53 protein-coding genes (2 of these 53 only partly in view) are annotated in these 57,671 nt (G+C 60.0%); 23 read left to right on the top strand and 30 right to left on the bottom strand.

Going from position 1 to position 57,671, the window contains the following annotated elements; all coding sequences use genetic code 11:
- The 12 genes in view from trbI to traI are tightly spaced (at most 59 nt apart) and all read right to left on the bottom strand, a layout consistent with a single transcriptional unit that may run on beyond the window.
- On the bottom strand, window positions 1-799 hold the 5' portion of the coding sequence (gene trbI, locus GA829_RS34720; RefSeq protein ID WP_258052454.1) for an IncP-type conjugal transfer protein TrbI. Its footprint begins 518 nt before the window's first position; 799 of the gene's 1,317 nt are visible here — the first part of the coding sequence; its start codon is at window positions 797-799; its stop codon lies off the left edge, out of view.
- A gap of 14 nt (window positions 800-813) precedes the next feature.
- Window positions 814-1,260 (bottom strand): conjugal transfer protein TrbH, encoded by a 447-nt coding sequence (trbH, locus tag GA829_RS34715; RefSeq protein ID WP_258052453.1) that lies wholly within the window; start codon window positions 1,258-1,260, stop codon window positions 814-816.
- 29 nt (window positions 1,261-1,289) lie between these two features.
- Window positions 1,290-2,111 carry a P-type conjugative transfer protein TrbG gene (trbG, locus tag GA829_RS34710; RefSeq protein WP_258052452.1) on the bottom strand — a complete coding sequence of 274 codons (822 nt, stop codon included), beginning with the start codon at window positions 2,109-2,111 and terminating at the stop codon, window positions 1,290-1,292.
- A gap of 20 nt (window positions 2,112-2,131) precedes the next feature.
- Window positions 2,132-2,794: a conjugal transfer protein TrbF gene (locus GA829_RS34705; protein WP_195180292.1), complete on the bottom strand. Its 663-nt coding sequence runs from the start codon at window positions 2,792-2,794 to the stop codon at window positions 2,132-2,134.
- A 29-nt stretch (window positions 2,795-2,823) separates the two neighbouring features.
- Window positions 2,824-4,014, bottom strand: a complete 1,191-nt coding sequence (gene trbL / locus GA829_RS34700) for a P-type conjugative transfer protein TrbL (RefSeq protein WP_195180291.1) — start codon at window positions 4,012-4,014, stop codon at window positions 2,824-2,826.
- Window positions 4,008-4,175, bottom strand: a complete 168-nt coding sequence (locus GA829_RS34695; protein ID WP_374940457.1) for a DUF2749 domain-containing protein — start codon at window positions 4,173-4,175, stop codon at window positions 4,008-4,010. The genes trbL and GA829_RS34695 overlap by 7 nt, the downstream gene beginning before the upstream one ends.
- A 59-nt stretch (window positions 4,176-4,234) precedes the next feature.
- A complete protein-coding gene (gene trbJ, locus GA829_RS34690) occupies window positions 4,235-5,008 on the bottom strand; it encodes a P-type conjugative transfer protein TrbJ (RefSeq protein ID WP_195180289.1) in 774 nt (257 codons plus the stop codon).
- 31 nt (window positions 5,009-5,039) lie between these two features.
- Window positions 5,040-7,478: a conjugal transfer protein TrbE gene (locus GA829_RS34685; RefSeq protein WP_195180288.1), complete on the bottom strand. Its 2,439-nt coding sequence runs from the start codon at window positions 7,476-7,478 to the stop codon at window positions 5,040-5,042.
- 15 nt (window positions 7,479-7,493) lie between these two features.
- On the bottom strand, window positions 7,494-7,793 hold the full coding sequence (locus GA829_RS34680; RefSeq protein ID WP_195180287.1) for a conjugal transfer protein TrbD: 300 nt from the start codon (window positions 7,791-7,793) through the stop codon (window positions 7,494-7,496).
- Complete coding sequence (locus tag GA829_RS34675) at window positions 7,786-8,169, bottom strand: TrbC/VirB2 family protein (RefSeq protein WP_195180286.1); 384 nt, start codon at window positions 8,167-8,169, stop codon at window positions 7,786-7,788. The genes GA829_RS34680 and GA829_RS34675 overlap by 8 nt, the downstream gene beginning before the upstream one ends.
- Window positions 8,159-9,130, bottom strand: a complete 972-nt coding sequence (trbB, locus tag GA829_RS34670) for a P-type conjugative transfer ATPase TrbB (protein ID WP_195180490.1) — start codon at window positions 9,128-9,130, stop codon at window positions 8,159-8,161. Before trbB ends, GA829_RS34675 begins: the two co-directional genes overlap by 11 nt.
- A 47-nt stretch (window positions 9,131-9,177) precedes the next feature.
- Window positions 9,178-9,807, bottom strand: coding sequence for an acyl-homoserine-lactone synthase (traI, locus tag GA829_RS34665; protein WP_195180285.1), 630 nt, complete (start codon window positions 9,805-9,807; stop codon window positions 9,178-9,180).
- Between the two features lie 212 nt (window positions 9,808-10,019).
- Between traI and GA829_RS34660 the strand changes: the two genes are divergently transcribed.
- From GA829_RS34660 to GA829_RS34650, 3 genes are all read left to right on the top strand, one after another.
- A complete protein-coding gene (locus tag GA829_RS34660) occupies window positions 10,020-10,736 on the top strand; it encodes a helix-turn-helix transcriptional regulator (protein WP_195180284.1) in 717 nt (238 codons plus the stop codon).
- 310 nt (window positions 10,737-11,046) lie between these two features.
- Window positions 11,047-11,415: a hypothetical protein gene (locus tag GA829_RS34655; protein WP_258052451.1), complete on the top strand. Its 369-nt coding sequence runs from the start codon at window positions 11,047-11,049 to the stop codon at window positions 11,413-11,415.
- Window positions 11,416-11,426: 11 nt separating this feature from the next.
- Window positions 11,427-11,987, top strand: coding sequence for a type II toxin-antitoxin system VapC family toxin (locus tag GA829_RS34650; protein ID WP_195180283.1), 561 nt, complete (start codon window positions 11,427-11,429; stop codon window positions 11,985-11,987).
- Window positions 11,988-12,240: 253 nt separating this feature from the next.
- Here GA829_RS34650 and GA829_RS34645 read toward each other — a convergent pair whose 3' ends face one another.
- Window positions 12,241-12,705 (bottom strand): Lrp/AsnC family transcriptional regulator, encoded by a 465-nt coding sequence (locus GA829_RS34645; protein WP_195180488.1) that lies wholly within the window; start codon window positions 12,703-12,705, stop codon window positions 12,241-12,243.
- Between the two features lie 127 nt (window positions 12,706-12,832).
- On the opposite strand from GA829_RS34645, the gene GA829_RS34640 reads away from it, so the two are divergent.
- The gene (locus GA829_RS34640) at window positions 12,833-15,229 is read left to right on the top strand and encodes a transketolase (protein ID WP_195180282.1); all 2,397 of its coding nucleotides are present in this window, start codon (window positions 12,833-12,835) and stop codon (window positions 15,227-15,229) included.
- Window positions 15,230-15,319: 90 nt separating this feature from the next.
- Here the strand turns inward: GA829_RS34640 and GA829_RS34635 are convergent, their stop codons facing one another.
- A complete protein-coding gene (locus tag GA829_RS34635; protein ID WP_258052450.1) occupies window positions 15,320-15,556 on the bottom strand; it encodes a hypothetical protein in 237 nt (78 codons plus the stop codon).
- A gap of 529 nt (window positions 15,557-16,085) precedes the next feature.
- Between GA829_RS34635 and GA829_RS34630 the strand changes: the two genes are divergently transcribed.
- The 6 genes from GA829_RS34630 to GA829_RS34605 all read left to right on the top strand — a co-directional run bounded on the left by GA829_RS34630 (window position 16,086) and on the right by GA829_RS34605 (window position 22,498).
- On the top strand, window positions 16,086-16,844 hold the full coding sequence (locus tag GA829_RS34630; RefSeq protein WP_195180281.1) for a response regulator transcription factor: 759 nt from the start codon (window positions 16,086-16,088) through the stop codon (window positions 16,842-16,844).
- Window positions 16,845-17,039: 195 nt separating this feature from the next.
- Entirely contained in the window at window positions 17,040-17,921 is an 882-nt protein-coding gene (locus GA829_RS34625) for a GHMP family kinase ATP-binding protein (RefSeq protein WP_195180280.1), read from the top strand.
- A gap of 24 nt (window positions 17,922-17,945) precedes the next feature.
- Window positions 17,946-18,980, top strand: coding sequence for a cysteine synthase family protein (locus tag GA829_RS34620; protein ID WP_195180279.1), 1,035 nt, complete (start codon window positions 17,946-17,948; stop codon window positions 18,978-18,980).
- Window positions 18,981-19,225: 245 nt separating this feature from the next.
- A complete protein-coding gene (locus GA829_RS34615; RefSeq protein WP_195180278.1) occupies window positions 19,226-20,452 on the top strand; it encodes an MFS transporter in 1,227 nt (408 codons plus the stop codon).
- Window positions 20,453-20,510: 58 nt separating this feature from the next.
- Window positions 20,511-21,077, top strand: coding sequence for a GNAT family N-acetyltransferase (locus GA829_RS34610; RefSeq protein WP_195180277.1), 567 nt, complete (start codon window positions 20,511-20,513; stop codon window positions 21,075-21,077).
- Between the two features lie 74 nt (window positions 21,078-21,151).
- The gene (locus GA829_RS34605; protein ID WP_195180276.1) at window positions 21,152-22,498 is read left to right on the top strand and encodes an MmgE/PrpD family protein; all 1,347 of its coding nucleotides are present in this window, start codon (window positions 21,152-21,154) and stop codon (window positions 22,496-22,498) included.
- A gap of 58 nt (window positions 22,499-22,556) precedes the next feature.
- On the opposite strand, the gene GA829_RS34600 is transcribed toward GA829_RS34605, so the two are convergent.
- The 8 genes from GA829_RS34600 to GA829_RS37715 form a co-directional block, all read right to left on the bottom strand.
- Window positions 22,557-23,480, bottom strand: a complete 924-nt coding sequence (locus tag GA829_RS34600; protein WP_195180275.1) for a nucleotidyl transferase AbiEii/AbiGii toxin family protein — start codon at window positions 23,478-23,480, stop codon at window positions 22,557-22,559.
- Window positions 23,438-24,298, bottom strand: a complete 861-nt coding sequence (locus GA829_RS34595; protein ID WP_195180274.1) for a type IV toxin-antitoxin system AbiEi family antitoxin domain-containing protein — start codon at window positions 24,296-24,298, stop codon at window positions 23,438-23,440. Before GA829_RS34595 ends, GA829_RS34600 begins: the two co-directional genes overlap by 43 nt.
- A 358-nt stretch (window positions 24,299-24,656) precedes the next feature.
- The gene (locus GA829_RS34590; RefSeq protein WP_195180273.1) at window positions 24,657-28,127 is read right to left on the bottom strand and encodes an ATP-binding protein; all 3,471 of its coding nucleotides are present in this window, start codon (window positions 28,125-28,127) and stop codon (window positions 24,657-24,659) included.
- Window positions 28,124-29,383 (bottom strand): metallophosphoesterase family protein, encoded by a 1,260-nt coding sequence (locus tag GA829_RS34585; protein WP_195180272.1) that lies wholly within the window; start codon window positions 29,381-29,383, stop codon window positions 28,124-28,126. Before GA829_RS34585 ends, GA829_RS34590 begins: the two co-directional genes overlap by 4 nt.
- Window positions 29,384-29,658: 275 nt before the next feature.
- The gene (locus tag GA829_RS34580) at window positions 29,659-32,772 is read right to left on the bottom strand and encodes an AAA family ATPase (protein WP_195180271.1); all 3,114 of its coding nucleotides are present in this window, start codon (window positions 32,770-32,772) and stop codon (window positions 29,659-29,661) included.
- Complete coding sequence (locus GA829_RS34575; protein ID WP_195180270.1) at window positions 32,769-33,416, bottom strand: ABC-three component system middle component 1; 648 nt, start codon at window positions 33,414-33,416, stop codon at window positions 32,769-32,771. Before GA829_RS34575 ends, GA829_RS34580 begins: the two co-directional genes overlap by 4 nt.
- On the bottom strand, window positions 33,413-35,782 hold the full coding sequence (locus GA829_RS34570; RefSeq protein WP_195180269.1) for an ABC-three component system protein: 2,370 nt from the start codon (window positions 35,780-35,782) through the stop codon (window positions 33,413-33,415). Before GA829_RS34570 ends, GA829_RS34575 begins: the two co-directional genes overlap by 4 nt.
- Before the next feature lie 107 nt (window positions 35,783-35,889).
- On the bottom strand, window positions 35,890-36,258 hold the full coding sequence (locus GA829_RS37715) for a Rap1a/Tai family immunity protein (protein WP_219738845.1): 369 nt from the start codon (window positions 36,256-36,258) through the stop codon (window positions 35,890-35,892).
- A gap of 74 nt (window positions 36,259-36,332) precedes the next feature.
- On the opposite strand from GA829_RS37715, the gene GA829_RS34565 reads away from it, so the two are divergent.
- From GA829_RS34565 to GA829_RS34540, 6 genes are all read left to right on the top strand, one after another.
- Window positions 36,333-37,778, top strand: a complete 1,446-nt coding sequence (locus GA829_RS34565) for an IS4 family transposase (protein ID WP_195178188.1) — start codon at window positions 36,333-36,335, stop codon at window positions 37,776-37,778.
- 94 nt (window positions 37,779-37,872) lie between these two features.
- Window positions 37,873-38,226 carry an IS66-like element accessory protein TnpA gene (tnpA, locus tag GA829_RS34560; RefSeq protein ID WP_219738844.1) on the top strand — a complete coding sequence of 118 codons (354 nt, stop codon included), beginning with the start codon at window positions 37,873-37,875 and terminating at the stop codon, window positions 38,224-38,226.
- Entirely contained in the window at window positions 38,223-38,570 is a 348-nt protein-coding gene (gene tnpB / locus GA829_RS34555) for an IS66 family insertion sequence element accessory protein TnpB (protein WP_195180268.1), read from the top strand. Before tnpA ends, tnpB begins: the two co-directional genes overlap by 4 nt.
- 66 nt (window positions 38,571-38,636) lie before the next feature.
- On the top strand, window positions 38,637-40,313 hold the full coding sequence (gene tnpC / locus GA829_RS34550; protein WP_195180267.1) for an IS66 family transposase: 1,677 nt from the start codon (window positions 38,637-38,639) through the stop codon (window positions 40,311-40,313).
- A complete protein-coding gene (locus tag GA829_RS34545; RefSeq protein ID WP_374940449.1) occupies window positions 40,265-40,549 on the top strand; it encodes a hypothetical protein in 285 nt (94 codons plus the stop codon). The genes tnpC and GA829_RS34545 overlap by 49 nt, the downstream gene beginning before the upstream one ends.
- Window positions 40,550-40,695: 146 nt before the next feature.
- The gene (locus GA829_RS34540) at window positions 40,696-42,141 is read left to right on the top strand and encodes an IS4 family transposase (protein ID WP_195178188.1); all 1,446 of its coding nucleotides are present in this window, start codon (window positions 40,696-40,698) and stop codon (window positions 42,139-42,141) included.
- A gap of 391 nt (window positions 42,142-42,532) precedes the next feature.
- Here GA829_RS34540 and GA829_RS34535 read toward each other — a convergent pair whose 3' ends face one another.
- The gene (locus tag GA829_RS34535; protein WP_195180266.1) at window positions 42,533-43,447 is read right to left on the bottom strand and encodes a nucleotidyltransferase and HEPN domain-containing protein; all 915 of its coding nucleotides are present in this window, start codon (window positions 43,445-43,447) and stop codon (window positions 42,533-42,535) included.
- A gap of 174 nt (window positions 43,448-43,621) precedes the next feature.
- Here GA829_RS34535 and GA829_RS34530 point away from each other — a divergent pair, with 174 nt between their 5' ends.
- Window positions 43,622-44,062 carry a Ros/MucR family transcriptional regulator gene (locus GA829_RS34530; protein WP_258052449.1) on the top strand — a complete coding sequence of 147 codons (441 nt, stop codon included), beginning with the start codon at window positions 43,622-43,624 and terminating at the stop codon, window positions 44,060-44,062.
- Window positions 44,063-44,349: 287 nt separating this feature from the next.
- On the opposite strand, the gene GA829_RS34525 is transcribed toward GA829_RS34530, so the two are convergent.
- From GA829_RS34525 to ehuB, 6 genes are all read right to left on the bottom strand, one after another.
- Window positions 44,350-45,396: a threonine synthase gene (locus GA829_RS34525; RefSeq protein ID WP_195180265.1), complete on the bottom strand. Its 1,047-nt coding sequence runs from the start codon at window positions 45,394-45,396 to the stop codon at window positions 44,350-44,352.
- A 112-nt stretch (window positions 45,397-45,508) separates the two neighbouring features.
- Window positions 45,509-46,543 (bottom strand): succinylglutamate desuccinylase/aspartoacylase family protein, encoded by a 1,035-nt coding sequence (locus tag GA829_RS34520; protein ID WP_195180264.1) that lies wholly within the window; start codon window positions 46,541-46,543, stop codon window positions 45,509-45,511.
- A 17-nt stretch (window positions 46,544-46,560) separates the two neighbouring features.
- A complete protein-coding gene (locus tag GA829_RS34515; RefSeq protein ID WP_195180263.1) occupies window positions 46,561-47,379 on the bottom strand; it encodes an amino acid ABC transporter ATP-binding protein in 819 nt (272 codons plus the stop codon).
- On the bottom strand, window positions 47,376-48,035 hold the full coding sequence (locus GA829_RS34510; RefSeq protein ID WP_195180262.1) for an amino acid ABC transporter permease: 660 nt from the start codon (window positions 48,033-48,035) through the stop codon (window positions 47,376-47,378). The genes GA829_RS34515 and GA829_RS34510 overlap by 4 nt, the downstream gene beginning before the upstream one ends.
- Window positions 48,025-48,684, bottom strand: a complete 660-nt coding sequence (locus tag GA829_RS34505; RefSeq protein WP_195180261.1) for an amino acid ABC transporter permease — start codon at window positions 48,682-48,684, stop codon at window positions 48,025-48,027. The genes GA829_RS34510 and GA829_RS34505 overlap by 11 nt, the downstream gene beginning before the upstream one ends.
- Window positions 48,685-48,842: 158 nt before the next feature.
- The gene (gene ehuB / locus GA829_RS34500) at window positions 48,843-49,724 is read right to left on the bottom strand and encodes an ectoine/hydroxyectoine ABC transporter substrate-binding protein EhuB (RefSeq protein WP_195180260.1); all 882 of its coding nucleotides are present in this window, start codon (window positions 49,722-49,724) and stop codon (window positions 48,843-48,845) included.
- 213 nt (window positions 49,725-49,937) lie between these two features.
- Here ehuB and GA829_RS34495 point away from each other — a divergent pair, with 213 nt between their 5' ends.
- From GA829_RS34495 to GA829_RS34485, 3 genes are all read left to right on the top strand, one after another.
- The gene (locus GA829_RS34495) at window positions 49,938-50,681 is read left to right on the top strand and encodes a GntR family transcriptional regulator (RefSeq protein WP_195180259.1); all 744 of its coding nucleotides are present in this window, start codon (window positions 49,938-49,940) and stop codon (window positions 50,679-50,681) included.
- Between the two features lie 63 nt (window positions 50,682-50,744).
- Window positions 50,745-51,908, top strand: a complete 1,164-nt coding sequence (locus GA829_RS34490; protein WP_195180258.1) for a M24 family metallopeptidase — start codon at window positions 50,745-50,747, stop codon at window positions 51,906-51,908.
- Between the two features lie 127 nt (window positions 51,909-52,035).
- Window positions 52,036-52,824 carry a response regulator transcription factor gene (locus GA829_RS34485; protein WP_258052448.1) on the top strand — a complete coding sequence of 263 codons (789 nt, stop codon included), beginning with the start codon at window positions 52,036-52,038 and terminating at the stop codon, window positions 52,822-52,824.
- A gap of 229 nt (window positions 52,825-53,053) precedes the next feature.
- Here GA829_RS34485 and GA829_RS34480 read toward each other — a convergent pair whose 3' ends face one another.
- Window positions 53,054-53,305 (bottom strand): hypothetical protein, encoded by a 252-nt coding sequence (locus tag GA829_RS34480; RefSeq protein WP_195180257.1) that lies wholly within the window; start codon window positions 53,303-53,305, stop codon window positions 53,054-53,056.
- A 778-nt stretch (window positions 53,306-54,083) separates the two neighbouring features.
- On the opposite strand from GA829_RS34480, the gene repA reads away from it, so the two are divergent.
- The 3 genes from repA to repC form a co-directional block, all read left to right on the top strand.
- Complete coding sequence (gene repA, locus GA829_RS34475; protein WP_195180256.1) at window positions 54,084-55,286, top strand: plasmid partitioning protein RepA; 1,203 nt, start codon at window positions 54,084-54,086, stop codon at window positions 55,284-55,286.
- Between the two features lie 77 nt (window positions 55,287-55,363).
- Window positions 55,364-56,329, top strand: a complete 966-nt coding sequence (gene repB, locus GA829_RS34470) for a plasmid partitioning protein RepB (RefSeq protein ID WP_195180255.1) — start codon at window positions 55,364-55,366, stop codon at window positions 56,327-56,329.
- A gap of 154 nt (window positions 56,330-56,483) precedes the next feature.
- On the top strand, window positions 56,484-57,671 hold the 5' portion of the coding sequence (gene repC, locus GA829_RS34465; protein WP_195180254.1) for a plasmid replication protein RepC. It continues 18 nt past the right edge of the window; 1,188 of the gene's 1,206 nt are visible here — the first part of the coding sequence; its start codon is at window positions 56,484-56,486; its stop codon lies off the right edge, out of view.

The raw sequence follows: 57,671 nt of genomic DNA, 5'->3' as shown, positions 1-57,671 counted from the left end.
GCAGGTCGGAATTCACGCCGGTGATGAGTGTTGCCGGAATGACCGCGCCCCGCTTCAATTCATAAGGCGACATCTGCGGGACGACTTGATTTGGCAGATAACCGAGGTCCTTGAGGTCCCGATTGAAGAAATCGGTCTTGGCGCCCTGCCCGTTCGCGTCCACGCCGGTCTGGCCGCCAAGCCCGGCCCGCATTGCTGCGGCGTACAGATCCGCGGCCGAACGAGGTGAGTTCGCGCCGTCGGAGCCGGCGGCGGCGCCCTGCCCAGCTTCCTTGGTGCCGTGGTCGCCTATGCTTGTAGCGATCGGGGAATCATAGGCGGCGTCGTTTGCCTGCAGGCGAGCCAGGCGCTGACGATGCCGCTCGCGAAGATATTGTTCCTCCTGCTCTCGCTGAAGGCGGGCGCGCCAGACGGCTTCCGGTTCGAGCGCCGGTTCGGGTGCTTGTGCCTGTGTAGCGCCGGATGGTGCCGGCTTGAACGGATTGGCCGGTGGCGTGGCGGTCACCGGAGCGGGGGACGGCCGGAACACTGATGGTTCTATTGGCGCGTCAATCACCCCATTGCCAATTCCGCGTTTGAGCTGGTCGGCGAAATCGCGCGCCGGCGAAGATCCCGACGATGATCCGATCCCGTCATTGCCCCGGAGATTGAGCCCGCGGGTCGAGAGGCCGTAGATGATGACGGCAAAGAACAGGATTGCGAGCACGATTGCCACGATCACGGGAAGCCGGTTCAGGCGCCGGATTTTTGGCGCGACGTCGCCGCCGAGCGGCTTGGGCGAGATATCCAGGGAAGACAAGGACGATCCCTCCCCTAGCCGTGCCGCATGATGAAAAGCGGGCTCGATGGCGATGCGCCTTCACCAGTTATCGAGTAGACGCGGCCGAGATCGACAGTCGAGGTGGAGAGCCGGGCCAGCACGCTGCCCTCAAAACCGTCGACGACATAGGCGAGGTGGATTTTCCCTGCATCCTCGGTTTTCTGATTGGGCGAGGCCACGGCATAGCCCCAGCCCTTCAGCGACGTTTCGAGCGCTGTTCCGAACGGGGATCCGTCGGGTTTGAGGACAATCGTGCCTTTGCCTGGACCCACCACCTCGGCGAGTTTGCTTACCATGTCGCCGGCAATCGCATTGGCCGATGCGGGCGAGAGCTCGACCTTGGCCGTGCTGGCAATGACGCCATCCTTGCCAGCGGTCTGGCAGGCAGCGAGCCCAGTTGTGACAACGGCTATTGCCGCGATGTGCGTGACCGACCGCACCGGTCGGATCCTTCCGAAACAGGACATGGTCACCCTCCCCTCTTGATGGTGATCTTTTCCTGTTTCCAGCCAACACCGGAAACCAGCACCGCCCGGTCGACCATGTAGTCGACAATCATGATGTCGCCTTTCACCCGGTAGTTCACGATGCGGTTCTCCCCGCCCGACACGACGAACAGCACCGGCGCGTCCTGGCCTGCAAAGGAGGATGGGAACTGGATGTAGGTCTTCGTTCCGTCCGAATAGACGCGGGTTGGCTTCCAGCGAGCCCGACCACTGGTGCGGTAGGCGAAGTTCAGGTTTTCTGCCGGAACACCCGCGCCTGGAATGGTGCTGGCCTCTAGCCGCGCGGTTATCGCGGCGAACTTCTGATTGACGTCTTCGGGATACTCGAAGCCGACACGGGCCATGTACTGCGTCTGATGCGATTTGAGCTGGACGTGGTAGGTCCGCCGCGATGTCGTCACCACCATCGAAGAGACAAGCCCCGGCTCGGACGGCTTGACGATTAGATGAACGGACTGTTCGCCGGTGGCGCCGGACGTCGCGGGTTCGACTTTCCATCGAACCGTGTCGCCGACCAGCACATCGCGGACGACTTCGCCGGCCTGCAGTTCGATGTCGCAGACCTGAAGCGGTGAGCAGACCAGGGATGGTTGGACTTCGCCATAAAGGAAGATGACCTTGCCATCGGGTCCCTTGGTGACCAAACCACGCGACCCGCGCCATTCGCCTGAGATGTTCGTGCCCTTGCTTTCATTCGCGCTGAGATCCTGCGCAAGCGAGGGCGCATTGACCGCTACGGCGATCGCCGCGGCGGCGCAGCTCGTTCGAAGTGTTGAAAATATCATTGCAGAGGGCCTTCCCGGTCTCATAGCTGCGCCGTCCAATCGAAGTCCCGCAGGTACAGCCCGATCGGGTTCAGTCGGATGATTTCTTCGTCATGTGGAGGGGTAAGGGTTACCGTTGCGATGCCGCGGAAACGGCGTGTCGCTGTTTCCTTGCCTTTGCGGTCGCGTTCGAATTCCGTCCAATCGATCTGGTAGCTCTGGTTCGAAAGCGCCACGACGTTGTTGACCTCGATCGCCACCGTTGCCGACTTCGCCTTCTCGAATGGCGAATTCCCCCGGAACCAGTTGTTGATCTTCTCTGTCGACGGATCGGAAGTGCGCAGCAACGCGTAGGTGCGATCGATATACTGCTTCTGGACGACGGCATCGGGTGTAATCGAGCGGAAACTGGTGATGAAGCCGCCGAGGGTCGCGCGCACGACGCGCGGGTCAGCATATTCGATCTGCTGTGGGTAGCCGGCGACGGCGGCCGTACCGAGCTTGTCGACCTCGACGATGTAGGGGACCAGCTTCACCTGCGTGCTCTGATAAAGCGCATAGGAAAAGCCGATCACCGCCATCGCCATGCCGGTGATGCCGACGATGCGCCAGGCGCTCGCTGCCTTCACATAGCTGCCGTAGCGCTCGTTCCATTCCTGCCGGGCGGCAAGATAGGGATTATCCGGATGGTCGCGTCTGGCCATCAGTGCAGGTCTCGCTTTCCGTGAAGGGGTTATTGTTTGGGTGTTGAGCTGGGTTTCCCGGAAGGTGGTTTCGGTGATGACCGTCCGCCATCCAGCTTGGCGTTGGCCAGGCCGAGCGTAGACGTCCCATAGGATCCAGGCGCTCCGATTGCCTGATCCTTGGCGGCCGAAGCCAGGGCTCCGCCTGCCGATCCCACACCGGAGAAAACGCCCTTGATGGCCGCCGAACCGAATGACGCGCCCGATTGTCTGGCCTCGGAATATGCCGAGGCTCCGGCCCTCGCCCCGCCGTAGGCAAGTGCGCCGGCGCCGAGCGCCACCGATGATGTCTGACCGCCGTGCCGGATCGCTTCCATACCGCCAGTGACGGAAACACCCTGCACAAGACCTTGCAGGATGGCCGGCACATACATGGAAATGATGAACACCACGACTGATATGCCGGCGATAGCAAGCGTCGTGATGAACTGGTCCGATGTCGCGGTCGGCGCTTCCGCCAGACCGAGCAGAACCTCGGAACCGATGCGCGCTATCATGACAAGCGCCATCAGCTTCATGCCCACTGAGAAAGCGTAAACCAGATAGCGGACAGAAAAGTCTTTGGTGAAGGACGAGCCGCCAAGGCCAAGCATGATCATGCCAGCCAGCAAGCCGACATACATCTCGACCATGACCGCAACGAAGATCGCAGCGACAAGCGAAAAAGAAACAACCACCACGACCATGGCGAAGACGGCGGCGATCGCCAGCGCGTTGTCTTCGAACAGGCCGAACTTCGCCTGCTCGGACATCTTCGAGGCGACACGTATGCCGGCGTCGAAGACATTGGCGGGCGAGGCCGATCCACCGTTGGCACCAATCTTGAACAGGCTGTCGACGATTGCTTTCGCGAAGCTCGGCCCTCTTTCGAGAATGAACGCGAAAAGGCCAACGAACATAATCCGTCGAACCAGTTCCGCGAACCATGCATCGAGGGAGGCGGCATTGATGGCGAGCCAGACCGCGGCGATGCCGATCTCTATTCCCGCAAGGATCCAGAACAGGGAACGGGCGGCATCGATCACCGTCGATTCCCAACCCTTGGCGGCGGTGACGACGGAGTTTTCCAGAGCCGTCAACACCGAGCCATCCTGGGCAAGAGCCGGAGCACACGCCAACAGAACAATGGCAGCGGATGCTCCGGCGACGAACCGGAATCCACGTTTTGGTTTCGTTACCATCGCGGCTTCATCTCCTGGCCTTTCCGAACATTGCGATCCGGGTCACCACCAAAGAATTTCTCCACGGGGCTGCCATGTTCGGCATCCGGGGCTGATGGTGTTGCAGGAGACGAAGGCGAGCTCGCAGTTGGCCCCATGGTTGTCGTCGTCCATACCCACACAACAGTGCCTCCCGCGAAGAACAGGAGCGCGAGGGCCAAACCGAGGTATTGTCCGTTGCTCACCAATGCGGCTCCATGGTCTGGCCGCCGCGAATGTTACTGGTCGGGGCGTTGAAGAATTTCTCCCGCCGTGCCTGCGCGAGATCTTCTTTCGCCTGCTCTGACTGATACCAGGTACCCATCATGGTCATCTGCTGGGCGACGAGCCCGCGCAGCTTTTGTGTCTGGGCGACTTGCTGCGCAGCGATTTCATGTCCGACCTGCAGGGCCTTCACCTGGCCGTCAGAGGATTCCGACATCGAGCGGAGCTGGCGCATGGTTGCTTCTTCATTGGAAAACTGTTCCGTCGTGAGGTTCGCCGCCTTGAGCGTCCCGCCGACCGTGTCTCGGTTGGTGTCGGACCAGCTCTGCCACGCGTTCGAAAAGTCCTGGCCTTGGGGAAGCTCGGTCTTGAAGTCGGCGTAGCTCTTGAAACGCTGTTTCAGCACGTCATCGATGTTGCCCATCGAGAATGCGATCCCCTGCCCCTGGTTGACGATGCCCTGAAGCTTGCCGAGGTCGCTCTCGACCTGGCCCCAGACGTGGGCAGGCAATTGCGCGGTGTTCTGGAGCATGTTTTCGTAGATGCGGATCTGGTTCTGGATTTGCTCGGCGAGCTGCGTGATCTGCTTGACCTGGTTCTGGATCTGCTCGGCCGACTGACCGACGAGACCAACCAGCTCGGAATTGTTGAGAAGCTGCGTCCATTCAGTCGCGTTTCCAGTGGCGGCGCCGGCGACCGCGGGCGCGACCACCCATGGCAACAAGGCCACGCCAGCAAGAAGCGCGAGCATCGGCGCGTTCGGACGTCCGCGCTGCCCGGGTTCACGGATTGAGCAAGGTGTCTGCATTCTCGATTCCTCTTTGCTTGAGCCAGTGACCTGGCCATTGCTGGCCGTAAACCTCCCGCAATTCCGCGATCCTCTTGAGATCGTCCTTGCCCGAGGCTCCGACGAAGGAAAGCGTGAGGGGGCCGAGCGCCATGTCGAACAGACGGCGGCCTTCCGGCGAGACGACGTAATATTCGCGCTTGGGAAGAGCGGTGGCGACGATCTCGATCTGGCGTTCGTTGAAGCCGATGCGTTCATAGAATTCGCGTGTGCCGCTCTCACGCGCGGCGCCATTCGGCAGGCATATCTTGGTGGGGCAGGATTCCTTCAGCACGTCGATGATGCCGGACTGTTCGGCATCCGAAATCGACTGCGTAGCGAGGATGACGGCGCAGTTCGCCTTGCGCAGCACCTTCAGCCATTCGCGTATCTTCTCGCGAAAGGCCGGATGGCCGAGCATCAGCCAGGCTTCGTCGAGGATAATCAGGCTCGGAGCTCCGGTAAGGCGCTTCTCGATGCGGCGGAACAGATAGAGCAGGACCGGAACGAGATTGCGGTCGCCCATGTTCATCAACTGCTCGATCTCGAAGGTCTGGAAGTACGATAGCGTCAGGCCGTCGTCCTCGGCGTCGAGAAGGTGGCCCATGGGACCATCGACGGTGTAGTGATGCAGCGCATCCTTGATCTCGCGGAACTGCACGCCCGATACGAAGTCGGACAGCGAGCGGCCTTCGGATGCGGCCATCAGGCCAAGCTGCCGCGAGATCGCGTTACGATGATCCGGCGTGATCTTGACGCCCTGAAGCGCAATCAGCGCTTCGATCCACTCCGCCGCCCAAGCCCGGTCGCCATCGGTCCCGAGTTCGCGGAGCGGGCAAAATGACAGCCCCTCGCCCGCCCCGACATCATGGTAATCGCCACCGATGGCGAGCGTGAGCGGCAGCATCGAACGGCCTTTGTCGAAGGCGAAGAGCTGCGCGCCCTGGTAGCGACGGAACTGAGCCGCGATCAGCGCCAGCAACGTCGATTTGCCAGAGCCAGTCGGACCGAAGATCAGCGTGTGGCCGACATCGCCGGAATGCAGATTGAGCCGGAACGGCGTTGAGCCGGACGCGACCTGGCAGAGCGGCGGTGAGGCCTCCGGATAGAACGGGCACGGCGCGACGGCACTTCCCGACCAGACCGAGTTGAGCGGGATGAGATCGGAGAGGTTGCGGGTGTGGATCAGCGGCTCGCGGATATTGGCGTAGGAGTTTCCGGGCAGACTGCCGAGGAACGCTTCCGTCGCGTTCAAAGTCTCGATACGAGCGCCGAATCCTTCAGCCTGGACGAGGCGGCGCACCGCTTCCGCCTTGTCGCGCAACCGGCGCTCGTCGTCGTCGAACATCACGATGACCGGCGTGTAGTAGCCATAGGCGACCAGCTGCGAGGATGCTTCGGCGATCGCGTCCTCAGCCTCGGCGACCATCAATTGCGCGTCCTGGTCGATCGAACGGGAGTTCGTCTGAAAAAGCTGGTCGAAGAAGGGACGCACTTTCTGCAGCCATTTCTTGCGTGTGCGCTCCAGCCTTTGCCGCGCCTCGATGGAATCGAGGAACATGAAGCGCGAAGACCAGCGATAGGTCAGCGGCATCAGGTCGAGAGAATTGAGGATGCCGGGCCAGCTCTCCGCAGGAAAACCGTCGATCGCGACGATTGCCAGATAGCGGTTGTCGACCAGCGGCGACAGGCCATGGTGGAAATCGGCCGTCACCAGGAAATCGAGATACATGGGGATTGCCGGGAGCCGGACGGGATGGTTCTCGCCGACGATACTGAAACGTACGAACTGCAGGAGCTCGTCGTATTTCGCGACTAGTATTCCGCCGCGTTCTTCCGTCTCCTGCGTGGCCATGCGCCGGATTGAGACGACACTCGCCATGTACTGCTCGAACTCGCGGATGGCAGTGCGGAAATGATTGAGCACGCTGTCGGCGAAGCGCTCATTGCGGGAGGCGTCGTCGGAGTAGACATATTTGACCAATGATGACTTGCGCTTCTCCGGCGTCCGGTAGGTGAGCAGGATCGCGTGCCGGCTTTCGAAATGGCCGCTCTCGGCCTCGAAGTGCCTGCGACGTTCACCGTCGATCGCAGCACTCACTGCATCGGGGAAGTTTGAATCCTCACGCCTGGGATAGGCGACGGTCGGTACGCGCACTGCCTCGACCTGGATCATCCAGCCAGTGCCGAGGCGCGCAAGGATCGCGTTGATCTGGCGCGAGACCTCGTTGCGCTCGAAGTCCGTCGAGCTCTCCGAATCTGGCCCGGCGAAGTACCAGCCGGCAAGTAGCGAGCCGTCCTTTAGCAGCAGGATGCCGTTGTCCACGAGACCTGCGTAGGGAAGCAGGTCGGAAAACGACGGACCGGAATGCCGGAATTTCTTGAGCGCAACCATGACTGGCACCCCTGTTCAGTAAGCCCGCCAGGGCGTCGAGGTCGGCCGGTAGTGCGGCCGGTAACTGATGTGGCGCAGATAGATCTTTCGCATCATCGGATCGGCTTTCGCCATCATGCGCAGCATCCCGACGACGACGATCCAGATCGCGATGCCGAACATCGCTGAGAACCAGGTCAGAACGACGAAGATGAGGATGACGCTTGCCAGGCCCGTCACGAGCACCAGCTCCCGGTCCGCGCCGAACAAGAGGTTGGGACGGGAAAGCGCTCGATGAATCCTCACGCGATGGAGGTGGCTGACGCGCTCAGCCATCGATGTCGGTCGCAGATGGATCAAGCGCCCTTCCCTCGACGGGCGCCTCCTTGGGCGCACCGATCGCTGCTCCGCCAGCTCCGAACAGCCCGACGATCTGCGTGGCGCCGAGAAGGATGCCTGCAACGAGCACGACATAAACCAGCCGCCGTGCGAAATCGTTTAGCTCCCCACCGAAGATCAGCATGCCGCCAGCGATCGCGACGGCCGCGAGTGCGATCGTGCCGGCAACGGGTCCGTTGATAGACTGCTGGATCTGTTGAAGCGGACCTTCCCAGGGCAGTCCTCCTCCGCCGCCTGCGGCGAGTGCCGGCTCGGCCAGGAGGACAAGTGAACCAATCAATCCAAGAGAAATCTTGATCGCCTTACGCGACATTGCGTTGCCCCTCTTCGCTGCCGTGGGATTCGATGCGGTACCGACCGTCGCGATGGCCCTCGACGACCAGCAGTTCACGAACGCGACGGCCCTTCGACGTGCGCTCAATGGCGACGACCATGTCGACCGCCTCGCCGATGATTTCAGGCATCGGGCTCGAGCTAACCTCGGCCGTCAGCTGCTCGAGCCGGGTCAATGCCGAAAGAGCGCTGTTCGCGTGGATCGTGGCGATGCCGCCGGGATGGCCGGTATTCCACGCCTTCAGCAGTGTGAGTGCGGCACCGTCGCGAACCTCGCCTACAATGATCCGGTCGGGCCTCAGACGCATGGTGGATTTCAACAGCCGGCTCATATCCACTGCATCGGTCGTGTGAAGGGCGACCGCGTTTTCGGCCGCGCATTGAATCTCAGCCGTGTCCTCAAGAATGACCAGCCGGTGTTCCGGGGTCAGGCTGACAATTTCGCCGATCACCGCGTTGGTGAGCGTAGTCTTGCCCGTCCCTGTGCCGCCGGAAACGATGATATTCATTCGGTTCTCGACGGCGCTGCGGATCACCGACGCCTGGTACTCGGTCATGATCTTGTCGCGCACATAGCTGTCGAGCGAGAAAAGCCGCGTGGCACGCTTGCGGATCGTGAAGACGGGTGCCGTAACGATCGGCGAGAGCAGCCCCTCGAATCGATGGCCGCCGATTGGCAGCTCGCCCGAGATGATCGGCCTGTTGAGGTTCACTTCCGTTCCGAGTGCGTGAGCGACGGTGCCAATGATTGTCTCGGCCGCTTGTGGCGCCAATCTGCCTGCTTGCGTGATCGGCTCACCGATCCGTTCAACGAAGAGCTGTCCGTCCGGATTCAGCATGATCTCGACGACGAGCGCATCGTCGAGCGTGTTGCAGATCGTGCTGCCCATGGCCTCGCGAAGTTTTCGAACGAGGCGATGGTGCGATTGCGACGTTGGCATCATGGAACGATCTTTTCTGGATGCGATAGTGTCGGTTGTTCGGCCACTCACGCTGCGAGCCGGGTCGCGTCCATGGAGAATGGTTCATAACCGTCTGGCCGAACGCGAAGGGCGTTTTGAAGAGTGGCGGGAATGATGCCGGCGATCGCGATGGTGTTTCCGATCGGGTGCGGCGCGCCGAGTCGGTTGAAAGGCAGGCCAGCCCTTCGAAGGAGCTTCTCGAAGCGGAGGTCAGTAACGGTCGCGACCTCCGAATAACCATTGGCCACCGACCAGTCGAGAATGCCCGCGAAGAGCGCCACCGTCGCCTTGTGGAGTCCTCGTGCCGCGTTTCTCATGCCGAGTTCCGTGTCCACGCAGAACCGGGAACTTTCGATCAGTCCGTGATGACACGGCAGAGGTTCGCCATCGAGAAGGAACGGAAACGTCCGGCCAAGCATCGTCGGGCCCGAGCCTGGGAGAAGGCGTGCGCACCCGACAACATCGCACAGATCGTCCGTCACGGCGAGGAGGTAGGTCGGATCGAGCGCGTCGTACTCATCCGTCTCGCGCCCGGACTTGACTGTTACGTTCCAGTCGAGGCGGTCCCTGAACACGCGCGCCCGTAGCGCTTGCATTTGATCAATGAGCCTGTTCCCTACGCTGTTTTCGCCATTCCGGACCGCAACAAGCCGCATGCCATTTTCTCCGCACTGTTTCCACAGCGCAAAAAGAAACAGGGTTCGAACAGGCGGACCATTACGGGTTTCCGAAGGTCATTCAGGTTGCGAAAATCCACAGGATTGACCGCGCTTCTAGCTGTGGTTGTATTTTGGAGGTTGATCTCACGCTGCTTAACTTGAATAAGAGAAGCACCTTTTCGCGGCTGGGGCAGCACGAAGGAGGGTTGATGAAGTCTCTGAAGCCACAGTTTGAAACGCTGCGGGACTGGTTGAAATTAGCGCCGGACAAGCCCGCCATCGATCAGGCTTTGCGCAGGTTCGCAAATGCCCAGGGGTTCGAATGGTTCACCTATCTTTCGGTCCACGAGGCCGACGTGTATGGCATGTCAAACTATCCGGTGGAGTGGCAGAAGCACTATCTCGACAGCGGCCTCGCCAAGGTGGACCCTGTCGTCGAAGCGGTATCCGCGAGGCGCGGAGCCTACTCCTGGTCGGAGAACGGGTTGCCCGTTCCAGCAAGAAAGTCTCACCGAAAGTTCTTTGGCGAAGCCCGAAATTTTGGCATCCGTTCGGGGATCTCCATCCCGATCTTCGACGGGTTCGGAAGGCGTGCCCTCTTCACATTCTCGTCCCGTGAGCGGAAACCCGACACCACCATGCTGGCAGACGAATATTCCGTTCTGACGCTTGGTGCCTTCGTCGATGGCTACTTGCAGAGCCGCAATGACCACGGGCTGATGAGCGCGGCGCCCTCCCCTTTGACGAGCTATCAGCTGGAATGTCTCGCATGGCTTCTGCAGGGTAAGACCAACGACGATATCGCGGCACTCCGCAATGTCAGTCGGCGAGCCGTCGAGTTCCAGCTGCAGAACATTCGTCGGAAGCTCAACGTCGTGACTACCTACCAAGCCCTGGGCATCGCGATAAAGCGCAAGTGGATCTAAGCTCGCGGACAGATATTCCTCGCTGGCCTACGTCACGCGTTGGCCGATCGGCTGGCGAAATCAATTTAGGCCTCACCTGCGATGCAAGCATTGCGGACGCGTTTCGCTGCGCAAAAGATCTGACGTCAGACGCCCTGCGATCTCTGCAGGACTCACGTTCGCTGACTTAGGGTTTTCCGACAGTCGCCGTTTGCTGCCGTGCACACGTGGCTGCTCGGCAATCTGAGCGAGCTTCCGAGTGACAAAGCTGCTCCCATCTGTTATGTTTGCCAAAACACACGACTTGGCTAACAACATAGGAGGTAGCGATATGGCGAAGACGCTGAGAATGCGGTCGTCATCGACTGCTCCGCAACAGCGCTTCGTTGCGAAAAAGAAGCGCATGCGGAGTCTGATCCGTAAGGATGTCAACAAGGACATGCCGGGCGAGCGGAAGTTTGTCGTTCGGCAGACGCTTCAAGCTGCCATTCGCAAAGGCCTGATCGGCTCCAAGGACGAGCGGATCACAGCACGTTTGAGCCATGCCCTCATTGAGCAGGCTAAGCGCCAGACGGGCATTAAGGGTGACACCGAGCTGCTTGAATTCGCTCTCGCCAATGTTGCGCTTGAGGACAATTTCCCCGCGACCATGAACAAGCTCGCGGGAGCCATCGATCCAGACATCAAGCTCGGCTTCTGATTGAGGTTTGAGTGTCAGAATTCGATGTTGAAGCAGCCCTTCGCTCGCTCCGTGGCTTTCCAACCAGAACACTTGCTCGCCGACCTGATGATCAGCTGCCCTTCGTGAACGAGGGCGATCTCGGCGGGCAAGCCCTGTTGCTCGACACCTGTGTGTACATCGACAGGCTCCAAGGCAAAGCGCCCGCGTTGGTGAAGCAGATCATGGGCGCTCGGCACAACAACCATTCAGCCATCTGCATCCAGGAGTTGGCCCATACACTTGGTGTCCTGAAGGCCGAGGATCCACGCACCGCAGGCGTGCATAAGGCGGTGTCCGAGGTCATCCGATCGATGCCCGGACACCGGATCCTGACGCCCGATGCCGACGTCCTTGGCCGCGCTGCTGTTCTGAATGGCGTGCTCTGTCGCCTGCAGGGCTACCAGGACGACCAGAGGCTGCGCTGCCTGTACGACTGCACTCTGTATATGCAGGCATCGAAATCGGGGCTTGTCCTGTTGACGAGGAACATCGCCGACTACGACTTCTGCCTACAACTCATTCCCGGCGGCAAAGTCCTTTTCTACAGGTAGCGATCATCGCCGCATTTAGAGAATCTGAAAAATCGACCCTTGAGATATGTGCCGACCAGGCCTTCAGTCTTTGCGTTTCTAGACAGTTGCCGCCATCGACCACCAGCAACGCGCCGCTGAGGGTCGCGAAAGCGATCAGGCGAACCATCCGTAGCGATGAGGGCCGAGTGCAAAGCCCCCTCTGCTGCCTCATAGTCAACGCCCTGGCTGCACCGACCAGGTCAAAAGTTGCCGGCGCGTACAAAGCCAAAATCTACAGGAGAGGCAGCACCTCGGACCGTTTGACCTGGCCAAGGGCAAAACTGGTCTCGATAGACGCGACACCTTCCAGGCGTGTCAGCTTGTCTTTCAGGAATTGCTCGTAGGCTTCGAGGTCGCGCGCGACGATGCGCATCAGGTAGTCACGCTGGCCCGTCATGAGGTAGCAGTCAGCCACTTCGGGCCAACGAGCCACAGCTTGGGCGAAACGATCCAGATCCTCTTCACGCTGGCGTTCCAGTTTGATCGAAGCAAAGGCGCTGACAGGCAGGCCAACCTTCTTCTGGTCGATGATCGCGGTGTAACCCTTGATAACGCCGGCATCTTCGAGCATGCGAATGCGCCGCGCACACGGCGATGGCGAAAGGCCGACCCGCTCGGCGAGTTCGTGGGTGGTAATCTTGCCGTTCTCCTGGACGGCGGCGATGATCCGGCGGTCGATATCGTCAATTTGGCGCATTGGCTCATTTACCCATTTTTTGTTGTTGAATTGGCTGATTTTGCTAAAATGAAGCCAATACAAGCTGGATTTGATTACCTTCGTCAAGGCTATCCTCCTACGCTGTTGCCTTCATGGGATGACAGGCATGGACAATCAGGACATCACCACGCTCTCGGCTCTGGAACGCAAGATTTTGTGGCTGGCGATCTGGACGATCCACAATGCCAACCATTTGCGGAGCAACGACGATGGCATGAAAGTCGGCGGGCATCAGGCGTCGTCCGCGTCGCTCGCGACCATCATGACCGCGCTCTATTTTGCGGTTCTCAGGCCGGAAGATCGCGTTGCGGTCAAACCCCATGCAAGCCCAGTTTTTCACGCGATCCAGTATCTGCTCGGCAATCAAACACGAGAGAAACTGGAGAATTTTCGCGCCTACGAGGGCGCGCAATCTTATCCGTCGCGCACGAAGGACGAAGACGACGTAGATTTCTCCACCGGCTCGGTCGGATTGGGCGTGGCGCAGACCCTGTTTTCATCGCTGACGCAAGACTACGTCCGCGCCAAGGGCTGGGGCCATGGGCGGCCCGAAGGCCGCATGGTGGCGTTGGTCGGCGACGCCGAGATGGATGAAGGCAACATCTTCGAGGCGCTGCTCGAAGGATGGAAGCACGGGCTTCAAAACACCTGGTGGGTGGTCGACTACAACCGCCAGAGCCTGGACGCCGTCGTCCGCGAGGGGCTTTGGGCGCGGTTCGAATCGATCTTCCGCAATTTCGGCTGGAATGTGGTCATTCTGAAGCACGGCACTCTGCAGCAGGCCGCGTTCACTGAGCCGGGCGGCGAGGCATTGCGGGAGTGGATCGACCGTTGCCCGAACCAGCTCTATTCCGCACTGACCTTCCAAGGTGGAGCCTCCTGGCGCAAACGCCTGCTCGATGATCTCGGCGACCAAGGACCGCTGTCGCAGCTGATTGAAAGACGCAGCGACGATCAGCTGGCGAGGCTGATGGGCAATCTCGGCGGCCATGACCTTCCGACATTGCTCGAGGCCTTCGAAAAGGCCGGCACACACAATCGGCCGACCTGTTTCATCGCCTACACGATCAAGGGTTTCGGCTTGCCGCTAGCCGGTCACAAGGATAACCACGCCGGCTTGATGACGCCGGCGCAGGTCGACATCTTGCGCAAGGCGATGAGCATCCGCGAAGGTCGCGAGTGGGAGCCGTTCGAAGGCCTTGAGGTCCCAAGCGAAACACTCGGCGATTTTCTCGCCGCAGTGCCATTCATCCAAAAGGGCCGGCGCCGTTATTCGGCGCCCACCGTCCAGGTCCCTGAGCGGCTCGACTTTTCCGCTCAGCCGTCGATGTCGACACAGCAGGGCTTTGGGCTGCTCATGCATGAGATCGCCAAGAGTGATACGGAGTTCGCCAAGCGCATTGTCACGACCTCGCCCGATGTGACCGTGTCGACCAATCTCGGCGCCTGGGTCAACCGCCGCGGACTGTTCGCTCGCGAGGAAATGGCCGACCTGTTCAAGTCCGAGCGTATCCCCTCGACCTACAACTGGACCTTTTCTCCCAAAGGCCAGCATATGGAACTCGGGATCGCCGAGATGAACCTCTTTATCATGCTGTCTGCATTCGGCCTTTCGCACTCGATCTTCGGGGAGCGCCTGCTGCCGGTCGGCACACTCTATGATCCGTTCATCGAACGCGGTCTGGATGCACTGAATTATGCCTGCTACCAGGATGCTCGGTTCATCGTTGCTGCGACTCCCTCGGGCGTGAGCCTGGCACCGGAAGGCGGGGCGCACCAGTCGATCGCTACGCCGTTAATCGGAATGGCACAGGATGGACTTGCGAGCTTCGAACCGGCCTTTGTCGATGAACTCGCCACGATCCTGCGTTGGTCCTTCGACTATATCCAGCACTCCGGCCAATCCGAACCGGAAGAGACAAGCTGGTTGCGTGACCGGACCGGCGGGGCGGTCTATTTGCGGCTGTCCACCCGATCGCTGGAACAGCCCAAACGGATGATCTCGCCCGAGCGGGCCCAAGACATTGTCAATGGCGCCTACTGGATGCGCAGGCCAGGCCCGAACGCGCAGATCGTGGTCGCTTATACCGGAGCAATGGCACCTGAAGCGATCGAGGCGGTAGGTCTCATCGCTGAAGACAGGCGCGATGTCGGACTGCTGGCGATCACCTCGGCGGACCGGCTCAATGCCGGCTGGACCGCCGCGTCACGCGCTCGCGAGCGCGGCTTGGTCCACGCCCGAAGCCACGCTGAGCGGCTGCTGGCAGAGGTTCCTTCCAATTGCGGCCTGGTTACAGTTCTCGACGGCCACCCGGCGACGCTGGCGTGGCTGGGATCGGTTCTCGGACATCGCACCCGTTCGCTTGGCGTCGAGCATTTCGGCCAGACCGGGACAATCGCGGATCTCTATCGACACCACGGCATTGATGCGAATTCAATAGTGGCGGCCGCCGGTCAGGCTTCCAGTGGCCGTCCGATCCGAAACCTGCGCGCCTTAGGGTAGACGTTGAGAAAATTCAAATGCTGGACGGCCAGGACACGCACCATCAACGTTAACGGCCGAGCGAAAGACACCGGCATGCACACGGGCTGACTAGGCTTGTGAGGTGGTATTCAACTCGGAGAAAACTGTGCACCAGAAGCGGTAGTCGCCTTTGCGCCCGTCGAAATGTGCAGTCAACGCGCACCATGCTGCAGCAGTCGTTGCGCTCGCTCCATAAATCTCAATAGCTGCCTGTACTGCAGCGGCTGGATCGGCAAATTCCCACAGCGTCAAAATGCTGTCGTCGATAGTGCCGGCGTCGAAATGATCGGAGTGTATTTTTGCCATACCAAAGGCTCCCGCGGTTTGGTCCGGCGAGGGCAGCGGCGCGCCGCTAGGCCGGACGTTGGGAACCCACGCGGAGTGAGCCACGATCCAAGGAGCGTTGCCCCCAGGACATTCGTCGTGTCGTCCCTGGCCTTCGAACAACTTTGAACAGTGGTGTGGAACTGCCGCCGTGTAAGCTGTGCGCGTAGGCAATTTATTGCAGACCGGAGCGTTCAGGACAACCTGTACTAAGTACAGGAGCGCAGGTTTCGGGGCGGGGAAAAGACCGCCTGGACCGAGTTCGAACGGTCATGTCCGATGTCAGAACAAGCGTCGTCCGGGTTCGACAAATCTCTGCAATGACTGGTCGAGGGACATGGGGGCTCAACTCAGACACCTGTCAGGTGGCAGCGGCGGCCGGGTCGCTTCGCACGCCCGCTTGGGCTTTGTTGTTATGGTCGCCTCGTTCTGGCATTCTGGTGTCCTATACCGACGGATTCGACACGAAACCACTTCGTCTCGATAGCAGCCGAAAGCCCTAGCTGCGCACATGAAGCCATTGATCGCGATCTGCTCGCAAGATGCCGAGTTATATCTGCTCCTCAGTCATATTCTGGAGGTTGACGGCTTCACTAGCGCGTTGGCCGGCTCAGTCGAGGAGGCCATGGAACTTGCCACGGACCAGCCGGTCCAGGCTGTGGTGCTGGACTGTCGGCCGGACAATCAGTTTGCGGCCGGCAGCGCTCGGCTCAAGCAGGATGCGCGGACCAGCGCTCTCCCCTGTATCGCGTTGGTATCTTCCGGCGCGGCGGACCAGCACATTCAGCTGTTGAAGTCCGGCATCGATGAGCGCTTTGCCAGACCGATTGCGCCGGCCAAACTGCTCGAGTACCTGCGGCTCAGGCTCGCTGTTGGCGAAACATCAGGACCAGCAAGCCCGAGCGGCAAATCGCTACTATACAGCGATGTCGAAATGCACATCGATACGTATCGCGTGCACTGCGCCGGCAGGGAGATCCTGCTCGGGCCAATTGAGTTCAAACTACTGCGCCACATGCTGGTAAACCCCGAGAAGGTAATCAGCCGAGATGAACTGATAGGAGTGGCTTGGCCAGGCAGCGCTAGTGTCGGCGCGCGCACGGTCGATGTTCACATCAGCCAATTGCGAAAGTTGCTCAAGCAATGCTCGCAGAATGCTGCTATCCGCACCGTCAGACTTGCCGGGTACGCGCTGGAGCACAGACCAATTGGATCATCTGAACGGCAAATATTAAGCAACATCCGGCGCAATCGCCATTTGCGGCGATAGCCTTATTTAGGCAATGCTTATGTATTGAGGCGAAAGGGTGTATCTCGTTAAATTTTAAATTTCACGTATAAGTCATTTAATATATGCATAACAAAATTTATTACAACATTTGTTGCTAAACTTACAGCACTCTGCGACCTCTGTACTTCCAACCAAAGCACTGAAATCTAACCATTGTTGGGCGGGAGGAATGCCATGCTTGTCGGCGCGGGATACGCTGAGGCCATCGGCCATCACGGCGAGCTGGTTCAAGGCCTGTTTGAAGACGATGGCGCCCAGCTGCGGCGCGCGCTGGTCTCGCTGCCCTGCCCTCAACTGAAGTCCAAAGCCAGTTTCAGGGCAAACGAAAGCGATCATGTGAGCGTTACGCCAGCCTCGCGAGAAAAAGCCAGGCGAGCGGCCGAATTGACCATCAATGCATACGGCCGCCCCGGAACCGGTGGCAACTTGGCCATCGACAGCAACATCCCTATCGGCCGGGGCATGGGGTCCTCCACGGCCGATGTTCTGGCGAGCATCCTGGCAGCATTGGACTGGTTGGGGATCGAGGTGGCGTCTCACGATGTCATGCGGATTGCTGTTAGTGCGGAAACGGCTTGTGACTCCACCCTTTTCAAGCAGCAGGCGGTGCTGTTTGCGCACCGTGACGGCATCGTCATGGAGGCCTTCCGCAAGGCATTGCCACCCATCGACTTCATCAGCATCGATACGACGCCTGACGTTATGGTCGATACGCTCGAATTCAAGCCGGCGCGTTATGATCAGCTCGAGATAGAGACCTTTCGCCCTCTTCGCAGTCTGTTGCGAACAGCCATCAAGAATGCGGACGCCCGCATGTTGGGCAGGGTTGCTACGGCAAGTGCCCGGATCAACGAACGTTTTCTGCCGAAACCACGGCTGAGCGAGATCGAAACGATCGGTGCCCGCTTTGACGCGATCGGCATCCAGGTCGCTCACAGCGGCACGGTCGTCGGACTGATGTTTGATGCAATGGACCAGAAGGCATCCGTGAATATCGATCGCGCAACAGGCGCGTTGAGACAATCCGATTTTGAGCCAAAAATCTTCCGCCATTGACAGCCTGGCGTGCAGGAGAAGTCCATGTCGACCCGTGCCCTGATGCGAAAACTGGAAGATTTCGAAGGCCCGCGTCTGGTCCCGCTGCGCGAAAACCTCTTCGGCGCCAGCTTCTTCTTGATGAAGCTCTTGCCGGCCCGGTTCATGCTCGAGCGCGCCGCGGAGCAGGGTCAGTTGAAGCCAGGAACAACAATTTGCGAATCCTCGTCGGGGACCTTTGGTCTTGCCCTGGCTATGCTGGCCGTTCAGCAAGGATATAGGCTGATCCTCGTCAGCGACTGGGCGCTTGATCGCCATCTACATCGACGCCTGATCGAGCTGGGCGCCGAGGTTACGATTGTGGACAGTCCGGCCTCCTGTGGCGGTCTTCAGCAGGCGCGGCTCGACCGCCTGCAGATGTATCTCAAAGATGTTGCCGGCTCCTACTGGCCTTCCCAATACGGCAATACCGACAATCCGCTGTCCTACGCCAAGGTGGCGGAACAATTCCTGGACAGGATTGGAAGGTTGGACTGTCTGGTTGGTCCCGTCGGATCGGGTGGTTCCATGAGTGGGACAGCCCGCTATCTGCGCACCTTGTTTCCAGACCTTCATGCGATCGGCGTCGATACGCCGGGAAGCGTTTTGTTCGGCCAACCGAGCGGCAAGCTCAATCTCAGCGGCCTTGGAGGCAACATCCTTCCAGGCAATGTCGATCACAGCCAGTTCGATGAAGTTCACTGGCTGCCGCCGGTTGAAGTATTCCATGCAACGCATGAACTTCATCGCACGCACGGTCTTTTCATGGGGCCGACCAGTGGCGCGGCCTATCGGGTCGCTGAATGGTGGTCCAGGAACAACCCTGGCAAGACAGTGGCCACGATGTTCCCCGATGAGGGACACAGATATGTCGAAACCGTCTACGACCAGGAATGGCTTGAAGCAATTGCGGGTTGGGCCAGCCCCTTGCCGGAAGGGCCCGTGACTGTCAGCTCGCCAAAGGAGCCGATGCTGGGTTGGTCGCGGTTTTTATGGAAACGCAGAAGCCTCAATGAAGTGTTGGCCGTGACAGCGATGTGAGCGACGCCAGGGCCGGGGCCAGGGCGAAAATCCTGTTTTGGACGACCGCGTGCCCCCTGGTCCATCGTCGAATAGCCGTCGGTGGTCGAGAAGGGCGTAGGTCCCGAGCCAAATGCGCGGCGACATCTCTGCGGCAATGGACTGATAGCGAAACGAAACTGGCTGTGGCCGGCCCGCCGACCCTCAGGTCGCCCCTGCATGCCGCGAAAGGAGACGGAGTCGTGGTTTTTCGACATGAGCGGCCGATGTATCAGTCTCCGAGAACGCGCTGGCAGGGTCAGTCGGTCCTGCCGATCTACGCGATGCTTTTCGCCATGCAGTGCGCGCGCAGCATGTACATCGTTCTGGTTTCCTGGTTTGCACTGCAGATCACCGGTGAAATCGCTTCGGTCGGCAAAGTCCTGATCTGCTGGCAATTGCTGGCTTTCACGCTTGGCCCATTCATCGGACCGCTCATAGATCGCTTCCAGCGCCGCCGGCTGTTCGCAATAGGTGAGACAATTCACGGCGCTGGCGTCGGGCTTTTGGCCTTCATTGCCTGGGTCCATTCTCCAGAACACACCCCTATCACTGTCCTCTACGTCACGGCATGCTTCGTCTCCGTCGGATCCCTGTTGTCCTATCCGAGCAGCCAGGCTTTGATCCAGCAGGTGGGTTCAGGCCTGCTTATGCGAACCGTTTCCTTTGGCATTTTGTCCAGCCAGGTCGGAAACATTGTCGGCGCTGCATTGGGTGGGATTTGCCTCACGCTGTCAGGCGTGACCGGCAGTCTGATCGTCTGTGCGGCCTCGTCCATGGTGGCTGCTGTGTTGACGAGCTTTCTCAGCCGTGAAGAACACCGCACCAGCCGAGCGCCTCACATGCAAGACTTGGTTGGCGGTCTGCTGGAAATTGGCGGAAGCCCTCGTCTCAAGGTGGCCGGCTGCAGTCTGTTGCTGGCCTACGCGTCGGCGCACGCATCCAATGCACTTCTCGCAGGGTTCGCACGCTATGACCTGAAGCTGTCACCCAATTTCTATGGCTGGCTCGCGGCGATGTATTCGGGCGGAGGCTTGGTCGGAAGCGTCATTTTTGCCGGGCTTTCCGGTGTGGCAAGGGAAAGAGCCCTTATCGGCGTTGGAACTGTTTTGCTTGCCGTCGCTACCGCCGCTTTTTCAACCTCTCAAACCATGGCTCAGGCTGTGCTGTGGCAAGGTCTGGTAGGCTTGTCCTTCATGATGGTTCGGGCGGCAAGCGATGTGACGATACTCAAGACTGTGTCCAACCAAATGGTTGGCCGCGTCCGAAGCAACATCGACGCGGGGATCGGGCTGGTGGCTGTTGTCATCTACCTTCTCCCGACCCTCGCCCGGGATGTTCCTGCCCGGCACATCTTCCTCGGTCTCGCTGGTCTGTTTGCTTGTGGGAGCTGCGCGATCCTTTGGCTGCAAAGGAGAGGCGCCAAGGCTGAGGGACGCCCAGTGTCGCGATGATCGTGTCGATCCTGAGCGCACATCCGCTGACCGGGCCGTTTGAAATAGGGAGGGGTAGATGAAGTCGCGATCGGACTACGGGAGGAAGGCATTTCAGGGTTCGCGGGGACCGCAGGGCCGTGCCAACCCGGATGAAATCGATCTGTGCGCAGTAACCGTCTCTGACCGAGCCGCCATCAAAAAGCTGGTGCTTGACCCCGAACAGGAGCAATTCGCCGGGGCTGTGGATGCCATCTTCGACGATCTGCAAAACAGCCGGTACCCGGATATGCAACACCCCTTCGCAATTGTCGCCCGCGGCAAGACGGTCGGCTTCTTCATCCTGCGTGAGAAGGAGGCAGTGCCAGACTGGGCGCCTTGCGGCGTGGTTACGCTGCACAGCGTCCGGATCTGCCGCGCATGCCAGGGGAAAGGCTATGGCCGGGCCGGAACGGACTTGGCCATTTCCTGGGTGCGGCAGAACCGCCCCGACGTCAGGCAGCTGATGCTTGCGGTCAACGAACGCAATGTGCACGCGGCATCGGTCTATCTCAAAGCGGGTTTCGTCGACACGGGCGCGATCTTTCGCGGCCCGATCGGTGATCAGCACATTCTGGCGTTCTGCATAGATCATTTTGGCGGTTAGCCAGGGAATTTTCCGAACGGCGCCTTCCCATGCGAAAGAACTAGGTATACTAGGTATATTTTTTGGAGGGATCGATGCAGTTTGTTGCGGAACGATTGGCGGAATTTGTCTGCAATTCGCGGTACGAACAGCTGTCGGATCTGGTCGTTGAAAAGACCGAACGCGCCATTCTCGACACACTCGCCTCGATCATCGGTGGAGTGCCAACCGACAATGCCAAACTCTCGCGCGCGGCCGCACGAACGTGCTTTGGAGACGGTCTGGCACACGCCTGGTTCACGGATGCCAGGCTGCATCCCCTTGGCGCCTTGTTTGCCAATTGCGCGGCTGCCAGTTCCCTCGACATCGATGACGGCCATTGTCTTGCGGCAGGTCATCCCGGCGCTGCGATCATTCCAGCCGTCCTGATGGAAGCGGCAAGCCTTGGCAGCGATGGTCATGATGTGCTGGCCGCCACCGCGATCGGTTATGACGTAGCTTTGCGGATCGCTGCCGCCCGCCGCTTCTCTGACACGATGAGTTTTGCCAGTGGTCAATGGACCGGGTTCGGGGTGGCCGCCGCAGTCGGCTGGCTGCGCAGGATGCAGGTGGATCAGCTTGCGCACGCAATTGCGATAGCGGGCACTGAGGCACCGCAAAACCTGCCGCAAGGCGACTGCCAGGCCAGTTCCGTCAAGGGCAGCAGCCCCTGGTCGACGGTGACGGCGCGGTTCGCCGTTGACCGGGCCGGCTGTGGCATGAGCGGCCCGATCGACATGCTGGACCGCGCTCACGCCTACAATGTCGGCGCCATCACCGCCGATCTTGGAAGTCGCTGGCTGATCGCTGAGACCTATCTGAAACCTTATGCTGCGTGCCGTTACACGCATCCCGTCATCGACGCCGTGCTTGCGCTGGTTTCAGACCGTGACCGAGGTGAGCCGATTGACCGGATTGACGTTGAGATTTTTCCCGAAGCGCGAAAGCTGCCCAACGAGAGCGCGCCGAAGTCGCTTGAAGGGGGACAGTTTTCGGTCCCCTTTGCGGCCGCACTTGCGGCACTGCGAGGAGCGGAAGCGTTCCGGCCCTTGCGCCCTCACTCCCTTTCAGATCCAGAGGTGGTGGCGCTCGGACAGAAAGTGGAAATCCGCTACCCCGATGAACTTACCGGCATCTTCCCGCAGCGCACGCCGGCGCGGGTGACGATGGTTGCTGGCGGACGCGAACGCGTCGTCGATGTGCCCCGACCTCTCGGCGACGCCAACAATCCGATGGACCAATCCGCCGTCGAGGACAAACTCCACGATCTCGGGCGCGATATCCTTTCGCGAGCTGAGCTCGGGAAACTCATCCAGGCGGTGGCTTTGCTTAAGCGGGGAAAAATCGCCCCGCTCCTCGCTTGCCTTGACACATCAGAGGGAGCAGCCCTCTCCACGTCTTGAAGACATCCCGATGTCGTGGCGGTGACAAGGGATCGGCCGTATTCGTGGGCAGTCTCGCTTATTTGCCCTTCTGGCCGAGCACGCGCTCCAAATTCTCATAAGCCCGGCGGTGCCGTTCTTCTGGCATGCGTTCGAGATTGTGCAGCTTCCATCGAACTGCGGGCAGCTCATCCGCCCCTTCGATGCCGAGCAGATCCCATTGCGGGCGACGCGCCTTGAAGGAGAGCAGAAATTTTCGCTGATCATCGGTCAATGCCTGATTGAGCCTTGTGATCAGTCGCTCGCGAACGTCGAGCAATTCATCAAGGCTGACCTCGACCTGGGACATGCGCAGAAATTCACCTTCGTAGATGCCGGCAATGTCTTTGCGGGTTGGCTGAAGGAGCTCAGCCATGGTCCGGTTGTGGCTGATGAGATAGACGATAAAGGTCTTCACCAAATCCTCGGTCAGCCCTTCGTTCTCGAGCAGCAGTTTGACATCGAAGAGGTCGCGCGGATGTTGCCGGTCGAGCGCCGCACAAATTTTTCCCGCATAAAGATCAGGGATCGAAAGGAGCTGCATCTCGACGTAGCCGAACTGCTCTTCGACCACCGGCGATACCTCCCGCAATTCCACGGGAAATACGGAGCCGCGCAGCACGGGCGAGAGTTCGATCTTGACGCGGTCGCCCCCCTGCGTGACGAACAGACGTAGCGCATCAATCTGGTCCTCGTAGGATCGAATGATCTCGGTATCGGACAGCGCCTTGGCGATGGCCTTCGCAATGCGCGAGAGGGCCTCGGCGATTTTGCGGAGTGCTTCATCGCGATCATCCATCGGCAGGTAGACAAGATCGATGTCGACAGAAAGCCTTGGCAGATCGCGGATGAAAAGATTGATGGCGGTGCCGCCTTTCAGGGCAAAGCATTTTTCTTCCGCCACCAGCGGCAGGATGCGGGTCAGGAGCCGGACTTGTCTGTAGTAAGGGCTGTTGGTGTCCACATCTCCTCCGGAACCGTTATGCGGTATTTTGGATCGAGTCTGCCGCCTCTGGCCAGCACTCTGTTACCGCTGCCAAGGCCAAGTTCATCGAGCGCTTCTGGCTTGGGCAGTTTCTTCAGCCAGGCGTAGGAATGACGCTCGGCCATCCAGTAGAACAGCCTGCGCAATTTGACGTTCGTGCATTTGCGCAAGAGCTGCTCCATGCGCTTTGGCGAGAGCGTTGTCATACCCTGAAGAAGCTGGTCCGCATGCTCGAAGGAGATGGCGCCGGGCACGTCCATGAGCACCTCGAGATAAGCCCGCTCGGGCGAAGACATGGCGAACGGCCAAGCGCTTGCCCGCTGACCCGGTATGTTGACATCTACAAGAGATCGCTCGTGTGTGTCGTACTCGCGATATGCGAGCCCGGCGCCACCGAGCGAGGCAAGACGGTTGTGGCGGACGAACTGCACTGTAGGGAGCGCATTTTGTAGCCAAGCTGGCAAAGCGTCTTTGCCATAGAGGTGGACTGCGCGTTGCTGCGACAGGGGCAGGTAGTGCGCAAAGCCTTGCAATTCGAGCGCTGTCAGCCCGCCAACGCTTAAATCCGTGCGGAAGATGGTCTGCAACGCGACGACGACGCCCTGCCATGTCAGGTGTGTACCGGGGCGTATATAGACACCGGATGCGAGCGGCGTGAGCTGCCTGCTTTTAACCAGATTATCGAGCGCGTGGCGATCGAAGTCCGGGTTCTGCTTCTCCAGCCATTGTTTCGTGACCGGCAGCCCCTCGGGCATCAGGTTTTGCAGAAATTGTCTCCGTTCGGCATTCGTTGGCATGGTTTATTAGATCGCTACCAATGCGGCGATGATCGCCGCATTCCGTGGTTTCTATAAACTAGCACACTCGTCGCTGGTTTACAATTTACCAAATTTACGGCGATCATCGCCGCAAAATGACAGATCGTCAAACAAACTGCTGACCTAGTAGGCGCTCGGCAATGCTTCGCTGAACGCGATCGCTGTCGAACCCCAAGCCCGCCGGGACGAAACAAAAACGCCCGCAGGTTTGGCGACACTGAGTCAAACTCAGCCTGCTTAGGCGCTACCCTCGGCGGCACGTATCGCCGCTTGCGCATCCCGCCTCGTCCGCCAGTTTCAGGACGTTTCAGTCACCCCAGACAATAAACATGCGCAACTATCCGAGTTCGTGGATCGTTACGCCCGGCACAACAGCCTTGGCGATCTCGCATAGATGCTGGTGATGCGTGAGGTAGATCACTTGGCCTGCACTCGCCATCGCCCCAAACAACCGAAAAACCTCCTCGGACCGGACATGATCGAAGGTTTCCATAATGTCGTCGGCGATGAAAGGCACTGACGGTCGAAACTGGGCGAACTCGTAGTATCCCGCAAGCCTGAGCGCCAGGTAGAGCTGAAAACGTGCGCCCTTGGACAGCGCGTCGGCGATCTTGGATTGACCGTCGCGCTGCAATGCGATGAGCACTTCGCCGCCTTTGACAGGTTGGGTTGCCAGCCCCGAGTACTGGCCGCGCGTGATGAGCGCGAAAGCGTCGGATGCCCTCCCCATCATCCCGGAGCGATGACGCTCGCGGTATACGCGCAGAGCGCTCCCAGCCGACATTATTCCCAGTTTCAGCTCGATGTAGCGGACGGCCTTGTCCTCGATTTCCAGAAGGACGGTACGACGTTCGGCGTCTATTCGGGCAACAGCGCTGTCGCCGCCAATGGCGTCCAGCTTGTCGGCCGCGCGCGTCTGCCGGATAAGCTGTTGTCGTATCGCTTCGTCCAGATCCCGAAGTCGCTGCTCGCCTTCAGCCTGCTCGACCATGAGGCTGTCGAAATCGAGCCCATCCAACACCGAGCGGGCCTGCTCGAACCCTTCGAGCGTGAGTTCGGCCGACACCCGCTCCTTAAGTTCGGCCACCGCGGTACGCAGACGATCCCTGTCGCGCAGCAGCTCGTCACGTTCCACGACTTGCGAAAGCGTAGGCACGCCAAAGACGGTCAGGACGTCGTTCTTGCGGCGCTCATGTGCCGAAATCTCAGCGTCGAGGATGTCGCGTGTATCCTGCAGGCGCTTCAAGTCGTTGGCGAAGTCTGCCTTGGTTTCACGCGTGCGCTCGGCGCGCTCCAGGCGCTCGGCAAGTCGGATCGCCAACTGCTCCGGTTCGTCGCTGTTTGCGGGTTCCCCGGCTTCAGCTGCAGCAGCGGTGACCTCGACAATGAAATTATCCCTGTCCGCCTCCATCTTCCCGATGCGCAGCTGCAGGGCGTCCCGCTCCTGGAGACTTTTGGACAATTCTGCCAAATGATCGAGGACAGCGCCGACGCCGGACGCGGAAAGTCCGCTCTCGAGCCAGGTGCCCTTGAGCGCTTCGGCAATGCCCGCGAGCCATTCTTCCTCACGCCGCTCTGCCACGCCCACAGCGCGTCGTCTGGCGGCCAAATCTTCTTCCCTGGCGGTCACTGTTTTGAGCGCCTCGGCATATTGGGCGTCGACCTTGCGCTGCCGGTCGACGAACAGCTCTGCGACGGCCGCGATCGTCTCCAAGCTATCGCCGGGATCGGAACCTATGCCGACGCTCTCCAGCGCCCCGCTCAACTCAAGGCGCGTGCGCTCCCCCTCATCGGCCGCCCGCTCAGCCTTCTTGTGAGCAAGCTCGATCTCCTCCCAGGCTGCGAGCGCATCGGTGCGAGCAGAGATCAGGTCCTCGACCCGTTCGATTAGATCTCCAGGCGGGGGTTCCAAGCGTTCTCCGAGAAAATCTCTTGCTGCCGCGCGTATTTCCGACGCTGCGGTGTCCACGTCCGTGTCGACCCGTGCAAGTTGCTCGCGCATGCGCGAGACGTCGGCAGCGGCTTCAGCGAGGCTGCGCGTTGTTGTCCGGATATCGGCAAGCTCGGACGCGCCAGCCAATCGGCCCGCTCCAGCACTGTCATCGCGCGCCAACGACACGGCAAAATCGTCAGCTGTTTCGCCGGTTAGCTCTCCGCGGTGCTTTGCCCAGGCGTCATCTCGGGCACGCCGGATGGCGGCAGCGGCTTCATCGTCGGCGACATCGACCGAAGCACGAAGCGCGCCTAATCGTGCCGAGAGCAAGGCGTGATTGCCCTCCCATTCGGCAAGACGCTCCGAAAGGACGGCTCTGTTCCTGCCAAGCTCTGCCGCCAGCGTTTTCCAGGCGCCAATCTGCCTGGCGCTGGGAACGGAGATGCCGGCCAGCGCCCGCGCATTTCCAGACCATGGGTGCAACCGTCCAAGTGCCGCCTGCCAGCGGACTTTCGCCGTGTCCTCCGCCTCGCGCGCTGTTCTAATGTCTACGAGATGCCCGCTCCTGCTCGCTTTGGACAAAGCCGTGCTCAGCCTTGCCCTGGCAGGTTCGGGCACCGCTCTTTCTTCCCCAACCCGCTCTCGTGCGGTCTGAAGCGCATCGAGGGAAGCTGCTGCTTCGTCGCGAGCGGCTCGCACACCAGTGGCAATTCCAGATCGCTGCTCGACCATGGCTCGGACAACGCCAACAGTGGCGGCAGGCAACAGCAGCACGGCAGCGTCTCGCTCCGTAGACCGTCCCAGCGCGGCAAGGCAGGTCGCCACGGCGTTGTTGAGGATTTGCAACTCCATCCTCCGATTGGGCAGGTCCAGGCCAGCAGAGACGTAGCGCACCTTGCCTTCCCCCAGGCTTCGAATGCGCTCGGAAATCGCAAGGATCATTTCGTCCACGTCGACTGAGGCGATCTTCGCTGTCAGGCGCTCGACCTCGTCGATGTTCCCGGACAGCCGCGTTCTCAGACTGGCGTCGTCATCGATCAATTCGGTGACGCTGCCTGTCCAGGTCCGTGGGGGCGAAGCAATGTCCGGCAGCTCGGCCAGCTGAGCCCCTTTGCGCCGGATATCCGCCAGGATCGGACCCGCGCGGAGGTACCTGGCAATGCCATCGAGCCGTGCTGACAGCACCGATCGTTCGGCGATGGTGCGGTCGTATTTTTCCGTCGCGTCTAACCGTTCGGCTTCAAGGCTCTCGTAGGTTGACGCCAATGTGTCGATTTCGTCCCTGCGCGACTTGAGATCCGTAAGGCGCCTCTTGAGCAACGCAAGTTCGGTTCCGTGCGCCTGCTTCCGATAGAGTCCGTCCGCTTCGGCCTCGAGGCCGCTCAATGTGTCACTTGCATGCCCAAGACCGGCGCTGGCCGTGAACAGAAGCTTGCCCAGGTCGCCACGCGACTCCAGTATCGATTTTCCGCCCGCCTCCAGCGTCTCGTCGTCCAGCGAGAACATGGTCGTGTAGGCATCGCGAGACAGGCCGGCGAGATGTGCCGTGATCGCCATTTCGCTGACCGGCTGGCCCATCTCGTTCAGCAGCGAGTTGCTGCGCTGTTTCGTGCGTGTGAGCGTGTGCTGCGCTTCTGCAAATTCGAGCACCCCGCCAATGCGCATGGCGCCGTACTCGTGCAGGAAATTGTAGCGGCTGCGTTCCTCGATGCCGAACAGCAAGTCCAGATAGCCGGAGAGCGCTGTCGACTTGCCGGCCTCGTTCAGACCGAACACGATATGCAGGTCGGGCCCTGACTCCGGTTTTGGCCCGAAGTCGATCGTCCGGTCGGTGAACTTCCCATAGCGAATGAGGTCAAGGCGCCGGAGCCTCATTGCGAGCCACCTGCCTTGAGGCGTGCCGTGACCAGGTCGGTGCTGCTGGCGAGCACCCTGTCGAGAAACAGTTCCAGCGCAACCTCGTCCTTCCCGGCGAAGTCGCGTCCTTCGGCTGGGAGATCCGCTATCATCTTGTGAACGAACGCCCTCGCCTCGGCTCGGAACGCTTCCGAACTGGCATCGGCGTGCATGGATTGAGCGAGTTCGAAAATCGGATCCGCGACGCCTTCGACTGTTTCTGTCCTGGGCGGAGCGAGGTCAAGCTCGAGCTTTTCCACCCATGTGTCTCCCGTCTGTTCCGCAGCCTGCTCGGCCTCGGCTAGCAGCAGATCCCTATCGCGGATCAGCGCCCACGACAAAGGCGAGGTCCCGGTCAGACCGAGACGGACCACGGCATGACGGGATTTCACGGAAGCCCGAAGATCTTCGAGCGCGGATCGGACACGCCCAACGACTTCAGGCCATTCCACCGTCCCGGTCAGGTCGATGTTCATCCGTTCAAACTGCGCGATACTGGTCAGCCTTTCCTCGATCTCGATGGAGCGGTCGTCTCTTATCGTGACCAGTGTGACGGATTTCTCGCCGGCTTCGTTGACGTCCCTGCCCTGCGGTATTCCTGGCATCACCACCGTGCTGGTTCCTGGATGAACTTGGCGGAGATGGATGTGACCAAGCGCCCAATAGTCATAGCCATGGCTGTGCAAGTCAGCGATGTTGCAAGGGGCGTAAACGTCATGACCGGGCGATCCGGCCAGGCTGGTGTGCATGATGCCCACGTTGACCGCTCCTTCACGGGCAGCTGGATACTTGGGCAACAGGCTTTCCGGCGCCTTGGGACTGGCAAAGCTCAATCCATGGAACATGACGTCCAGCCCGCCGGCTGTCTGCAGCACCGACTGGGGACGGCCGCTGAAGATCGTGACTGTCTCCGGGAACGTCAGCTGTTTCGATATCCGCGATAGGGCGTCGTGATTGCCGCGGATCTTGAAGACCCTGATGCCGGCCTGGTGAAGGCGTGTCATTTGTGACGCTAGGAAACGCGCCGTTTTCATCGACGTCTGATCGCCATCGTAAAGATCGCCTGCAATGACCAGCGCATCGACTCGTTCCGCAAGGCAGAGATCCACGATGGAGACAAACGCCTGGCGGCTGGCGTCGCCAACAAGCTCGGCGAGATCGGCGTTTCGCAGCGCGAGCGAACGCAGCGGCGAGTCGAGATGAATGTCGGCGGTATGTACGAATCGAAATGCCATTGGGTGATCTCCGGCGACGAAACTAATGGTTTCCGACCACAGTTCGATAGATGAATTTCATCGCACTCTGAGGTAGTGTCTTGCAACAAACTCCCTGGTGAACACCGGTGCCGCTGAGCAGCGCTAGCGGCGGCATCGAACGGCTGGCGAGCCGGCCTGATTGTATCTGGCCTGAAACAGACCAACACCGGCCCGACTTAAGACTGAAACGAAAGATAGGCAGTGGGGCTCCATCCCTGAGGTCACAGAGTGCGTAGGATAAGCTTGAGCTTAACTTATGCGGATGCGACTAAGGGCGCCACGCTGTCTGCCGATCGGTAGGTCCATTCGACACCGTCTTGCCCGGTCCCCAGCAGATTGAGGACGGCGCAAGGCAGGTTTCGAGATGCCATCTTCCGCCTCAGAAACTCTGCCTGAGCGCGGTCGTGAGTTGACAAGAGCACCTGATATCCACGGCTCGCCACAAGGTTGCAGACGAAATCCGTGAAAGCGGCGGCGTGGATGGTGTCGTTGTGCTGAAGCGGGTCATCCAGGACCAACCCCCGCCAGCGAGACCATGGGTAGGTCAGGCTGGCAGCACACAGCATACTGACAGACAAGGCTGCCATCTGGCCTTCGCTGTGTACCAACCGTGCATCTATTGACGCGATCTCAGCAGGGAGGGCCTCTCCCTCTTTTGTTGGCCGCTGTTCGACGCGACGGTTCTTAACGTATGACTCCAACCCCACCCTCGGATCGCCCATGATTGCCATGTTGATGGCCTTCATGAGGGTGTCGAGAGGCTGCATGTAGCTGGTGTTGAATTCCGCCAGTTCGTCGAGAATTTCTGAGCTCGCGGCCTGGGCGATATCCTTAGTCTCCCGGGTTGCCTGTGCGAGCCTAGCCTTGGCAGACACCCGATCCTGCGCCTCGTTACGAAGCTGCAGTCTCTCGCTGTTCGGGGCGCCACTTACCGCAGCCCGCAACCGCTCTAATGCAGCCAGATGATTATCTACCAGAGCTTTGGCAGCTCGACCGTCTCGCAGCTGCTTCAGCAAATCGTCGGCTTCTCTTAACGTCTCTCGAAGTCGGCCGATGGTCGTTGTCCTTACGGCGATCGAGAGTGGGTCGGGTACTTCCGATTGAGCGAAAGCAAGTCTCCGCCAAGTTTCTTCGGCGTCGGCTTTTCTTCGCGCCGCGGCGGCGACCTGATCAACCGACTGTTGTTGACGCGTTCTTGCTGCGGGGAGAGCAACGTCAAACGAGGCCAATTGCTGTTCAATGGACTGCCGCGCCTGCGTTGCCTGCCGGCTCTTCTCCTCAGCCGCGGAAAGATCGCTCTGAGTCCCACGGATCGCTTCCGCCAACTGGGTCTCGCCGAAATCACCAACGATTTCCACGAGCTCGCGAACGGATGATGCCGCGGCGTCGAACTCGGCTGCAATGGTCGACTGTGTTTGGGTTGCGGCGTTCAGCTGAAGCTGAGCCTGGTCACGCCTCCTGATGGCAGTGGCCTGTTCGCCTCCGGGCGTGAAGAAATCGCCGTTCAGCCGGTTCCGCCAATACCACTTCCGCTGCCTCAACCTTGCTATCTCTTCGGCGCTCGTCCCCAGTTGCCCCTGACGCTCTTCGGCCACCACCCGGTCAACCGCGGCGTCGCCGAACACGCCAATACCCACCTCAGTCCTTGCGCGTTCCTCGGATTGGAGTTCCTCAGTGAGCGTGATCAGCTCTTGCTTGGCGGCCTTCAATTGGTCGAGGCGGTTGGTGGCTGTCTCCGAGCGTTGCGACGCAGATTGAACACGCTCCTCTTGCGCCAACACCAAGGGAGCCAACCTGGCTGCCGCACTTTCTGCCCGTTGTTGTAGCTCGCCCTTAATCTCGAAGTGGGTCGCGCAAACAGGACAGTCGCATGCATCGTGCGGAAGGTTGGCGGCGACGCTAGCGACCGCGCTCGACATTTCCGAGACCGTCTTCCTCAACTCGATAAGAACGGCGTTCTGCTCATCAAGGAGTGTCTTCGCGTTTCGAGCCGATACGTCCGCCTGCTCGATGTCTGCGTCTACAGTGGGGAAGCGCAGTTGGGACGACTGCATCGCTGCCTGCAGCTCCGCAATCTTGGTATCCCGAGCAAGCCACAGCCCCACGTTGCGTCTCTCGGTCTGGGCCAATTGCCCCCTTTCATCGAGCCGGCCAACATCTTTTTCAATTCGACGCACGATCTGCAACCGACGTTCCAAGGCCTCCACGGTTAAGTTTTCGTGGGCGACTGCCTCCTGAGCCCCCGCTCGGGCAGCGTCCGCTGCTTCCTTGCGGATCTGCGCGGCTGCCTGGGCAATCCGTGCGTCCCGCAGGCCGGTCAGTAGAGTAAGGGTGTCTCGGTGCGCTTCTGCCAAGCCGGTCGCGCTGGCCTCCTCAGCCTTAGCCTTCTCCAGTGACGCCGAAGTTTCCGCGTGTTGTGACGTCAGTGTCGTTACCTGCCCGTCAGCGATCGCCTTTGCAGCCTCACGCTCCAGCACTTGCCGCGTCGCACTTTCCCATTCCTCAAGTGCAGACGTCGCGTCGCCCAGACCTGTTTCTAGGCTCCGCAGTCGTGTCCGCTGCTCGTTGAGACGCTCGTCCAACGCGTAGATCGTGTTCTGATCGAAGGCAACTACTGGCGTCTGAGACTTGTTGCCCGCCGCGTCATCCAGCAGCCGCGAAATGGCATGGGTTGCCTCGGTGGCGGCAGCGTCATCCCAGGCGCCAACTCCGGTCAGCCCTGCCCAGAGGTTCGCCTCTGTGTCGAGAATAGCCTGGAGAGCGACGACCTCGTCATTCAGCAGTTTGATCCGGCCGTTATAGGCCCGGACGGCTTTCGTATTGCCCTTACCATGGAGAGCATTCGCGACGTCTTCGATCTCTTTGCTTTCGGCTGCCTCCTTCAGGATATCGAATCGCTCGCCGGGATCTCGGTTCGTGAGCCGGGACATCGTGGACTGTCCGAGGAAATGGGTGAGCAGCAAGTACCTTGAGAGCCCAGAAATGCTCCGGCCCCAGTTCTCGTCTTTTAGGAATTCCGTAATGTCGTCGATGTTGCCGCCAGTGACCGACTTGGTAGCATCGGAAGAGGACAGGGTGCGCGAAACACTTTTCTCGCCAGTGAAGTCTATGGTCACGGACGTGGGGCCAAGCGTTCCTTCGCGCCACCGGCAAAGATAGCTGCCAACCTTTTTGACGCCGTCGGCATCACGGAAGTGGTCAATCCTGTCCGTCAGAGCCCACTCAAGGCCATCGAATAGTGAGGACTTACCGATACCGTTGCTGCCCTGAACGATGAGCACGCCGGGTCCGTCTCGGAGGCGAATATCCAACTGTCTGAAGGTTCGGTACTGTTCGAGCCGAACGCGGGTAAGGTAAACGCCGCTCATTTCGACGCCTCTCTGGTCAGGACAAGTTCTGTCACGAGGCTCTCGGGGTCGTCTATCAACTGCTCGGCGAGCGAAACCCACTGCTGCGCTACATCCTGACCGAGCCCATACTTCTCGAGAAGGCGCTGAGCCAACTCGTGCGTCTTATCGAGCTGAGCGTCACTCACCGCCGTCACATGCTCCCATGGCATCGACAGAAACGTTCTCGCCAGGAAGGCGTCGAATGACTCCTGCACCGCCGTCTGTTTCGGGATCCAAACCAGTTTCCGACAGACGGTCTCGTCACGTTCGATGAGGTCGACCAGCCGCGCCCAGTCCCCTGTCGGAGTAGGAGAGGTCGCGCACAGAAGCAGGTGTGCATTGATGACCTCTCGCTCGTACATATACGACCTGGCGACCACCATCTGGGCATGCAGCCTTTTGAGTGCAGCCGTAACGCCCTCCACCGTGTCGAGCGCTATTGGCGCGACGATCACCGGGTACTGACCTAGGCGGAGGCCAAATAGACCAGGTATCGCCTTTGTCTCGGCTTCAGTCGTCCGGCTGCGAAACGTCGGTGAGGTGAAGTCTTTGACCTCGTCAGCTCGCCAACCCAGTTGCTCCGTCGCGGTGGCCAACAGGGACTTCAAAACCTCAGGTGTCATGTCAGTACCCTGTCGCGATCGTTGTCCTGCCGCTCACGCCACGCCTGGAATTCTTCCTTCACAGCGGCTTTCCACGCAGGAAGCCCCGTCTTGAGTGCCGTGCGCCACGGCCCATCGTTGCGGACGATCGCCGGCTTGGTCCTTCGCGCTATATCAAGCCCGGTTCCGGGATCTCCGCCGTTCAGGATCGTGTCGTCAGGTCCTGTGACGGATACCTCGGAGCTGCGGGAGAGGATGAGAGCGTCGACGTCCCAATGTTCGGGCAAATTCCATTCAGTGAGCAGGCCGCCATCGTCCAACTTATCAGCGGACGAACCCAGTGCATGCCCGTTCTCGTCGAAGCTAAGATTTCCTCTGGGCACAGATGCCGGCTGGAGTGGCTCACCGAGGTGGGTGGCTAGGATCAGCACCAATGCGCCCGCCATGCGCTCAAGCACCGCTACGTCACCGCTCCATGACTTTGCGCTCTCGGGGCCGATATTACCCAACCAAGCAAGGAAATCGCGGCGGAGGGCAGGTGACGCGTCGAGTGTCTGGCGCCATCCCGCCCAGGTGGCGAGTACCTCCGCAAAAACATCTGCTGCGATCTTTCCCAAGGTATCGCACGTGCCAACAGCCTGCGCTGCTACGAGTATGGCTTCCAATTGGCGGACGAGGGAGGCATCGACATGCTCTCTGATGCTGATCGTGCTGACCAAACGATAGGGATAGCGCGACGCTGCTGTCATAGCGGCAGCGGCGTTGGGCAGCCTGGATTTCCACGCATCTTGCACGGTTGCTCCAAGGCTAAGGGTGATCTTGCCCCCACTGGCTTTGCTCAAGCGGACCATGTCATCAGCGTCTAGCTTGTCCGGTGGCACCTCTAGTTGCACGACGATAGGAGCGGCCGCGGACTCGCACTGTCTCACGAGCTCCTCAAGCAAGACCTTGCCGCGCTGCACCAACGTCTGGGTCGCCACGTCCCAAGTGACCAAAATGGTTGAGGCCTCAAGGGCGGATCGCCCAGCGAGCTGCAACCGTCTGGCGGCGTCGGCAAGCTTCTGCAGCCACAAGTCAAAAAACACCGTGTAGGTTTCGGCATCAAGCGTGGGCGGGACAAGCAGTTCGGGCTGCGCTTTGAACCGGTCCGTGGACACCTTCTGGTACTCGTCAAACTGCACTTTGGCCGGGTGATACCGCTCTTCCTTGTTGGGGCCGTGCCGCAGGATCACATGATGGAACCGCTCCACAAGGGGAGCGCCGCCCAAGGTTATGCCGGCAGGCTCGAGGCCATCTGCATGCTTAATTACATTTTCGATCTTGCCTGAGCTGCGGCGGAGCACGATCCCGGCCTGCTCAGCCGCATGTAACACCGCGAAGACCATGGCTTGATTGAGCTGTGCTGCCTTACCTACTGAGAATAAGGGCCCGCTGGAGTTGACCGTCAGCAGCCGATCGGTCCGGAGCTGTGGTACCAGCTTGTCAAGAATTCCTCGCTCACGAAAGGTCGTGAGGACATCCGTCTCAAGAACCGGCTCGAGGTCTGCCTCTGGCGCCAAACCATCGTAGGCCTTCAGGACAGTGGTTCGCAGAATGTCCTGGTTGAAGTACCCTAGGAACGTCTGCGTAAATGGAACGTGCTCGAACTCCTTGATGAGGAGATTGAGGATGTCGGTCAAGGCGCCATCGCCGTTGCCGCTCACGAGGTAGGTCGCTGGAGGATTGGCCTCTACCGCGGTCGTCCCAACTCCGCGCTCCTTCCAGTAGTCGTAGGTGTCTGCCGACCCGACCGTTCGTTCATCTCCAAAGCCAATGGCGAGAAAGACCTTCTGGACGATCCTTGTTGCGCCATCAGTAAAGGTCAGCCTCCATTCGGCGTCCGATTTTTCCAACTTGTCGAGGCGCTTTTCATGTTGCCAGATGACCTTGGGGAGCATGGCCTTATGGCTATGGAATTCGGTTGCGAGCCGTTTGGCGATCGGCCTGCCGGTATCCAGGTCCCAGTCGAGAAAAGGCAACCCGGCGCTTTTGTCCAGCGAACCGAGCGCCGGCCATTCGTAGATGTGCGGATGGAGCAGGCGAGGAGAGGCGCTCTGAAGTTGAAGGACTTCAACCGCGGGATCGTACAGGCTGACGTCGTAGTCCAGAAGCCCCAGCGCCAATGCGCAAGTCACTCCTGCGGCGCCACCACCGACAACGGCTATAGTGTCGTTCGGCTTAAGGATGCCTCGCTCGTGCAGCGCTCTGACCAAGCGGAATGCACGAACCTGCTGAGAATAGAATGTGATGCGTCGCTCGAACGTGCCTAGGAAATAGAGGCCTTCGCTGCCAGGCAGCGAGCCCACGGTGATCCAGTCGTCTAGAGTGTCTGGTAGAGCTGCTGCCATGCGTGAGTTGTTAAATGCCAGCGCTTGGCCGAACAGCGCCGCACCAGCTTGCTCCGAGTTCGTTGTTTCCCCACCTCAAGATTTCCAAAGAAATCCGAAGCGCCGAGTCAATCCTTGCCGTCAAAAGCCGGACCGCGCAACAGTTCATCTACGAAAGCACATCTTAGGAGGTCGAATAGGCCGTCTAGGAGTGACGATGGGGAGGATGAGGCAGGATTTGGAAAGATTGCGTTGGCCCGGAACGAATGGCAGCCTTTGGCGCAAATGATCCGCGCACGTGATTGCAAAGATGTGCGACCCAGCCTTCCCTGGTTGCAGGGCCAAGCCTCTGCAAGTGCTAAGCCAACAAGTTTCGCCGCTGGGCGAGGCCGCTCTTCTGGATGGTCGTCGAGCCAGGCCATGGCGATGTCGAATACCTGCGCTATTGTTGTATTGTTGAAGCGTACGCCTCCGGCGAAGCTTTCAGTTACCCACATCTCCTACGCGGGATTTGCACCAATTGAATCTTCTGTGATTCTGTCTGTGACGTCGATTCGCGGAGGCGTCACGGATGAGCGGGGACACGGGAGCCGGCGCTGCAGGCTGGCATGACGATGAAGTCATTTCTGCAGGGCTGCCGGACAAACGACTGGCGCGCCGGTTTCACCGTCTGCTTGATCAAGTGTCGGCGGCACCTGGCCAACCCGTCCCGGCCGCTTGCGGCGACTGGGCGGCGACAAAAGCGGCCTATCGTTTCTTCGATAACCCGCGCGTCACCGAGCATGGGATGCTGGCCGGCCATTTTGCCGCGACCGCCATGCGCTGCGCGTCGAGCCCAGGACCAATCCTCATCCTGCAGGATACTACCGAGTTCATCTACAGCCGCGCGCAGCCGGGCAAAATCGGCTTCACCAAGACCATCAACGCCGGGCGTTATAAGGCGGGTCAGCCCAACGTGGTGACCTTGTGCGGTATACTCATGCATTCCAGCCTGGCTATAACCCTTAGCGGCACGCCGCTCGGGCTGACAGCAGCGAAGTTCTGGACACGCACGAAGTTCAAGGGGACCTGGACGCTTAAGCGGCATGTGAACCCCACCCGCGTGCCGATTGAGACGAAGGAAAGCTATCGCTGGCTGGAGAACCTGCGCCAGTCGATGGCGCTCGTGGGCACGCCGGAACGCTGCGTGCATGTGGCCGACCGTGAGAGCGACATCTACGAGCTCTTTTGCCTGGCGCAGGATCTCGGCACGCGCTTTCTGGTGCGGGTGCAGACTAATCGGTTGGCCGCCGTGCCCGCTGGCACAGAGCCGCAGGATGGCGCGCATCGGGTCTTCGCCCAGCTCTCGGCTGCGCCTTGGGCGGGACGCCATTGCGTCGCGATCGGACAGGACGAGACTGCGTGCGTGCACGTGAAGTTCGCCGCCATCGAGACCTTGCCGCCCGTCGGCAAGCAGAAGCGATATAGTCCTCAGCCTCTCACCTACATCCACGCCCTTGAGATCGACCCACCGGTGGACCGGCCGCCGATCGACTGGAAGCTGGTGACCAATCTCCCGGTCGGAGATTTCACCACCGCTATCGAGAAGCTCGAATGGTATTCCCTGCGCTGGAAGGCCGAGGTGTTCCACAAGGTGATGAAGTCTGGCTGCCGCGCTGAAAAGGCGAGGCTTGAGACCGCCGAGCGGCTGGCAAAATTCCTTGCCCTCATCGCGATGGTCAGTTGGCGCATCTTCTTCCTCACCATGTCCGCACGAGAAAAGCCCGAGGCTGAACCGGAGACAGCCCTCACCCCAACCGAAATCGCGACGCTTGATGCCATCAACGCGGCGCGGAGCAAGCCGCGCATCCTGCGCAGGACCCTCGCCACCTATCTGCTCCAAATCGCCATGCTCGGCGGCTACCTCGCACGAAACCACGATCCGCCACCTGGAAACATGGTCGTTTGGCGAGGCGTGACGCGCCTCAATGACATCGGCTTCGGCATCTCAATCGGAACACGCCGACGATGTGGGTAACTGAAAGCCGGCGAAGGCCGCCTTGCGCGAGCATGGCACGGTAGCGAAGCTGCGCTCTTAAGGTCGTCCTCACGAGCGTAGTTAGCAGCACAGCATGAGCCATGTGACGTTATTGACCGGGCCGGAGCGGCGTCGTCGTTGGAGTGAAGAGGATCAGTGCCGGATACTGGCCGCGGCATTCGCGCCCGGGGCCACAGTGGCGGCGGTGGCGCGTCAATACGATGTCGCGACCAGCCTGATCTATAAGTGGCGCCGCACGGTGAGAGCCCGCGAGACGGGCTTTGCCGAAGTTGTCGTGGTTCGCGATGAGCCTGTCGCCGCTTCAGTGCCAGCGGCGCCACCAGCGGTGATCGAGCTGGAGATCGCCGGCAAGGTGCGGCTGCGGATTCCGCTGACCACGCCGCCGACACTGGCGGCGGCGATGGTGAAGGCGCTGGGCGTTTCATGATCCCGGTTCCGAGCCAGGTGCGGATCTGGTTGGCGGTCGGCCGGACCGATATGCGTCGCGGAATGCAAGGCCTCGCTCTGCAGGTTCAGGAGATGTTGGGCCGGGATCCGCATGCCGGCGATCTTTATGTCTTCCGCGGCCGCAGCGGCAATCTGATCAAGATTATCTGGCATGATGGGCTCGGCATGTCGCTGTATGCAAAACGGCTCGAGAAGGGCCGGTTTCTCTGGCCGTCGCCGGCGGATGGTACGGTTTCCATATCACCGGCGCAGCTCGCCTACATGCTCGACGGGATCGATTGGCGCAACCCGCGTCACACGTTCCGCCCCCAGCGCGCGGGCTGAGTTTTTCTTAGAGTTTGCGCCATTTTCCGCGAGTCAGCGAACGCGTTTTATGATTCACTCCAGAGCATGGTTGCCACCGCCCTGGATGCTGTTCCGGACGATATCGGCGCGCTGAGAACAGCGCTGACCGCAGCGCTGGCCAGAGCCGAAGACGAGGCCGCGCGCGCTGTGCTGGTCGAGGCCGAACTGGCGATCGCCAGGGCCAAGGCATCGGATGATGCGGCGCTGATCGCACATCAGGATCTGACGATCCGGAAGCTGCAGCGGGCGCTGCATGGCCAGAGTTCTGAGCGCTCAGCCCGCCTGCACGACCAGATGGAGCTCACCTTCGAAGAACTCGAGAGCACGGCGACGCAAGACGAGATCGCCGCCGAACAGGCCGCGGCCCGGACCACCGAGGTGGCGCCTTATGTGCGCAAACGACCAGCGCGCCAGCCATTTCCCGAGCATCTGCCGCGCGAACGCGTGGTCGAGCCGGCGCCGGCCGCTTGCCACTGCTGCGGCGGTCATCGGCTGCGCAAGCTGGGTGAGGATATCACCGAGACGCTGGAGGTGGTGCCGCGGCAATGGAAAGTGATTCAACACGTGCGGGAGAAGTTTACCTGCCGCGACTGCGAGGCGATCAGCCAGGCTCCGGCGCCGTTCCACGCCACCCCGCGCGGCTGGGCCGGTCCCGGCCTGCTGGCGATGATCCTGTTCGAGAAGTTCGGCCAGCATCAGCCGCTCAACCGCCAGGCTGAACGCTATGCCCGCGAAGGCGTGCCGCTCAGCCTGTCGACGCTCGCCGACCAGGTCGGCGCCGGCGCCGCGGCGCTGATGCCGCTGTTCAAGCGGCTCGAAGCCCATGTGCTGTCCGCTTCACGTCTGCACGGCGACGATACGACGGTTCCGGTCCTGGCCAAGGGCAAGACCGATACCGGCCGATTATGGACCTATGTGCGCGATGACCGACCGTTCGGCGGTGCCGATCCGCCGGCGGCGGTGTTCTACTATTCCCGCGACCGTCGAGGGGAACATCCCACGGCGCATCTCGCCGGATGGAGCGGCATTCTGCAGGCCGATGCCTACGGTGGTTATGGCGATCTCTATGCGACGGGCCGTCAGCCGGCTCCTGTTCTGGAGGCCAGCTGCTGGGCCCATAGCCGGCGCAAAGTGTTCGAGCTGGCCGATATCGAAGCGGCGGCGCGCAAGAAGGCGCGCGGCGATACGCCCAACCTGGTCTATCCGCTAGCCGTTGAAGCCGTGAAGCGCATCGATGCCCTGTTCGATATCGAGCGCGCGATCAACGGCCTGTCGCCAGGTCAACGCCACGCCGTGCGCCAGGAGCGGAGCGCGCCCTTGATCACCGAGCTCGAGCGCTGGATGATCAAGACGCGCGACAAGCTCTCGCGCGGACACGATCTGACCAAGGCCTTCAACTACATGCTGCGCCGCTGGTCATCCTTCACCCGGTTCCTCGATGATGGGCGCATTTGCCTGTCGAACAATGTAGCCGAGCGAGCCCTGCGCGGCATCGCTCTCGGCAGAAAGTCCTGGCTGTTCTGCGGTTCCGATCGCGGCGGACAGCGCGCTGCCGTTCTCTACAGCTTGATCGTCAGCGCCAAGTTGAATGACGTCGACCCTCAGGCCTGGCTCGCCGATATCCTCGCCCGACTGCCCGCCTATCCGGCCCATCGGATCGATGATTTGCTGCCGTGGAATTGGAGATCCGCAAAACTGCGAGCCCAACCAGCGGCGGCCTGATCATGCAGCGCAATAAGGTGCATCACGTCTACACCGTCGACCGTCTCGCCAGGGACCTCGGCGTCAGCGAAGAGCTCATCCACGAACTGACCCTCGGTCTCGAGCCCGAGGACGGCGTTATCTGGGTCTACCGGGCCAACGATGACGACGGGATTTTGGCCTTCACCGATGAAGGCATCGAGGAGGTCGAACTCCTCCTCGAAGAATATCATCGCGTCTCCCCATCAAAAGCTTGACCTCAGCACCGCGGTGCTCATGCCCGCGGATACGCACGTCTGCGGTCTTCACCGGCTTTCAGTTACCCACATCTCCTACGCGGGATTTGCACCAATTGAATCTTCTGTGATTCTGTCTGTGACGTCGATTCGCGGAGGCGTCACGGATGAGCGGGGACACGGGAGCCGGCGCTGCAGGCTGGCATGACGATGAAGTCATTTCTGCAGGGCTGCCGGACAAACGACTGGCGCGCCGGTTTCACCGTCTGCTTGATCAAGTGTCGGCGGCACCTGGCCAACCCGTCCCGGCCGCTTGCGGCGACTGGGCGGCGACAAAAGCGGCCTATCGTTTCTTCGATAACCCGCGCGTCACCGAGCATGGGATGCTGGCCGGCCATTTTGCCGCGACCGCCATGCGCTGCGCGTCGAGCCCAGGACCAATCCTCATCCTGCAGGATACTACCGAGTTCATCTACAGCCGCGCGCAGCCGGGCAAAATCGGCTTCACCAAGACCATCAACGCCGGGCGTTATAAGGCGGGTCAGCCCAACGTGGTGACCTTGTGCGGTATACTCATGCATTCCAGCCTGGCTATAACCCTTAGCGGCACGCCGCTCGGGCTGACAGCAGCGAAGTTCTGGACACGCACGAAGTTCAAGGGGACCTGGACGCTTAAGCGGCATGTGAACCCCACCCGCGTGCCGATTGAGACGAAGGAAAGCTATCGCTGGCTGGAGAACCTGCGCCAGTCGATGGCGCTCGTGGGCACGCCGGAACGCTGCGTGCATGTGGCCGACCGTGAGAGCGACATCTACGAGCTCTTTTGCCTGGCGCAGGATCTCGGCACGCGCTTTCTGGTGCGGGTGCAGACTAATCGGTTGGCCGCCGTGCCCGCTGGCACAGAGCCGCAGGATGGCGCGCATCGGGTCTTCGCCCAGCTCTCGGCTGCGCCTTGGGCGGGACGCCATTGCGTCGCGATCGGACAGGACGAGACTGCGTGCGTGCACGTGAAGTTCGCCGCCATCGAGACCTTGCCGCCCGTCGGCAAGCAGAAGCGATATAGTCCTCAGCCTCTCACCTACATCCACGCCCTTGAGATCGACCCACCGGTGGACCGGCCGCCGATCGACTGGAAGCTGGTGACCAATCTCCCGGTCGGAGATTTCACCACCGCTATCGAGAAGCTCGAATGGTATTCCCTGCGCTGGAAGGCCGAGGTGTTCCACAAGGTGATGAAGTCTGGCTGCCGCGCTGAAAAGGCGAGGCTTGAGACCGCCGAGCGGCTGGCAAAATTCCTTGCCCTCATCGCGATGGTCAGTTGGCGCATCTTCTTCCTCACCATGTCCGCACGAGAAAAGCCCGAGGCTGAACCGGAGACAGCCCTCACCCCAACCGAAATCGCGACGCTTGATGCCATCAACGCGGCGCGGAGCAAGCCGCGCATCCTGCGCAGGACCCTCGCCACCTATCTGCTCCAAATCGCCATGCTCGGCGGCTACCTCGCACGAAACCACGATCCGCCACCTGGAAACATGGTCGTTTGGCGAGGCGTGACGCGCCTCAATGACATCGGCTTCGGCATCTCAATCGGAACACGCCGACGATGTGGGTAACTGAAAGCTTCACCGGACGGGTACGTTGAAGCCGAGGGTCGACAGATATTTGTTAGGTGCGGCGCCACCATTTCCAACGTGTCCGCCACACCAGTGATATAGGCCAAGGAGGTAGGCTCTTCGATTGTGCAGTTGGGGGATCGGCCGTTCCCATGCACACTTGCGAGAACTGCCGCGCCGTTTGCCGCTTGCGCATGCATAAGCATGGCCGGGGTGAACAGAAGCGCTCTCAACGGAAATCCCTCATCAGAGGTCGGGACTGCCAAAGATGGGCCGCATCATTTAATCGGGGTCAGCTTTTGGGGATCTTGCCCAGTCCTTGGACGACCGTGCAAAGCAGACGCCCCTGGCCAGACAGGCACAGCCCTAAGACACCTTCCAAACCCCTACGTCAGCTGTTGGCAATCTCTGCCGCGAGCCTTTCCAGATATTCGCCGCAGACAGCCGCGACAAGATCATGCAGGACGGTGGTCTGCTCACCGAGCCACTCCAATGCTTCGACACCGATCTCATAATGCTCGGAATAGCGTGCTTTCACATAGGCCTCGTTCGCCATGTTGAACCATGCCCGAAAGCGCTGCTGGTCGCGTGGCCAGGCCTCTGTCAGCCGCCGGTCTCGTTCCTCAGCCAGTGTCCGAAGAAAATTCAGATTGTGGGAGGGTGGGCTGTAGCTGGTGAGCGTAAGAAGCAGGGTGGAATATGAGTGTTCGATCGCCTGATGCAGCAGAAATGCGCTCTCCTTAAGCATGCCGCTTGTCAATGCTATGCTGGCCAGTTGGTTGAAGTTCTTCGCTGCCGGCATCCGATTTCGGAAATGCCCCTGCGCGGCTTTAAGCGCATCCGCCGGGCTCTGCGGTTTGGGTTCGGCCAGGGGTTCGTCGTCCAGCTCGTAGAGCACAATGCCTTGGCGCCTCAAATCCGAAAAGAAATACTGCCCCTGCCTCAACGCAGTATTCACCTCACGGCGTGAGTGGACGATCAGGCCGACTTGGGTTGAGACGCTGCGGTCACGCAACAGCCGGTCGCTGGCCTTGTACCAGTAGGTGGCGAAGTCCGTGAGCTTGCGGTTGTTGACCACGACCAGCAGATCGAAATCCGAACGGTAGCCTTTCATCGTATGCGGCTCGTCAACCCAGTCGCCGCGCGCATAGGAGCCGAACAGGATGATCTTCAGGATCCTGCCCTTTTTCTTGAATTCGGCCGTGCTGCCCTTCAACGCGTCGTCGAATTCCTCATGCAGGATTTCGACGACACGAGCGAGTTCGCGCTGCTTGGTCGCCGGCAGGTGATCAAGACTGGTTTTCATCATCATCCGATAAGGCGTGTTCTTCTCGTTGGCATGAAAAGGATAAACGATGCCTCCCGCGAAATCCATTCGACATCGGCCGCCGGCGAGACATCGAACCAAGGATCGTTGAGACGTTGTGCGCCTGGAAGTTCCGCACTAAACAGGATTGGGGGTGACACCGGAGTTGAAAAATTGAGCGATACTGACACCGCTGACCTTATCGGTTTGACCGCAGACATTGTAGCCGCCTACGTCCAAAACAATCCGGTGCCGGTAGCGGGTCTACCGGATCTGATTGCCAGCGTGAATTCTGCCTTGGTAAATGTCGGACAACCGAAGGCGGTACCCCTGCCCGAGCTCGTCCCGGCTGTAAACCCGAAGAAGTCCGTGTTTCCTGACTACATTGTGAGTTTGGAAGACGGCCGAAAATTCAAGTCGATGAAGCGGCACCTGGGCCTGCTGGGAATGACGCCTGGCGAGTACCGCGCCAAATGGGGATTGGCCAAGGACTATCCAATGGTGGCGCCAAACTATGCTGCGCAACGGTCTGCTTTGGCGAAGTCGATAGGCCTCGGCCGCAAGGCGGCTCCCGTACCTCAGAAAGCGCCGACGAAGCGCAAGGCAAAGGCCTAGCTTCAGCCAGCGTGCTCTCGATAGGCACTGGCTTGCAGGCGACGCCACAGCGTCGCTTCGGCACCTCTCGCCGGGGGTGGCGGCCCCGCGTCCCGCCTGCGGCGTCGCCATGCTGACGCTCCTTCGGCACCCTGTTGACCGGTCTCGAGGTCACGAACTGGCTCCGGCGGTGAAATGAAGTTGTCCGTGCGACGGACATTTCACCGCCTCCGCTTTGTGCGCCCTTTTTCTTGGGGCCACTTTCGTGGCCGGGGTTGGGCTGGAAGCGATGATGAAATCGCTGGGAGCTAGAGGATCGGGGCAATCGGGTGAGAGAAGGCCTGGTATTCTGAACAACCGCTTGAGGTGCCGACAAGCACGACGGCGGCATCCGGGCCAAGCGACCCTTGCGAGATGAGTTGTCGTAGGCCGGTCAGAGCCGCCGCGCTCGAAAGCTCGAGATAAAAACCGCCGCGCGCCAGTCGCTTCTGATCCTCGCGGGCCATCGTGTCGTCAACGACCACTGCCGACCCCTTGCACGCGGCAATCGCATCCAGCGCCTGGTAGGTGACGGTCGAGCCGCCGATTGAGGTCAACGCCGAGCTGCCGGCGAAATTGCCGCGATAGTCCTTGCCGGCAAGCACTTCTGAAATTCGACCGAACGGCTCGACGGCATGGACGCGGGGTCGTTCTTCAATGAGCCCGGCCGCCTGCAAATCGCAATATCCGCGTGCGATGCCCCAAAGCAGATCGGCTCTCGAGGTCGGAACGACGATATCGGTGCATGCATCGCTGCCCAGCTGAAGAAAAATCTCGAAGGCAAGCGACCTGTACCCATCCACGCCGAATGGATTGCTGCCCACCGCCGGAACGGCAAAATTGGTGGCCGGGTACCAGTCCCCTGCCCGCACGCTATCGGCGAGCACCTGCCATCGGCGTTCCGGCGTTTCGGTGGCCAGCAGGGTCGCTCCGTGCATCTCGATCGCCCGGCGCCAGTTCGGGTTCATATCCGGCGTGGTCACAATCACGCAGCCCAGCCCCACATGCGCCGCGTAGGCAGCCAGAGAGACACCGGCATTGCCGCTCGAGGCCGCGGCGACGGTCGAGGCGCCGATCTCCAACGCGCGTTGGACAACAAACCGGCTCATGCGGTCCTTGTGTGATCCGGTCGGATTGGCGCCCTCGTTCTTGAGGCTGAGCGCGCGGACGCCGATCTCTTTCGCGAGCCCTTCCAGTGGGACAAGAGGCGTATTGCCCTCGCCGAGAGTCGGATGGTCGGGGTAGACCTGCCAGTCCGCGACGCGCTCCAGGGATTTAGGGAATTCGCGATATTCAACAGCGAGGCTCGCCGGCATTTTTTGGCTGTGGCAGGCTGGGCAACCTTCGAAGTAATCCGCGACCGGAAAGACAGTCCGGCAACGAAGACAGCGAAGGCCAATCACGAGCGGATTGAGCCTCGGCGCCGATCTAGGCATGCAAGGCCCGATCTGAGCTGACGTCGATGTCGGCCATGAGCTTGAAGAGGCAATCGCCGCGATCGGTGAGCGACGGCGCCCGGCGGCACGCGACAAGACCGGACGATTCGAAGAACAGCGTTTCGGGCTCGCGCGTCGGCAAATCCGGAAAGTGGATGCGGCCGGCAATCTGGCCGCTCTCGACCTCCTCACCTATGTCAGCGGCCGGCTCGAAAATACCGCGGTCGCGTGCATAGACGAAGGCGCTATGGCCTTTGACGGTCATGAAGCGCGTGGGCGAAGCGGGTTCGACGGCGACATCGCGCAAAATCCCCTGGTCTTTCAGCAGCCGCTTCAATCCTGCCTCGGCGAGCGCCAGTCCCTCTCGGGACAAAGTCGCGCCGCCGCCGAGTTCTGTGGTGAGCGCCAGTGCGCCCCGCTCCTGCGCGGCCGCTGCCAAGGTTGTAAGCCCGCCGCCGCCCGTTCCATCGCTGACAAAGCTGATCGGCGCACCGAACAGCCGCATCAACCTGAGCAGCTTTTCATGCTCGTCGCTTGTTCGCCCCGGCCGCACCAGCGCGCTCGTCACATAGTGGAGGGACCGTCCGCCGGAGTGAAGATCCACGACGACATCGGCCATCGGGATCAACACTTCGCAGACGTAATGAGCAATCATTTCGGTCGGCGATCCGGCTGCGTTGCCTGGAAACGAGCGATTGAGATTGCCCTCATCGAGTGGCGACACGCGTCGGCCTGCAACGACCGCGGGAAAGTTGAGTGCCGGGAGGATAAGAAGCCGCCCAGAAACCTGCTGCAGCTGGGTCTCGCGGGCCAGATTTGAAAGGGCGATCTGGCCCTCGTACTCATCGCCATGGTTGCCAGCTATCAGCAAGGCCGTTGGGCCGTCGCCGTTCTTGATGCACACCAGCGGGATGGGTATCCAGCCATAGGCCGACAGGTCGGACGAATGAGGCAGTCTCAGACAGTCCGATTGCTTCCCGACAGCATCATAATCGATCGGGGTCCAGATGCGCGTGTCACCGGCCATATTCCAATCCTCTCCGTTCAATGAACCATCTTGTCCAGGAAGAGCCGCGTCCGCTCCTGGCTGGGCGCGGCGAAGAACGTAGCGGGCGCGGCCATCTCGACGATGCTTCCCTGGTCCATGAACACCACCTGATCGGCGACTTGGCGGGCGAAGCCCATTTCATGCGTGACGCAAAGCATCGTCATGCCGTCGGCGGCGAGGTCGATCATGACATCGAGAACTTCCTTGACCATCTCGGGATCAAGCGACGACGTCGGCTCGTCGAAGAGCATGATCTCGGGAGCCATGCAGAGGGCGCGCGCGATGGCGACGCGCTGTTGCTGGCCGCCGGAAAGCTGACCGGGATATTTGTGCGCCTGCTCCGGTATCCTCACCCGCTCGAGATAGTGAAGCGCGATGTCGGCGGCCTCGACCTTCGATTTGCCAAGGACGCGTCTCAGGGCCAGGGTGCAGTTGGTCATGACCGTCAGATGCGGAAACAGATTGAATTGCTGAAACACCATCCCAACCTTGCGCCGAATTTTCTGCAGTTGTTTTTGATCCCGGGCGAGGTCGACGCCTCCGATGCGAACGGCGCCGCTCTGAAATGTCTCCAGCCCGTTTACACATCTTATCAGCGTGGATTTCCCCGATCCTGACGGGCCGCATATTACGATGCGCGTTCCCTTCGGCACGGCAAGATCGATGTTCTTCAGAGCATGGAAGCTGCCAAACCATTTGTTCAGTGCAGCGGCTTCCACAGCTGCAGGGTGGTCTGGTCGTCCAGCGCTATTTTCTTGGCCGCTTTCCACCTGCCCAGGGGCGGCTGGCCGTATTGGTTGGCTATCATTGTTCATCGGCTTGTCGGCTCAAGGAACTTGCGTTCGATCAGCTTGACGATATGTGCAATCGTCAGGGCCAGGAGAAGGAACACGACGCCGACAACGGCCAGCGGCTCGGCGTAGCGATAGGTGTCGGAGGCAATGTCGAGCGCCTTGCCCAGCATCTCCGGCACCGCGATGACAGCCAGATAGGGCGTCGCTTTCAGGATCGAGACGAAATAGTTCCCGACAGGGGCGGCGACATTGCGCAGCATCTGGGGAGCCAGGACGAAGAACAGGATATCTCGCCGGCGCAAACCCAGGGCTTTCGCGGCTTCCGCTTGACCCTTCGGGATGGCGTCGATGCCTGCCCTGAACACCTCGGCTAGATACCCGCTGAAATAAATGCTCAGCCCCATTATGCCGACCGCAAGGGCCGGCAGAGTGACACCATAGTGAGGCAGGACGAAATAGAGAAAATAAAGCCAGGCAAGCACCGGCGTCGACCGAATGAAGTCTATCGCGAAACGCATCACGTAGCCGGGTGCCGATCCGGCTCGCCGCACGATCTCGAAGCTGAAGCCCAGGATCGAAGCTCCGAGGCAACTCAGCAGCGCAACCCCGATCGTCATTCCGATAACGCTCAGGATCGTTGGAATGGTGGAGACGGCAAAGGCGAGATCAAAACTCACTTGTCAGCCCCCTCCCCGCGCCAAGGCGACGCTCCAGCCATCGGCCAAACACCGTGACGGGATAGCAGACCACGAAATAGGCGAGCAAAAGCGAAGTATAGACGCCGGCGGGATTGTATTCGATCTCGGCGATCTCCTTTGCCCGGAACGTCATGTCTGTCAGGGTTACGAGAGAAACCAACGCAGTGCCTTTGATCAATTGAATGAACTGGTTGATGAAGGTTGGCGCCACCCTGCTCAGTGCCTGAGGCAGCTCGACCAGGCACAGCGCGTGCCGACGTGGTAGCCCAAGCGCCAAGGCCGCCTCGAGCTGGCCGCGATCGAGGGACTGGAGACCAGCCCGGACGGCTTGGCTTCCATATCCCCCCGCATTCAACCCCAGCACCATCGCGCTCACGGTGATCGCTGGCAGATGGATGCCGATGACCGGCAGGACATAGTAGAAGACGAAGAGAAGGATAATCACCGCGGAGCTGCGCCAGAACTCTATGACTGCCGTGATGGCAAGGCGAGCCACGCCCTTGGTCAGGTATTGCGCTACGCCGAAGATCAAGGCGAAAGGCACGGCGAACAAAACCCCGAATGCGGTCACGGTTGCCGTTGTGCGGAATCCTTCGAAAATGCCGAGGAATATCTCAACAAAGGTCACGCCTGATCATCCTGGTCCTGGAGCCCGCACTGTCACTGAGAAGTTCGCTTCTCACTCGTTCGGCGTTGCAGGGCAATGCTGTCGGCTTGCTCTTCAGAGCCACCCGCCGCAGGTGTTCCAGCAATGCTCCCGCAACGCCCCTGCCTGCTGGAGTCGGATCAGCCTGGCCCTGCGCACACCTGATTGCTGGTCAGATCCGGCGCCATCTCCTGATCGCTGAAGCCGTGCCTGGCCATGATGGCCGCGATCGTGCCATCAGTTTTGAGCTGCTTGAGCCGGGTATTGTACAAGTCGCGAAGGTCGCCATCCTCTTTGCGAAACGCTATCGCCGAATAGCCGAACTGCTCCTGTCCATTTTCCTTCACGCCCTGGAAGGGCAAGGCGCGTTCGGCTCCACGGATGTTCGGGTCGGATAGGATGCGTGCGACGGTCGGCGCCGAAAATGCTGCAACATCGATCCTGCCGGTGAGCAGCGCCGAAACATTTGACTGGATATCGGGGAACAGGAGCATGCGCTCTTCGAGAACGCCTGCGGCCTCCGCATTCTTTGCCGTCGTGCTACCGCGGCCCACACCGAATTTGATCTCCGGGTTCGCTGCGATCTGGGCGTAACTGTGGATATTTTTCGGGTTGCCTTCTACCACGAGGGCAGCATCCGCAAGCTTGAGATCGGGGTCACTAAAGGCGACGAGCGCGCATCGCTCCGGTGTAATGTAGAGTCCGGCTGCAATTGCATCGAACCGCTGGGCAGTGAGTGCGGGTATCAGCGCTCCGAATTCGGTAACGACCATTTCCACTTTGCTTACCCCAAGGCTCTCGAAGGCAGCTCTGATCAAATCGGGATGGAACCCCTCAGGTTCGCCATTCTTTCCCCGAAAGCCCCACGGAGCGCCATTGGATATTCCGATGACGATCTTGCCCTCCCGCAGCACCCGCTCGCGCGTCGTCTCAGCCTTTCCGGCGCTGCTGGCTGCAAACAGGATGGCGCAGCTTGTCGCAGCGGTGGCGACTGCCTTGATGAGTCGAGACGTGCTTGCCATGCTGTTCTCCTTTTTGCCGATCGAATATAAAGGTAGACCAGGTATAACAGGTATGTCAAACTTTTATGAAGCCGGTGTTTGATTTTTGTAAAATGTTGCCTTGGGTAACACGAGGATGCCCACCAATTGCGCCTCGCACAGACACCGGGCGCGGGATGGACATCTCTCCCCCGATGAGGTAGGTAATCCTAGTATACCTAGTGGGGAGATGTAATGGCTGGACAGATCGGGACTGCCCTTCACGAGACCGTGCGACAGGAAATCATGCGCCGGGTGAGCGCCGGCGAGTATGACGTCGGCGAAGCGCTGCCTTCGGCTGCAACTCTGGCAGACGAATTCGGGGTCAGTGCAATCACCATAAAGCGGGCATTGCGTGACCTTCAGCCTGCCGGGATCTTGCGCTCGGTGCCAGGACTGGGAACGTTCGTGAGGGAGCAACGAAGGTTCATTCGTGACCTCGATTTCTCCCTGACTTCACATGAAGATGCACTGCGGCTTGGCCTGAAGCCCTCAATTCGCCTCGTCTCGTTGACCACGGAAAAAATACACGATCCTGCCTTTGATGTGCTCGAACCGCCAAATGGGCTGATGTTGTGTGTACGCAAGGTGATTTCTACCGATAATACGCCGATCATGTATGACACCTCCTACCTGCCTCGTGCGCTGAACGATGAGGTGGTTGATGAGTTCGGGGAAAACTTCATCAGTGACGCCTTGCGCGATCACGGGACACAATTCACCAAGACCAAGCTGCTTATCGATGCCGCGCCGGCCTCTGAGCAAGCACAACAGACCTTCGCTATCCCCAACGGGTATCCGACACTGCGTCGCCTCTATCGACTGAGCACCACCGACAAATCCTTCTCGGTGTTTGGGGTGGCGGAATCCCCGTTTGACCGCCTGGCATGCGTGGTGGAACTCGACGCGGGTCGCAAAGGCTCCAGGCAAAAGAAATAGCTCTCGACGGCGGCCTGGCTGGCGCAAGACCCTTGATCATCGGAAGTCCATGAGGAGACGACCATGCTTCCAGCACCACCCTCACCCGATGTGCCCCTGAACGAGCGAACCATGCGGCTCGCCTCGGTCCGCCGCGAGATGGCCGAGGATGAAATTGACTTCCTGGTGCTCACCGATCAGAAAAACATCGAATATTTCACCGACTACCGGACCCTGTCCTGGGGCTATCACTCGCGTCCCCTGTTCGTGCTGATTGACCAACGAGACATTCTCGTCATCGCCAACAGGATCGAATCCAGAAATCTTGAATCCAGGGTGAGAGCCTTTTCGATCGTCTATTATGCGGGCTATCTTGCGGAAGGCGCGCGCGCCATTGTCCACGAAATTTCCGCCCGCGATCCGGCTGCCGCAGCAAAGGCCGCGATCGACTACGGACAGGATATGTCTGGCCGCGGTTCGCTGGAAATCGTTGATGGCTTGAGGGCGCGAGGCGGCCAGCTGGAGAGCGCGACGGACCTGCTGTGGCGGACCCGCGTGATCAAATCGCCTTTCGAAGCGGGGCTCAAGCGTATCTCGTTCGAGATCGTCAATGCCGCGTTCGATGATGCCGTTTCCGAGGCGCGCCTGGGAATTACCGAGGTCGAGCTTTGTCGCCAGATTCAGGCCCGCATCGTCATGAACGGGGCCGAGCGGGCTGATCCGATCGCCATGACATTTTGCAGGGGTGAGTTCAATTACGGCCGACCTCCCGGCATGCTGCCTTTGGAGGTTGGCCAGTATGCCTGGACGGATTTTCGGTCCACCTACGGGGGCTATCCCGCGGATAGAAACCGCATTGCCCGCGGAGGCGAGCCTGAGCGCTGGGAGATCGACTCATACGAAAGGACCCGCGCGCTGACAGTGGCCCTCGCAAACAGCGTAAGAGCCGGAATGACGTGCGGAGACGTCTTTGGGGCATTCGAGCGCCTTTGGCGCGACGCCGGCTTGCCACCTGCTTATGGGCTCGTTTCTCGAATTGGTCATGGCGGAGGCCTCGACGTCACCGAGCCTCCATCCATCTCCAAGGATAATCCCGAAATCATAAGACCAGGCATGATCCTGCATCTCGAACCCAAGCTGGAAATCGACGGCGCCGTCTTCCAGTTCGAGGAGGTCATCTATGTTCGAGAGGACGGGATCGAGTTCTTGAGCGAGCTGTCTCCAGAGCGGCTTCCGGTCATCAATTAAGATGGATCTGAGCGGGCACGCGGGTTTGCCCGCTCGCCAAGACCGAGGCTCGCCGCTGGGCCGCGTTCATTGCAGTGATCCAGGTGGTTGATGCGGCCAACGCCACGAAGCCAAACAGGTGAAGGTCGTGGATGCTTCGGAAACCCGCAATTGCTTGAATGATGAGGTGTGCCCAAAGGATATGCATTCCGCTGTACCGCCTGCCGAGCCTCAAATTGCGCCCATGAAACCGCTGATCGTGATCTGCTCTCATGATGCGGAATTCTATTTGGTCCTCAGCCACATCCTTGCGGTGGACGGCTTCACCAGTGCGTTGGCCAGCAACGTCGATGAAATGCTTGAGCTCGCTGCGGAAACGCCGGTCCAGGCCTGGGTATTGGACTGCCGGCCGGACAATCAAATGGCGGTTACTTGCAGCCGGCTCAGGCAGGATACCCGGACCACTTCCCTCCCCGTGGTTGCGTTGATCGCGCCGGGTGCTGAGAGCCAACATATAGCACTGCTGAAGTCCGGAATCGACGAGAGCTTTGTCAGGCCGTTGGCGCCGGCGAAGCTACTGGACTACCTGCGTTCCAGACTCGGCACCGGCCGACAATCCAGGCAGGCGGGCATGTCGCTGGCCTACGGCGACATTGAAATGCAGCTCGATACGCATCATGTGCGTTGCAACGGCAGGGAAATTCTGCTTGGGCCGATTGAGTTCAAGCTGCTACGTCATATGCTGCAGAACACTCAGAAGGTGCTGAGCCGTGATGAACTGATCGGTGTGGCTTGGCCGGGCAATGTTTATGTCGGCCCGCGCACGGTGGATGTCCATATCAGCCGGCTGCGCAAGTCGCTGAAGCAGGCCTCCGACAACAACGTTATTCGAACTGTCAGGCTCGGCGGATACGCGCTGGAGAGTCATACGTTTTGACCGATGGTGTTCAAACGCCTTCGCATGGAAGTCGTGAATGCCGCGAGCCTTGGTTGGCATCCACTAATCGCTTGAGATAGTTCACAGGACGGGGCATCGACCTGCTCGTCCCGCTGACGCCGTCGCGCGGACGGGTGTGAAATCAGATAGAACTGCGGTTGGACTTAGACATTGTTTAGCACCTGGCGCTTGAAGGAGAGCCTCGATCGGCCGTTGCCCATTGTCCGTCTTATCGTCTCACGGGGAAAGATACGACGTTCCCCTCGCCTGGCAGATCGAAAGCCATTGCCAGCTGGCGTGACGTGGCCATCTCGACGACCAACTCTTCAATGGACTGATCGGGTAAGCCGGTCTTGACCCGTTGGCGAGCCAGCACGGCGAGTTGATGTACCGCAACCGGAGCCATGTGAGGATGCTCATCGAGCAATTTGCCGATCTCGATGACGAGGTCGGCGTCGATATTCTTTGGCAAGTCTCGCATAGGCACCTCGATCAACTCAGGTGGGTACGACGATGCGGGCAGTCTGAAGGTGGTGTTCGGATGTGTCGGCCGCCATATGCGACGCCTGACCCTTTGATAGCCAACCACCGGCCGTTCGGGCTCGCCGTCTGCTTAAACTACGCGGTTCCGCCCCAACGAAAGAATGCGTCAATAAGCCTGGCGAGTCCAGAAATGGTGACGGAGCCATGTGACTAGGCCTTTGCCATGTGCAATTAGGCACGGACGGATTTTCGCGCATCTGAGATGCGTGATATTCCGCGATCACCCACGAGCATGGAAGCCCGGCTCGGATTCTGCAACAGGACTACAAGAGCAGGCCGGCGCGCGTTGAAAACGGTGAGCTTCGAGCGGTCAGCCTTGCGCCCCTTCCATGAAGCGATCGCTTGCTGCCCTTTGGCTGACGGGGACCTGAAGCCGTCCCGGTGCCGCGAGAGCCCCTCCCCGCAGGATCCAAACGCCCTGCTCGGCGCCCCGCTCTCACTTGCAAGCCCGCCGGCTGATGAACACGATTTACCGCCGTAAAAAATGAACCTTATGGCAGAGAAAACAGACGTTTAGTTCAGAGGGGGAGAATTCTGGGGTTCACAAACAAGCACAGGCTTTCGTGACGACATCACGTTTGACCGCAAGAAAGCCAGCCTGCGCCGTTAACCTTCTGTTAACCTAAAACTTCTTGCCGAGGCCGGCCGAATCGGAGCTTAATAGCGGTTGTTGAATAGTTTCACCGCAAAAAGCGCCAATTCAGGTTTCGACGAGAATGAATATCGCCATGCGGCTACCACGCTTCGAGTTCGATGACAAAATTCTCGAGCAGGGTGCCGAGATATCGCGACGCCTCAATCAGCTTCGCATGGAGAAGTTTCCGCCCAATGCGACGAAGACGCTGCGCTCGTTTTCGATGGCCGAGGTGGCCCACTATCTTGGCGTATCGCAGAACAATCTAAAGCGCCTTCATCTCGAGGGCAAAGGGCCTATGCCCGACCAGATCCCTTCCGGTCGACGCTCCTACACGGCCGAACAGATGCTCGAACTGCGCCATTTCCTTGACCGCCATGGCCGGACGGAAGTGAAGAAGTACGTCCCCCATCGCAAGCCCGGAGATAAGCTCCAGATCGTGGCGGTCGTGAACTTCAAGGGAGGCAGCGGCAAGACCACCACGGCTGCTCACCTCGCCCAGCATCTGGCCCTGACAGGCCATCGCGTTCTCGCAATCGACCTCGACCCGCAAGCATCGCTTTCCGCGCTTCATGGCTTCCAACCTGAACTGGACCGCAATCTCTCTCTCTACGAAGCGATCCGTTACGACGAGTACCAAAAACCTATTTCGGACGTGATCACGCCCACCAATTTTCCGGGTCTGGATATCATCCCGGCCAATCTGGAGCTCCAGGAGTATGAGTACGACACGCCACTCGCCATGCAGGACAAATCGTCGAACGCGGGCAGGCAGTTCTTTATGAGAATCGCAAAGGCGCTGTCAGAAGTGGACAGTCGCTACGACGTCGTCGTCATCGATTGTCCGCCGCAGCTTGGCTATCTCACCTTGACTGCGATGTCGGCGGCGACGTCCGTTTTGATTACGGTTCATCCGCAAATGCTCGACCTGATGTCCATGAGCCAGTTTCTGCTGATGCTGGGTGGCATATTGAAGACCATCAAAGCTGCCGGCGCAAAAATCGAGCTGGATTGGTTTCGCTATCTGATCACGCGCTACGAGCCAACAGACATTCCGCAGGCTCAGATGGTCGGCTTCATGCAATCGATGCTTGCTGGCCAGATCCTCGAGAACCCTATGCTCAAGTCGACGGCAATTTCGGATGCAGGACTGACGAAACAGACACTTTACGAGGTGGAGAAATCGTCTTTTACCCGTTCGACCTACGACCGGGCGCTTGAATCACTGGATGCCGTGAACTCGGAGATCGCGACGCTCATTCATCGCGCATGGGGCCGGTCATGACGGCGCGTTTTACGGCAGTAAATAGCGGGAATTTTACTCGTGAAATCAGTCGACTAACCGAGAATCGGAGCGATTGAATGGCGCGCAAGGATATATTCGGCAGTGTGATGGGCCCCGCAACGTCAGTCGCTGATGTCCAGGATGTCTCGGGTTATGCCGTTCGCGGCGCATCCCGGTCGATCATGCAGTCGTTTGAGGAGCTCTCCAAGAGTTCGGTCGTCGATCTTGATCCGGAGTTGGTCGACACTTCATTCGTCTCGGACCGCATTGACGGTGACGACGAGGCATTTCAGGAGTTGCTGGCGGCAATTCGCGAGCGAGGGCAGGATTCTCCGGTTCTGGTCAGGCCTCACCCAGAGATTTCAGGTCGATTTCAGACCGTCTTTGGCCACAGGCGGGTCAGCGTGGCTCGCCAGTTGGGTCGACCCGTTCGTGCCGTTGTCAAGAAGATGGACGATGAGGATCATGTCATTGCGCAGGGCCAAGAGAATGCCGCCCGGGCCAATTTGTCCTTCATTGAAAAGACGCTTTTTGCGGACCGCATTCTCAAGCGCGGCCATTCGCCGGACACGGTAAAGTCAGCTCTTGCTCTCGATGATACGACCTTCTCGAAGATGCGCTCAGTTACTGGCAACGTTCCTGAGCACGTTATTCTGGCGGTCGGCGCCGCCAAGAGCATTGGCCGCGATCGCTGGTGGCAGCTTGCCAAGCTCATGGAGCATCCTGGAACCACGGCGAGGGCGGCACAGTATGTGATAAGCGCCGAGTTCGCCCAGCCAGACAGCGACGGTCGTTTTGCCCGTCTGTTCGACTTTGTGAGCACCCCGGCGAAGCGCCCGCGGGTGCCATCGAAGCCCCAGGAGCTGGCCTGGGTGCCGCAGGACAAATCGGTTCGAGCCAAAATCACCGATACGGGAAAAGTGTTTACGCTTGCCTTGAAGTCCAAGGAAGCATCGCCCTTCGGCGCATTCATTGCCGGCAAACTCGACGAGCTTTTCGAGGCCTTCCGCGAGTCGGAACTAGCGAAGAAAACAGGAGACTAAAACCGCAAAAGAAAAAGGCCCCCGAACGTCACCGTCGCGGAAGCCCTTCTCTGTCTCTAGCAAGCTGAGAATCGCACTTCCCCGAATCACTGTCAAGAGTCGTGGCGCCGTTTCGGCGAGCCGATTTCTTTTGCCTGATTGAAAGGTGAGGGAAATGGAGAGTGGGTACGCAACGACGCCCTTTGGGCGGCGGCCAATGACGCTTGCGCTGGTGCAAGCGAACACGGCAGCACGAGAGATACCTCAGGGATCTGTTGTCGAAAAATGGCAGGTCTACCGGTGGCTTTGTGAGGGTAAGTCCATCCTCGGCGTGGGAGACCGTGCTCTGGCGGTACTGAACGGGCTGCTGTCCTTTTACCCGGATGACCAGGTCAGTGAAGAAAACGGCTTGATGGTTTTTCCGTCGAACGCGCAGCTGTCGCTGCGCGCACACGGTATGGCCGGTTCCACACTGCGCAGGAACCTGGCCGAGCTGGTGGATTGCGGTCTTATCGTTCGCCGCGATAGCCCCAATGGCAAAAGATTCGCTCGCAAGGCGCACGGCGGGGCTGTCGTGGAGGCGTTCGGGTTCTCGCTGGCGCCGCTTTTGACACGGGCGGCAGAGTTCCAGCGTGCGGCCGAGCAGGTCCGTGCCGACGCCATGGCGCTCAAATTGATGCGCGAACGGATCACGCTTCATCGCCGCGATATTCAGAAGCTTGTTGAGGCCGCGATCGAAGAGGGCGTTCCTGGCGACTGGGGGGCCATCTGGAGGCGTTTTCGAGCCATCGTGGATGCAATTCCGCGCAGAGCAGGACTATCCGACTTGGAGGCGATCGTTGCGGAGCTGACGGTGCTTCACGATGAAGTGGATAGGATGCTGGAAAGCTTTATGAATTCCATGAATCCTAGCAGCAATGAGTCCCAAGATGAGCGGCAGCAATCAGATTCAAACACAGACTCCATTTTTGTATTTGAACCGGCTTTAGAGAAAAGCAGGGTGGCGGTCTTGCCAACATACAGTCCGGCCGAGAAGCCGAGAGGCTACCCGATAGGACTGGTGCTGAAAGCCTGCCCCGAAATTGCCGACTATGCCGTCAACGGGATCGGAAACTGGCGCGACTTGATGATAACCGCCGCCCAGGTGCGTGGGTACCTTGGCGTTTCGCCCTCAGCGTATGAGGAGGCGTGCCATGTGATGGGCCAGGAGGTTGCCGCGATTGTGATCGCCTGCATCCTTCAAAGGGCGCAACACATCAACTCGGCCGGCGGTTATCTGCGGGTACTGACCGAAAAGGCGAGGGCAGGAGAGTTTTCGGTGGGGCCGATGCTGATGGCGGCGCTACGGACCAACGGGGTGACG

Origin of the sequence: Mesorhizobium sp. INR15, from assembly GCF_015500075.1 — a bacterium.
Classification (GTDB): Bacteria; Pseudomonadota; Alphaproteobacteria; order Rhizobiales; family Rhizobiaceae; genus Mesorhizobium.
Note: the sequence above shows the minus strand (reverse complement) of the source record. Positions and strands in the feature narration are given on the sequence as shown.

Bases quoted from the DNA above. Each gene is read 5' to 3' on its own strand.
- GA829_RS34570 (WP_195180269.1), bottom strand. From the start codon at position 35,782: ATGGCAGCAGCTCTACCAGACACTCTAGACGACTGGATCACCGTGGGC.
- GA829_RS34585 (WP_195180272.1), bottom strand. From the start codon at position 29,383: ATGGCATTTCGATTCGTACATACCGCCGACATTCATCTCGACTCGCCG.
- GA829_RS34575 (WP_195180270.1), bottom strand. From the start codon at position 33,416: ATGACACCTGAGGTTTTGAAGTCCCTGTTGGCCACCGCGACGGAGCAA.
- GA829_RS34675 (WP_195180286.1), bottom strand. From the start codon at position 8,169: ATGTCGCGTAAGGCGATCAAGATTTCTCTTGGATTGATTGGTTCACTT.
- GA829_RS34625 (WP_195180280.1), top strand. From the start codon at position 17,040: ATGCTTGTCGGCGCGGGATACGCTGAGGCCATCGGCCATCACGGCGAG.
- tnpA (WP_219738844.1), top strand. From the start codon at position 37,873: ATGAGCCATGTGACGTTATTGACCGGGCCGGAGCGGCGTCGTCGTTGG.
- GA829_RS34540 (WP_195178188.1), top strand. From the start codon at position 40,696: ATGAGCGGGGACACGGGAGCCGGCGCTGCAGGCTGGCATGACGATGAA.
- tnpC (WP_195180267.1), top strand. From the start codon at position 38,637: ATGGTTGCCACCGCCCTGGATGCTGTTCCGGACGATATCGGCGCGCTG.
- GA829_RS34595 (WP_195180274.1), bottom strand. From the start codon at position 24,298: ATGCCAACGAATGCCGAACGGAGACAATTTCTGCAAAACCTGATGCCC.
- GA829_RS34630 (WP_195180281.1), top strand. From the start codon at position 16,086: ATGAAGCCATTGATCGCGATCTGCTCGCAAGATGCCGAGTTATATCTG.
- GA829_RS34620 (WP_195180279.1), top strand. From the start codon at position 17,946: ATGTCGACCCGTGCCCTGATGCGAAAACTGGAAGATTTCGAAGGCCCG.
- trbB (WP_195180490.1), bottom strand. From the start codon at position 9,130: ATGCCAACGTCGCAATCGCACCATCGCCTCGTTCGAAAACTTCGCGAG.
- trbL (WP_195180291.1), bottom strand. From the start codon at position 4,014: ATGGTAACGAAACCAAAACGTGGATTCCGGTTCGTCGCCGGAGCATCC.
- repB (WP_195180255.1), top strand. From the start codon at position 55,364: ATGGCGCGCAAGGATATATTCGGCAGTGTGATGGGCCCCGCAACGTCA.
- tnpB (WP_195180268.1), top strand. From the start codon at position 38,223: ATGATCCCGGTTCCGAGCCAGGTGCGGATCTGGTTGGCGGTCGGCCGG.
- GA829_RS34515 (WP_195180263.1), bottom strand. From the start codon at position 47,379: ATGAACAATGATAGCCAACCAATACGGCCAGCCGCCCCTGGGCAGGTG.
- GA829_RS34520 (WP_195180264.1), bottom strand. From the start codon at position 46,543: ATGGCCGGTGACACGCGCATCTGGACCCCGATCGATTATGATGCTGTC.
- GA829_RS34495 (WP_195180259.1), top strand. From the start codon at position 49,938: ATGGCTGGACAGATCGGGACTGCCCTTCACGAGACCGTGCGACAGGAA.
- GA829_RS34480 (WP_195180257.1), bottom strand. From the start codon at position 53,305: ATGCGAGACTTGCCAAAGAATATCGACGCCGACCTCGTCATCGAGATC.
- GA829_RS34590 (WP_195180273.1), bottom strand. From the start codon at position 28,127: ATGAGGCTCCGGCGCCTTGACCTCATTCGCTATGGGAAGTTCACCGAC.
- GA829_RS34535 (WP_195180266.1), bottom strand. From the start codon at position 43,447: ATGAAAACCAGTCTTGATCACCTGCCGGCGACCAAGCAGCGCGAACTC.
- GA829_RS34525 (WP_195180265.1), bottom strand. From the start codon at position 45,396: ATGCCGGCGAGCCTCGCTGTTGAATATCGCGAATTCCCTAAATCCCTG.
- GA829_RS34685 (WP_195180288.1), bottom strand. From the start codon at position 7,478: ATGGTTGCGCTCAAGAAATTCCGGCATTCCGGTCCGTCGTTTTCCGAC.
- GA829_RS34680 (WP_195180287.1), bottom strand. From the start codon at position 7,793: ATGGCTGAGCGCGTCAGCCACCTCCATCGCGTGAGGATTCATCGAGCG.
- GA829_RS34640 (WP_195180282.1), top strand. From the start codon at position 12,833: ATGGACAATCAGGACATCACCACGCTCTCGGCTCTGGAACGCAAGATT.
- GA829_RS34660 (WP_195180284.1), top strand. From the start codon at position 10,020: ATGAAGTCTCTGAAGCCACAGTTTGAAACGCTGCGGGACTGGTTGAAA.
- trbJ (WP_195180289.1), bottom strand. From the start codon at position 5,008: ATGCTCGCGCTTCTTGCTGGCGTGGCCTTGTTGCCATGGGTGGTCGCG.
- GA829_RS34655 (WP_258052451.1), top strand. From the start codon at position 11,047: ATGGCGAAGACGCTGAGAATGCGGTCGTCATCGACTGCTCCGCAACAG.
- traI (WP_195180285.1), bottom strand. From the start codon at position 9,807: ATGCGGCTTGTTGCGGTCCGGAATGGCGAAAACAGCGTAGGGAACAGG.
- ehuB (WP_195180260.1), bottom strand. From the start codon at position 49,724: ATGGCAAGCACGTCTCGACTCATCAAGGCAGTCGCCACCGCTGCGACA.
- GA829_RS34615 (WP_195180278.1), top strand. From the start codon at position 19,226: ATGTATCAGTCTCCGAGAACGCGCTGGCAGGGTCAGTCGGTCCTGCCG.
- GA829_RS34580 (WP_195180271.1), bottom strand. From the start codon at position 32,772: ATGAGCGGCGTTTACCTTACCCGCGTTCGGCTCGAACAGTACCGAACC.
- GA829_RS34645 (WP_195180488.1), bottom strand. From the start codon at position 12,705: ATGCGCCAAATTGACGATATCGACCGCCGGATCATCGCCGCCGTCCAG.
- GA829_RS34605 (WP_195180276.1), top strand. From the start codon at position 21,152: ATGCAGTTTGTTGCGGAACGATTGGCGGAATTTGTCTGCAATTCGCGG.
- repA (WP_195180256.1), top strand. From the start codon at position 54,084: ATGAATATCGCCATGCGGCTACCACGCTTCGAGTTCGATGACAAAATT.
- GA829_RS37715 (WP_219738845.1), bottom strand. From the start codon at position 36,258: ATGTGGGTAACTGAAAGCTTCGCCGGAGGCGTACGCTTCAACAATACA.
- GA829_RS34565 (WP_195178188.1), top strand. From the start codon at position 36,333: ATGAGCGGGGACACGGGAGCCGGCGCTGCAGGCTGGCATGACGATGAA.
- GA829_RS34635 (WP_258052450.1), bottom strand. From the start codon at position 15,556: ATGGCAAAAATACACTCCGATCATTTCGACGCCGGCACTATCGACGAC.
- GA829_RS34490 (WP_195180258.1), top strand. From the start codon at position 50,745: ATGCTTCCAGCACCACCCTCACCCGATGTGCCCCTGAACGAGCGAACC.
- GA829_RS34610 (WP_195180277.1), top strand. From the start codon at position 20,511: ATGAAGTCGCGATCGGACTACGGGAGGAAGGCATTTCAGGGTTCGCGG.
- GA829_RS34705 (WP_195180292.1), bottom strand. From the start codon at position 2,794: ATGGCCAGACGCGACCATCCGGATAATCCCTATCTTGCCGCCCGGCAG.
- trbG (WP_258052452.1), bottom strand. From the start codon at position 2,111: ATGATATTTTCAACACTTCGAACGAGCTGCGCCGCCGCGGCGATCGCC.